We start from the raw sequence: 57,671 nt of genomic DNA, 5'->3' as shown, positions 1-57,671 counted from the left end.
CTACACGTTGATCGGCGTGGGTGCGGACAAGGCAGGCCCTGCGGTGCTGCTGTCCTTCATCATCGCCGGCGCGATCTGCGCCTGTGCGGCACTGGCCTATGCCGAGCTGTCGACGATGATGCCGGCCGCAGGCAGCGCCTATACCTACAGTTACAGCGCATTGGGCGAGACCATCGCCTGGGTGGTGGGCTGGAGTTTGATCCTGGAGTACTCGCTGGTGGTCAGCACGGTGGCGGTCGGCTGGTCCGGCTACTTCGTCGGCTTCCTGGAATGGCTGCACACCTCGTTCGGCTGGAACGTGGCCTTGCCGCAGGCGCTGGCCGCCGGCCCGCACGTGGAAGGCGGCTTCCTCAACGTGCCGGCCATCGTCATCACCTTCCTGGTCGCCGGCATGCTGATGGTCGGCACCAAGGAGAGCGCCACCCTCAATGCGGTGCTGGTGGTGTTCAAGCTGATCGCGCTGGCGGTGTTCGTGGCGGTCGCCCTGCCGGCCTTCGACAGCGCCAACCTGCAGCCGTTCATGCCGTATGGCTTCCCCAAGTCGATCAGCGCCGATGGCGTGGAACGCGGGGTGATGGCGGCAGCCGCGATCATCTTCTTCGCCTTCTATGGCTTCGATGCGATCTCCACCGCGGCCGAGGAAACCAAGAACCCCAAGCGCGACCTGTCGATCGGCATCATCGGTTCGATGGTTGGCTGCACCATCATCTACCTGCTGGTGGCCTTGGCCGCGGTCGGTGCGATGAGCTACACCGTGTTCGGCAAGAGCGCCGAACCGCTGGCGCTGATCATGCGCGAGCTCGGCCACGGCACCGCCGCACTGGTGATCGGCATCGTCGCCATCATCGCCCTGCCGACCGTGCTGCTGGCGTTCTTCTACGGCCAGAGCCGCATCTTCTTCGTGATGTCGCGTGACGGCCTGCTGCCGCGTGGTCTGTCCAAGGTCAACCAGCGCACCGGCACGCCGGTCACCATCACCCTGTTCACCGCGGTGCTGGTGGCAGCGCTGGCGGGTGTGGCGCGCCTGGATGAAATCGCCGCGCTGGCCAATGCCGGCACCTTGGCGGCATTCACCGCGGTCGGCCTGTGCCTGCTGGTGCTGCGCAAGCGCGAGCCCAACCGTCCGCGTACCTTCCGCACGCCGCTGGCATGGGTGGTGGGGCCGCTGGCGATCGGCGGCTGCATCTACCTGTTCATCAGCCTGCCGATACGTACCCAGTTGTGGTTCTTGGCGTGGAACGTGTTTGGCCTGCTGGTCTATGCGCTGTACAGCCGCCGCAACGCGGTGCTGGGGCGTAGCAAGTAATCCACAGGCAGTTGTGGATAAAGCAAAAGCGGGCTTCGGCCCGCTTTTTGTTTTTTTGGGGTTTTGGCACTGCTCGAAGAGCCCCCCTCCCCAACCCTCCCCTTGCCTGCGGCAAAGGGAGGGAGCAGAGCAGCCCCCTCCCTTGCGCATAGCGCAGGGGGAGGGTTGGGGAGGGGGGCCTTTGCTTTAAAGCTTTAAAGTCTTGAAGCTCAACTCCAACTGTGGACACCCCACTTATCCCCAACAACGTGTGGATAAAAACAAAGCGGGCCTGAGCCCGCTTCGTCATCCCGCGCATCCAACAGCGCGCGATCAGGACTTCTTCTGCGCCGCTGCGTAGTCCTGCGCCTGGCGCATCACCCGCAGCACATTGCCGCTCCAGATGTTGCCGATCTGCGCGTCGGTCAGGCCACGACGCTGCATCCAGGCGGTGATCTTGGGCAGGTCGGCCGCATCTTCCATGCCGGTCACGCCGCCACCGCCGTCCCAATCCATGCCGATGCCGACATGGTCCGGGCCGACCACGTCGAGCATGTGGCCGAAGTGCTGGAAGAAATCATCCAGCGTGGCCTTGCGCCGCGGGTACTTCTGGTCGAGCTCGGCCATCGCCTTGCGCAGTTCCACGCCCTTGGCCATGGTCATGTTCTCCCAGCCGCCGAGGCGCTTCTCCAGTTCCTCTTCGGCCTGTTTGCGCTCGGCGCTCTTGGTTTCGTCGACCAGATAGCCGCCGTAGGCATTGGCCTGGATCACGCCGCCCTTGGCCGCCAGCTGGCGCAGACGCGCATCGTCCAGATTGCGCGGGTGGTTGAACACCGCCTTGGCCGAGCTGTGCGAGAGGATGAAGGGCACCGGCATCATTTCGATCAGGTTGTCGAACACCGCGTCGGAGGCATGCGACTGGTCGATCACGATGCCCAGCTTCACCGCCTCATTGACCAGCGCCTTGCCTGCCGGGCTCAGCCCCTTCCACTCCGCGCCCTTGGGATCGGTGGCCGAGTCGGCGAATTCGTTGTTGGCGAAATGCACCGTCGACATCAGCCGCAGGCCAGCCTTGTAGTAGTAGCTCAGCAAGGTCGGGTCGGCGACCAGCGGGCTGCCGTTCTCCATGCTGATGTAGACCACGCGTTTGCCGGCGGCCTTGATCCTTGCAGCATCATCAGCCGTCAGTGCCAGCTGGAACTTGTCCGGGTTGGCGGCCAGCATTTCATGGATCTCCTGCATGCGCTGCAGGCCATGGTCACGCTCGGCGATATGCGCGGCCGGGCTGCGGTCGCCCTGGTCGGTATAGATCGCGAAGAAGCCGCCATCCAGCGCGCCTTCTACCATACGCGGGTAATCCACCTGCGACAGGGCGTTGTGGTCGTGGCGCTGCATGATGTTGAAGTCGGCGCGGCCGAAGTTGGCCGGCGTATCCAGATGCGAATCCAGGGTCAGCAGCTTGTGCTGCAAGGCGCTGGCCTTGCTCAGCTCAGCCTGGCTGAACTCCACCGCCGAGGCTGCCAGCGGGGTACACAGCGACAGGGATACCAGCAGGGACAGGGGACGCAGCGTCATGAGGCCTCACCGTGAAGGGAAAGGCCAGACCTTAGCGCTGTAGTGGAGCCGCGGGCCAGTGACTGACGGCATGGAGGAGGCAGCTTTAGCCCCTCTCCCGTGCACGGGAGAGGGGTTGGGGTGAGGGCCGCTTTTCGCTGGTAACGCCTCTGCCGAGCATGGCTCGGCACTACAACCCGGTTGTCGCTTCAGTCCAACACGCGGCAGAACACTGCCTTGAGGTAACGCGATTCCTGCACGTGCGCCATGAACGGGTGATCCGGGCCGGCGCCGGCAACCTTCAGGATCTGGATGGTGCGGTTGGAATAGAACGCGGCACGACGCAGCATGTCGAGGAACTGGTCCTCGGCCACCAGGCCGGTGCAGGAGAAGGTGGCGAACAGACCGCCGGGCTTGACCACGCCCAAGGCCAGCTTGTTCATGTCCAGGTACTTCTTCAGCGCGGTGATGACCTGGTCGCGGTCGCGGGTCATCTTGGCCGGGTCGAGGATCACCACGTCGTACTGGTCACCACGGTTGGCCGCATCACGCAGCCACGGGAAGATGTCGGCCTGCACGAAGCGCGGCTTGGCGTTGTTCAGACGCGCATTGCCCTTGGCCAGCTGGATCACGTCCTGGTCGATGTCCACACCCAGCACGTCAGCCGCACCGCGCGCTGCGGCATACACCGCAAAGCCACCGGTGTTGCAGCACAGGTCGAGCACGGTCTTGCCTTCCACCTGCTGGCTCAGCCACTCGCGGTTCTCGCGCTGGTCGGCGAAGAAACCGGTCTTGTGCGCGCCGGCCGGGTCGGCACGGAACTTGATGCCGTACTCGGTGATCACTGCCGGTTCGGTGGTGGTGTTGCCGTGGAAATCGAAGCTTTCCTGCTTCTGCACGTGTTCGTCGGCGAAGCTGTGGAAACGGCAGCCCGGGAACAGGTCGCGCAGTGCCTCGTAGATCCATTCGCGGTGGCGGAACATGCCGGCAGCGAAGAACTCGACCACCAGCAGGTCGTCGTAGCGGTCCACCACCAGGCCGGACAGACCATCGCCTTCGCTGTGGACAACGCGCCAGGCATTGGAGGTTGCGTCCAGCTTGAACACGTCACGGCGCAGCGACACGGCCTGCGCCAGCTTCTGCGCGAACCAGGCCTGGTCCACCGCCACGTCCGGATTGGTTTCCAGGATGCGCACGGCGATGCGCGAGTGGCCGTTGTAGAAGCCGCGGCCAATCCACTCGCCGTCCACGCCGACCACATCGACGATGGTGCCGGACTTGGGCTTGACGGTCGGCTTCTCGACCAGTTTCTGGAAAATCCACGGGTGGCTGGAGCGCCACGCGTTCTTCAGGCGTACGACGGGGAGTGGGGTATTCATGGCGCTATTGTAGCCGCGCAGCGCCCCCTGCCTGCAGCGTATTCATTGACTGTAATAGGCCCGCACGGCACTATTCGCTCCAGAAGGGGAGTAGCTCCCAGACGTTGTCGCCGTCAATTCGAGTCGCAGGACTCCGGTGCAACGGCAGTTCCAGTCACTGGAACTGTGAGCAAGACCTTCGCCGCATAGGCGAAGCTCTGTCCCCGGTCTCCCCGATTCCGTGTCCAGCTCTTGGCCTTTGTGGTTCCGAGATATCCCCGTTCACGACCGGAATTTTTCCCATGATGCAGACAATTGGTAATCCTTGGCTTTGGGGCGGCTTCATCGTCGTCGTCATTGCCGCGCTGTTGATCGACCTGGTGCTGATGCGCCACGGCGGCCCGCATAAAGTCACCTTCAAGGAGGCCATTTACTGGTCGCTGGGCTGGGTGGCACTGGCCTTGGCCTTCAATGCGGGCCTTTGGTACTACCTGCACGAGACCGCAGGCGCGGCCGTTGCCAATGAAGTGGGCCTGCAGTTCCTGACCGGCTACCTGATCGAAAAGGCGCTGGCGGTCGACAACATCTTCGTCTTCCTGCTGATCATGGGCTACTTCGCGGTGCCCGAGACCCAGCGCCAACGCGTGCTGATCATCGGCATCCTGGGCGCGATCGTGCTGCGTACGATCATGATCTTCGCAGGCTCGGTGCTGGTCACCCAGTTCCATTGGCTGCTCTACGTGTTCGGCGCCTTCCTGCTCTACACCGGCTGGAAGATGTGGTTCGCCGCCAGCGAAGAACCCAGCCTGGACAACAACCCGGCACTGAAGTTCATGCGCAAACACCTGCGCATCACCCACGAGTACAGCGGCAACAACCTGGTCACCGAAAAGAACGGCGTGCGCTGGTTCACCCCGATGTTCGTGGTGTTGATCCTGATCGCGGTCACCGACGTGATCTTCGCGGTGGACTCGATCCCGGCCATCTTCGCCATCACCACCGACCCGTTCATCGTGCTGACCTCGAACGTGTTCGCGGTGTTGGGCCTGCGTGCGATGTTCTTCCTGCTGGCCGGCATGGCCGACCGTTTCCACCTGCTGCCCTACGGTCTGGCGGTCATCCTGGCCTTCATCGGTACCAAGATGCTGCTGATCGATATCTTCAAGATCCCGGTCCCGGTTTCGCTGGGTGTGGTTGCCGCGGTCCTGGTCGCCACCGTGATCCTGAGCCTGAAGATTCCGCCGAAGGGCGGCCACAAGGCCTGATGACGGCGCCACCGGCGGGATTGTCCCGCCGGTGGCATGCCAGATCCCATGCGCGGCGCCCTTGGCTTTCGCCGAAGGCGCCGCAATCCCTTGATCATGGACACGCCAACCCTCCCCGACACCGGCGACACGCCGGCCACCATTGCCCGCAACGACCGCAGCCGGGTGCTGCGCGCGTTCAACATCAGTCTGGGCTTCGTCCTGCTGCTGGTGGCGATGTTCGCCCTGCAGAGCAGCGGCTGGGATTGGCGGCCGTGGGCGGTAGCGCCGCTGGAAGCCAGCGGTCTGGCCGGCCTGCTTGGCGCGCCCTTGCTGCATGGTTCGATTGAACACCTGGGCGCCAATGCGGTCGCCCTGCTTATTCTCGGCACGCTGGCCGGCAGTGTTTATCCCAAAGCCACCCTGCGTGCCCTGCCCCTGCTGTGGCTGGGTTCCGGCCTGGGCGCCTGGATGCTGGGCGATGCCGGCAGCCGCCACCTCGGCGCCAGCGGCCTGACCCACGGCCTGATGTTCCTGGTCTTCGTGCTCGGCCTGCTGCGCCGCGACCGACCGGCGATCGCCGCCAGCCTGATCGGCTTCCTGTTCTACGGCAGCATGTTGATCACCATCCTGCCGCACGAGCCGGGCGTGTCCTGGCAATCGCATATGGGCGGTGCCGCGGCCGGCGTGATCGCCGCGCTGCTGTTCCGCAATGTCGACCCGCGCGCTGCACGCAAGCGCTACAGCTGGGAAGACGAGGAAGACGCCGAGCAGCTGGCGGAAGCCGACAACGAACTGGAACCGCCCGCACCGGGCCAGGTGCCAGTGCTGTGGCAGCCGCGCGAAGGTCGTGACTATGAAGTTGTGGTGCCGTTGCGCAGGCGGGATTCAGACGAGCGGCCCTAAGCGCCGCACGATAGTGCCGAGCCATGCTCGGCAGAGGCGCTACCAGCGAACCATCAACCTGCAGGAGCGGCATAGGCCGCGAAGCTTGAAAGGCCTAAGAGCTAACCCCTCCCCAGCCCTCCCCTTGGCTGCGCCAAAGGGAGGGGGCGTTTCTAGGCGATCTGACAACCCGTAGCGCAGCCGCTTGTCCCCCTCCCTTTGCCATAGGCAAGGGGAGGGCCGGGGAAGGGTCGCTTTTCAGCTCTTCAGCTTTTAAGAACCACCATCCACCGCCCGTCGCCCAAGCGCCGGATCATCAGTGAAGAACGCATCGATGCCCGCCTGCAGATAGGCGCGGATCTCGGCCACCGAGGCCTCCGGGTTGCGCGCGTTCTCCGCACCCTGGCGCAGTGCCGGTGGCAGGAACGGGTTTTCCGGGCGGAAGCTGTAGGCAACTACCTGCAGGCCGGCGGCATGCGCATCGCCGATCAAGGCGGTCGGCGCCGCCAACTTGCCCTGCGAATCCAGCGGCACCAGCGCGCGCCGTTCCACACCGATCGCATCGGCATAGCTGGCGATATCGCGCAGGCCGGCCGGCGTCATCATCTGTGCATAAGTCAGCTTGCCACCCGCCAGTGCTACGTCGGCCGGCTTTTCATCACCACTGCTCAACAGCTGCAGCAGGCGGATATTGCTGTCCTTGCCGAGCTTGCCGCGGATCTGCCGCAGGTTGGCAGTCTCGAAGGACTGCAGCAGGATCGGCGCAACCTTTGTGTAGCTGTTGCCCTGCAGACTGGCCAGCAGCTTGTCTTCCATCGGCAGGCCGATGCTCTGGAAATAACTGCCGTGCTTGATCTCCGGAGCCAGGCCGATGCCGCGGTTGGCGCGGCCGGCCTGCTGCACCAGGAAGCTGATGATCTCGTCCAGGGTGGCAATGCGGAACTGGCCATCAAAGGCGGTGCCGCGGATCTGCGGCAATCGCTCGCGTGCATACAGCGTCTTCAGCTCGGCGACGGTGAAGTCTTCAGTGAACCAGCCTTCGACCTGCTGGCCGTCGATCAGCTTGCGGGTGCGACGGCTGGCGAACTCGGGATGGCTGGCGACATCGGTGGTCGAGCCGATCTCGTTCTCGTGGCGGGCCAGCATCACCCCGTCCTTGCTCATCACCAGGTCCGGCTCGATGTAATCGGCGCCGTCGCTGATGGCCTGTGCATAAGCGGCCAGGGTGTGTTCGGGCAGCAATGCGCTGGCACCGCGGTGCGCGTACACCGAAACCTGGGGATAAGTCTGTGCGGCTGAGCTGTCCATTGCCCAACAGCATGCCACGCCAACCCCCACCGCCATCAACCAAGCCCAGCTTCGCACCGTCAGCATTCCAATCGAAAACAAGGCGCGCAGCATGACGGCTGCATGTGACGTGCGGAAGAACATCGCGTCACTGATTGTGTTGCCACTCCCAGCCATCCGCGCTGGCATGCAGCCGCGCGGTGATGCCGATGGCCTGCAGCAGCGCCTCGTCATGCGAAACCAGCAAGAGGCTGCCTTGGTATTGCCGCAACAGGTCTTCCAGAGCCGCCAGCGCATCCAGGTCCAGATGATTGCCAGGCTCGTCCAGCAACAGCAGCTGTGCCGGCGGATCGGCATACAGCGCGCAGGCCAGGCCGGCTTTCAGCCTTTGCCCGCCGCTGAGCAGGCCAGAGGGCATCTGTACCTGGTTTGCATCCAGACCAAGCAGGGCCAACCGGCTACGCAGTTCCCCCTCGGCCATGGCCGGATTACGCAGGCGCAAGGCGTCCAGCACGCTGCTGTGCGCGGGCAGCAGCTGCAGTTGCTGATCCAGCAGAGCAGCTGGCACCTGCACGCTTGCTTCGCCAGCCAGTGCTGGCAGTTGCCCGGCCAGCACCTTCAACAGGGTCGACTTACCCACACCATTGGCGCCGGTAATGGCGACACGTTCGCCACGGCGCAGGTTGAAGTCCAGCGCGCGCAGCGGCGGTGCTACGTGTGGCAGCTGCAGCCCGGTTGAACGCACTACCCACTCCGGTCCACTGGTTTGCACGCCTGGTACCAGCAATACCGGGGCGGCGGCTTCACTACCGGCCTGTGCCTCGCGCACCGCGTCGTGCAGCTGCACCTGCCGCTGATCCAGCTGCGCGCGTGCCTTGCCGAGGCTGGCTTCGGCACGCTGCCGCTGCAGGCCAAGCAGGATCGGCGCCTGATTGGCGTTGGCGGCCTCGCGGTTGCCGCGCGCGCTGCGCTGCTCCAGCCGCTGGCGTTGATCACGCAGCGCCTGCTCGCCCTTGCGGCGTTCGTGCCGACGTTGCTGCAGCAAGGCCTCGGCCGCTGCGCGTTCGCCTGCGCGGGCCTGTGCATAAAACGCATGGTTGCCGCCGTAGCTGCGCAGCCCTTGCGGCGACAGTTCGACGATGCGCTCCACCTGTTGCAGCAGCAGGCGATCGTGGCTGACCAGGATCAACCCATGCTTTCTTGCCTGCAGTTGTTCGGCCAGCCATTGCCGGCCGGCATGATCGAGATGATTGCTGGGCTCGTCGAGGATCAGCCACTCCACCGGCTGCAACAGCGCACCAACCAGAGCGACGCGCATGCATTGCCCGCCACTGAGCTTATCCACAGGTGTATCCGCATCCACGCCATGCAGACCTGCATCGGACAGTGATTGCTGCAAGGTTTCACACAGGCTCCATTGCTCGCCAATCGCGTCGAAATCCGCTTGTAGCGTGCTTCCTGCTTCAATCCTGCGCAATGCATCCACACGCTTATCCACAGCTGCGAGCTCGGCTACGCGCTGTCCTGTTTGTGGCTGTACCTGCTGTGCAAGGTAGTAGGCCTCACCGATGCGACGGCAGTGCCCGGCACTGGGCTGGCGCAGCCCGGCCAGTATTTGTGCGAGCACGGATTTGCCCACGCCATTGCGACCGACCAGACCGGTGGGCCGGTCATCGAACTGTGCGTTGAGGTTGGAGAACAGGCTGCGCCCATCGGGCGTCTGCCATGCGACGCCGTCCAGCGTCACGGAAATTGAGTTTGTCATGCGGTATTCCATCGATGCCCGAAGCACCCGGCCGCCAGTGGCAGCAGGGACTGGTTGGGACCGTCATCAAGACGGTGACATCAATGGCGCATTGGACCGGACTCCGTTGGCGGGGGGATCCCGTAACAGGGCCTAGCCTAACGGTGGCAAACAGAACTGTCAGTAACCGGCGGCGCGTCTTGGTCCGCGCCGCCGTTGCCGGGAGAGCCGATGCTCAGGCCTGCGCCGCACGGTGCGTGGCGCACAGCTTGTTGCCGGCAGGGTCACGCAGATACGCCAGGTAGAGCGGACCGAACGGGCTTTGCCGCGGTCCCGGCGGGTCTTCAACGCTGACGCCGCCGTGGCCAACACCTGCCGCATGCCAGGCTTCGACCACTTCTGGAGAGGCGCAGCTGAAGCCGATGGTGCCGCCATTGGCATGGGTGGCCGGCTCGCCATTACGCGGATGGCCGACAATCAGCAAAGCGCCAGCGTGGAGATAGACCACGTTGCCCTTGGGATCCACGAAGCCAGGCTTTGCGCCGAGCGTGGACAGCAGTGCGTCATAGAACGCCTTGGATGCCTCTATGTCATTGGCGCCAACCACGATGTGCGAAAACATCCACTATCTCCTGTTGTGTTGTCCGGCCCCTGTGGGCCATTCACTCCACACCGGCATCATTTGCCGATGCAGAAGCTCGAGAAAATTCTGCCCAGCAGATCGTCCGCGGTCATGCGGCCGGTGATTTCGCCGAGTGCATCATGCGCAAGGCGCAGTTCCTCGGCGGCCAGCTCCAGCTGGTCGTAATGCAGCTGCCCATCGGCGGCATCGAGGTGTTCGCTGGCCAGTGCCAGCGCTTCAACGTGGCGCAGACGCGCTGAGAACTCGCCCTGCATGCCCTCGCCCGCACCGTGGCTGGCGATCTCGCGCAGGCGCGCGTGCAGCTGCTCCAGGCCCTGCCCGTTGGCGGCAGACAAAGCGATGCTGTCTTCGCCCAACTGCTGCGGCCACTGCGGTAGCAGGTCGGACTTGTTGTAGATCCACAGCTGCCGCGCGGCCTGAGCGGCAGCGTCGCCGATCGCTGCCTTGCCCGCCTCCGGGTCGCGGGCGTCGAGCACCACGATGGCCAGGTCGGCGCGCTGCATCTCGGCGCGGGCGCGGCGCATGCCTTCGCGTTCGATGGCGTCGCCGCCTTCGCGCAGGCCAGCGGTATCGACCAGTTCCAGCTCCAGGCCGTCGATGCGGATGGTCTCGCGCAGTGTGTCGCGGGTGGTGCCGGCGATATCGGTAACGATGGCCCGTTCGCTGCCGGCCAATGCATTGAGCAGCGAGCTCTTGCCGGCGTTCGGCGGGCCGATCAGCACCGCATGCAGGCCATCACGCAGCTTGCGACCGCGTTCGGCGTCGATGCGCAGCTGGGCCAGCAAGGCTTTGGCTTGTTCGATGCCGGCGCGCACCTGCGCGCCGCCCAGCGTATCCAGCGGCTCATCGGCGAAGTCGATGGCGGCTTCGACGTGGATGCGCAGCCGCACCAGTTGCTCGCCCACCTCTTCCACCCGGCGCGAGAACACGCCATCGAGCGAGCGACGCGCGGCGCGTGCAGCGCACACATCGCCAGCGGCGATCAGGTCGGCGATGGCTTCAGCCTGGGCCAGGTCGAGCTTGCCGTTGAGGAAGGCCCGCTCGCTGAACTCACCAGCGCGCGCTTGGCGCGCACCCAGTTCGATGCAGCGGGCCAGCAGCTGGCGCAGCACCACCGGGCTGCCGTGGCCCTGCAGTTCCACCACCTCCTCGCCGGTAAAGCTGCGCGGACCGGGGAAGTACAGGGCGATGCCGTCGTCGATGACCTCGCCTGCGGCATCGCGGAACTTCGCGTAATGGGCGTGGCGCGGCTTGAGCAGCGGGCACCCCAGCGCAACTGCAATCTGCAGCGACTGCGGGCCGGAGACGCGCAGCATGCCGACGCCGCCGGCAGCGACGCCGCTGGCGATGGCAACAATGGTCTGGCCTGTGGACACGTCGCTCATGGCTTACAGCTTCTGCAGTTGTGCGCGGGCCTGGGCTGCACCGCTGCCTTGCGGCTGCAGCTCCAGGTAGGTGCTGTAGGCCTGCTTGGCCTTGGGCTTGTCACCGGCATTGAAGTAGGCGTCACCGAGATTCAGATAGGCCACGGCGCGCGAGGGATCGATCTTCAAGGTGTTCTCCAGCCAGCGTGCCGCTTCTGCATAGCGCTGTTGGCGGTAATAGACGAAGCCGAGGTTGTTGGCTGCCTGGGCGAAATCGGGACGCAACTTCAATGCTTCGGTGAACTGCGCCACCGCTTCGTCGTAACGCTTCTCGCGGTACAGCTGCAAGCCGCGGTCGTTGGCCTGCTGCGCGCGCTGACGGTCCGAAGTCGGCACCGCGGCCGGTACCACCAGGGTGCTCTTGCCGCCCTGCAGATCGGCCACGGTCACCGGTGCTTCGGTCTTGCCTGCAGGTTTGGCGTCCTGCACGGCATCGACGCGACTATTGAGGGCGATGGCGTCAGCCGACAACTGGCGGGTATCGGCATTGAGGAATTCCTGGCTGTCCGGCACCTGGAACACAAACTCGCCGCCCTGCGAACCAGGCAGGCTGCCGAAGGCCGGGGTTTGTCGCGATACCGCCGACACCGCAGGCGCCACATACGCAGCCAACTCGGTGCCGGTGATCAGGCCATCGCCGTTGAGGTCGCCCTTGCCGGCCAGCGCCTGCAACAGCACCCAGGTGAATACCGAATGCCCATTCGGGCCGCTATCGGCGACTTGCTGGTCGGCACCGCCGGCAGTCAGCATCTGCCGCGCGCTGCGGCGTGCGTTCTCGCGCAGGAACGACGACGAACTGCCGCCGCCACGGGTAAGCCCAAGGCCGCTGTAACAGGCGTCCATCACGAACAGCACGTGCTTGGCCTGCATGCTCTCGGCGATGTTCTGGATGTCGGTCATCGCGATCGCATCGGTGGCGAATTCGTTCGGATCCGAATCCACCGGAATGATGTAGCCGAGGTCGCGGCCAGAGGCCAGCTGGCGGGTCGCGCCATGGCCGGCGAAGAACACGAACACGCGGTCGTTCTTGCCGGTGCGCTCATCGGCCAGGCGGTCGTGGAAAGCAGCGAGGATGTTGTTGCGGGTGGCCTGCTGGTTCTTCAGCACGATCACCTGCGAGGACGGGAAGCCGAACTGGCCGGTCAGCGTATCGGCGATGGATTGCGCGTCGCGGCCGGCGTATTCGAGCTTGGGCCACTTGGCGTAGTCATCGATGCCAATGACGATCGCCCAGGATTTTTCGTAGCCGGTGGTGACCGTGGTATCGGCGACCGCGCCCTTGCGCGCACGGCTGACACTGAAATCACGGCCGTTCCAGCCGGCGAACTGGTAGCCGTCGGCGATCAGCTTGTCGAGGATCTGCGGCAGCGCTTTCACCGCGCGGTCGTGGATGTCATGGAACAGGATGATGCCGCGCTGTTCCTTCTGCACCTGGTCGACCACGCGCTGCACGATGGATTCGGGCACCGGATCGGCCCAGTCCATCGAGTCAATGTTCCACATGATGGATTTCAGGCCGGCTTCGTTGAGCAGCTGCAGGCCTTCGGCATTGCGCGCCCCATACGGGAAGCGGAATAGCGGCGCGCGCTTGGCATCCACGCCCTTGAGCAGCGTGTCGGTATCCAGTACCTGCTGACGCAGCGCATCGCCGGTGGTGCGCGACAGCTGCGCGTGGGTCAGGCTGTGATTGCCGACCGCATAACCATGCTCCATCAGGCTGCGGCTGATGCCGGCCATCGGCCCGAGCTTGACCTTGCCATCGGCCTCGACCGCGCCCAGGTTGCGGCCCACTTCGAAGAACACGCCCGGCACGTCGTAGCGCTGCAGGATGGCGACGACTTCATCGGTGTATGCCTTGTGCGGGCCGTCGTCGAAGGTCAGCACCACGGTTTTCGCCGGCAGGTCGCGCCCGAAGATCTCGCGGTCGCTGTCCTGCATCGACATCGGGTAGGGCTCGATCACGCCAAAGTCGCGCAGGATGGCGTCGCGCTTGTACAGCGTGCTGAGGTGGGCGACATAGTCGTCCCACTTCTCGCGCTTGAGCTCGATGGCGCGGGTGCGCTCGAAGCGGCTGAAGATGCGGGTCAGCTCCTGGTTGTAGTTGCGCTCGATTTCATCGAGTGCTTCCAGGTCTTCGCCGATGCGTTGGTGCAGCTTTACGGCTGGCAGCGAGGAATCCGCGCCTACACGTTGATGCAGTTCACGCAGTATTTCGCGGAAAGCCAGACGATCTGCGTCGTAAAGCTCGGGCGAGGATTCGATGTAATCCAGCACCGTGCCCAAGGTAACGAAGCGTTGCGGATTGGGGTCACGCAGCAAGGCGTCGAACTGTGCGGCGATGGCCTGGCGCTGTTCCAAACCATCGTGGAACAGCTGCTGGCCGATGCGGCTGGAAGTCTGGCGGTCGGCCGGCGATTGCTGTGTTTCGTCGGCCAGCAACACGACGATGCGGCGATGCCCGTCCAACTGTTTCTGCAATGCAGTCAACAGCGGTGCAGCCGCTGGGTTGGCCGCGGCTGCAGCCTGCGCGCTGGCCTGGGTCGGCGTCGCGGTGCCGGTCTCGTCCTGTTTGGAACAGCCGGCGACCGTCAACGCGGCAAGCAGCACGGCAGGCAAAATCAGACGGCACGACAACGAACGGGGCATGGCAGGCTCGGGGGTGAAAGGGTGCAGCAGATGTGGTGATTCTAACGCCACAGGCGAAGAGGCCGGCTTGCGACGAAATGCCGCCCCCTTTGTAGGAGCGACGTAAGCCGCGAAGCTGGCCTTGCTGGAACACCGGGAAGCTGTGCGATCTGATGCTGCGTCGGCTTCGCGGCGTACGCCGCTGCTACAAACAGCCGAACGATCTGTCTTGGTGTGGCCTCCCCCACATGCGAAAAGCCCGCCTTGCGGCGGGCTTTTGCTTACTTGGCTTCGATCACCTTGCTCGGCGCGTCTTCGCCGTGCTTCTTGATCATCCACCACTGCTGCAGCAGGCTCAGGCCGCCGTTGACCACCCAGTACAGGACCAGGCCGGACGGCATGAAGGCCATCATCACGCCGAATACCAACGGCATGAACTGCATCATCTTCTGCTGCATCGGGTCCATGCCCACAGCCGGGGTCAGCTTCTGGGTGAACCACATCACCGCGATGTTGATGATCGGCAGGATGAAGTACGGGTCACGTGCGGTCAGATCCTGGATCCAGCCCAGCCACGGCGCCTGACGCAGTTCCACCGACTCCACCAGCACCCAGTACAGGGCGAAGAAGATCGGCATCTGGATCAGCAGCGGCAGGCAGCCACCCAGCGGATTGATCTTCTCCTTCTTGTACAGCTCCATCATTGCGGTCTGGAACTTCTGCTTGTCGTCGCCGTAGCGCTCTTTCAGCTGCGCGATGCGCGGCTGGAACTTGCGCATCTTGGCCTGTGACTTGAACTGCGCATTGGCCAGCGGGAACAGCGCCATCTTCAACAGGATCACCAGGCCGATGATGGCCCAGCCCCAGTTGCCGACCAGCTTGTGCACCTGGTTCATCACCCAGAACAAGCCCTGGCCGATGATGGCCATGATCGAGAAACGGCTGTAATCGACCACGCGGTCCAGGCCCTTCACGTCTTCCTTGGCGATCTGGTTGACCAGCTTCGGGCCCACCCACAGGCGTGCCTCGGTGCTGACCTTCTGGCCCGGTGCCACGGTGAAGCCGGGGCCGCGGGTTTCGATCACGTTGCGCGGGCCGTTCTGCGACAGCAGGTACAGCGCGGACTGGTCAGCCTGCGGAATCCAGGCGGTGAAGAAATGGTGCTGCAGCATCGCCACCCAGCCACCACTGATGGTCTGGTTGATGGTGCCGTCTTCCAGGTAGTCCTTGAACGCACGACGCTGGTAGCCATCAGCCGGGCTGAACCAGGTGGCGCCGTTGAAGCTGAAGGAATCCGGGTTGGTCATGCCCTTGGTGATCACCGGCGGCACGCGGTCCAGCTTGCGGAACACATAGCCCTGCCACGGCGCAGTGCCGGTATTGACCACTTCGTCCTTCACGCTGATGGCGTAATCGCCACGCTTGAAGGTGTAGGTGCGGTGGATGCTGACGCCGTTCGGGCCGTTCCAGACGAACGGCACCTGCACTTCGTTCTGGCCATCAGCCAGGGCGACGGTGGTGACGCCCTGCACCGGCTGGAAGCCGTTGGCGCCGGGCACCGGCGAGTTGTTCTGGCTGGCCCAACCGGCGGTGGCGCTATACGGATGCGCCTTGTCTTCGGTCAGCAACTGCACCGGCGGGCTGCCGGCGGCCTTGGTCTGCGGGAAGTGCAGCAGATCGGCGTCGAGCACGCTGCGGCCGTCGAGCACCAGCTTCAGTACGTCGGTGGTGACGGTCACGCGCTGGGCGCTGGCAGCGGCTTCCATGCCCGGTGCGCCGGCGGCAGCAGGCGCTTGGCCCGGCACGGTCGCTTGCGGCACGTCGGCGGTAGCCGGTGCATGCAGATCGACGTCATTGGCACCCGGCACGGCCGGCTGGGTGGTGGCCACGGTTGCCGGATCCGGTGCGGCCTTTTCGCGACCCCATTCCATCCACAGCAGCACGGCTACCATCAGCCAGGCAAAAATCAGGAATACACGGGTCTGGTTCATCAGCAGGCAGGCTCGGCTCGACCGGAGGAAGTGTCCGGTACGTTCAAAGGAAGAGGGGCGGGTGCGCCCTCGTGCGGCGGCATTGTGCCGCCCGCAGCCACAACGGGCAATGCGCCGGAACGGCGCAGCAGGCGCTCGAACGCCTCACGGATCTGTTGATTACTGGCGGTCTTGGCCGCGGATCGGGCAACGATGACGTAATCGCCACCGCTCAGGCACGACCGTAGGTGGCGTGTTGCATCCCGCAACACACGCTTGATACGGTTACGACCGACCGCACGCGTATCCACCTTGCGTGACACAGCCAAGCCGAGTCGAGCAGGGGTATCCCCTTTCAACCAGTGGAGTGTCATCAAGGGATCGGATACACGGCGGGCGCCGTTGAAGACCGTTGTATATTCGGCACGCGTACGAACCCGCGCAGAGCGAGGGAATCGCTTGCGCGGGCAGGTACTGATCACGATCGGTGTTGCGATTGCCGCTTCAGGCGGCAACGCAATCAAGCGCTGAGGACTTTGCGGCCCTTGGCGCGGCGACGCGACAGGATCTTGCGGCCGTCGGCGGTCTTCATACGAGCACGGAAGCCGTGATCGCGCTTGCGCTTGAGGTTGCTGGGTTGGAACGTGCGCTTGGTGGCCATTGGGGCACCTGTATGAAGTGGACGGAAAGAACCGGAAATTCTATAGACCCTACCGGGGTCACGTCAAGTCTTGCTTGACAAAGCTATCCACAGGCCGGTGTACATCTTGTGGATGAGCCTGTGAATAAAACCGGGACAAGCATTCCCGCATCGGGCCTGCGGTGGTAGTCTGGGCCATCCACTTTCCCCCTTCCGGCCTGTGGCCCGGCGGCTTTCTGCGCCCGGCTGGCAAGCCTTTGACGACTATTGCTGATGGATGCCTGGACACGTTGTCTCGAACGTCTGGAGGCGGAATTTCCGCCCGAAGATGTCCACACCTGGTTGAAGCCGCTGCAGGCCGACCAACGCGCTGACAGCCTTGTGCTGTACGCGCCAAATGCCTTTATTGTCGACCAAGTGCGCGAACGCTACCTGCCGCGCATCGGCGAACTGCTGACCCATTTCGCCGGTTTCGGCGAGGTGATCCTGGAAATCGGTTCGCGCCCGCGGGCGCCGGAACCGGCCCCGCTGGTCGCCCCGGCGGCCAGCTATGTGCCGGCCGCGCCGGTGGTGCCGTTCAACGGCAACCTCGACTCGCACTACACCTTCACCAATTTCGTCGAAGGCCGCAGCAACCAGCTCGGTTTGGCGGCGGCATTCCAGGCGGCGCAGAAGCCGGGTGATCGTGCGCACAACCCGCTGCTGCTGTACGGCGGCACCGGCCTGGGTAAAACCCACTTGATGCTGGCCGCTGGCAATGCCATGCGCCAGGCTAATCCGGCGGCAAAAGTGCTGTATCTGCGTTCGGAACAGTTCTTCAGCGCGATGATCCGTGCGCTGCAGGAAAAGACCATGGACCAGTTCAAGCGCCAGTTCCAGCAGGTCGACGCGCTGCTGATCGATGACATCCAGTTCTTCGCCGGCAAGGACCGCACCCAGGAAGAGTTTTTCCACACCTTCAACGCTTTGTTCGATGGCAAGCAGCAGATCATCCTGACCTGCGACCGCTATCCGCGCGAAGTGGAAGGCCTGGAAGCTCGGCTGAAGTCACGCCTGGCCTGGGGTTTGTCGGTGGCCATCGAGCCGCCGGACTTCGAAACCCGTGCTGCCATCGTGCTGGCCAAGGCCCGCGAACGCGGCGCCGAGATTCCGGACGACGTGGCGTTCCTGATCGCCAAGAAGATGCGCTCCAACGTGCGCGATCTGGAAGGTGCGCTCAATACGCTGACCGCCCGCGCCAACTTCACCGGCCGCGCGATCACCACCGAGTTTGCCCAGGAAACCCTGCGCGATCTTCTGCGTGCCCAGCAACAAGCCATCAGCATCCCCAATATCCAGAAAACGGTTGCCGACTACTACGGCCTGCAGATCAAGGATCTGTTGTCCAAGCGGCGCACCCGTTCACTGGCCCGTCCGCGCCAGGTCGCCATGGCGCTGACCAAGGAACTGACCGAACACAGCCTGCCGGAAATCGGCGATGCCTTTGCCGGCCGCGACCACACCACGGTGCTGCACGCCTGCCGGCAGATCCGCACGTTGATGGAAACCGACGGCAAGCTGCGCGAAGACTGGGACAAGCTGATCCGCAAGCTCAGCGAGTAGGCCCGGGCGCTGCCCTGTGGAAACGCTCATCGGTGAAGCAGGTGGGAAAACCATTGGGGCAGCGAGGTCTGGGCGGTAAGTGGAGCGAATGATGCACGGACGCCACTGCGGCGTCATCGCACAAAACGGTGCATGATTCGGGGGCAGGCTTGGGAGAAGTTGTGGATAAAATTGGTCGGCAAAACCGCGTCAAAATTATCCACAGGTTCACCCACCTGCTCAGCGTCAGTAATACATGGGTTTCAGTTTCAATAAAACATTTAAAAACAAACACTTAGGTGTGTTTTAAGCCAAATCTGGCTCTACCAGCACCACCAAGCTTTTGATTTAATCCACATCTTTTAAAAGCATAGGGGCACGAAACCACATGCGTTTCACACTGCAGCGCGAAGCCTTTCTCAAGCCGTTGGCCCAGGTCGTCAACGTGGTTGAACGCCGTCAGACCCTGCCGGTTCTGGCCAATTTCCTCGTCCAGGTTCAGGGCGGCCAGCTTTCGCTGACCGGTACCGACCTGGAAGTCGAGATGGTCTCCCGCATCGCGGTCGAAGATGCCCAGGACGGCGAAACCACGATCCCGGCGCGTAAGTTGTTCGAAATCATCCGTGCCCTGCCCGACGGCAGCCGCATCACGGTTTCGCAGACGGGCGACAAGATCACCGTCCAAGCAGGACGCAGCCGCTTCACTCTGGCGACCCTGCCGGCGAATGACTTCCCGTCGGTTGACGAAGTTGAAGCCACCGAGCGCGTCGTCGTACCGGAAGCAGCGCTGAAGGAACTGATCGAGCGCACTGCCTTCGCAATGGCGCAGCAGGACGTGCGCTATTACCTCAACGGCCTGCTGTTCGACCTGCGCGACAGCATCCTGCGCTGCGTCGCAACCGATGGCCACCGCCTGGCGCTGTGCGAAACCGCACTGGAAAACGATAACGGTGCCAAGCGCCAGATCATCGTGCCGCGCAAGGGCGTGACCGAATTGCAGCGTCTGCTGGAAGGCGGCGAGCGCGAGGTTGAGCTGGAAGTCGGCCGTAGCCACGTGCGCATGAAGCGCGACGATGTCACCTTCACCTCGAAGCTGATCGACGGCCGTTTCCCGGATTACGAAGCAGTGATTCCGATCGGCGCCGACCGCGAAGTGAAGGTTGAGCGTGAAACCCTGCGTGCTTCGCTGCAGCGTGCGGCAATTCTTTCCAACGAGAAGTACCGCGGCGTTCGCGTCGAAGTGACCCCGGGCCAGCTGAAGATCAGCGCGCACAATCCGGAGCAGGAAGAAGCCCAGGAAGAGATCGAAGCCGATACCGTGGTCAGCGATCTGGCCATCGGCTTCAACGTGAACTACCTGCTCGATGCCCTGTCGGCACTGCGCGATGAGCACGTTGTCATCCAGCTGCGTGATTCCAACTCCTCGGCACTGGTGCGTGAAGCCAGCAGCGAGAAGTCGCGTCACGTGGTGATGCCGCTGCGTCTCTGACCTGCAGGTTCCACGTGGAACACGAAGAAGCCCGGCCTGATGCCGGGCTTTTTTGTGGCTTGGATTCTGACTGAGGTTCCACGTGGAACAGGCGGGACGCGGCCCCGAGTTCGCCGGCTTCTGGACGATTGCGCCCTATCCCCTGCTTCCTGGCGAGGTGCAACGACGTGGTGGCAGATCTTGGACTGATGAGAGTCTCGCGATTTCCTTCAGCTACCGTGCCAGGTACTGATTCCGGTAGCTGAGCCCAAACATCTGGTTCCAGCTCATTCCGATCGCTCTTGCCGCTGTCTTCGGAGCTCACTGAGATCCGTGTACTGGTTTTCTATCTGGACGATCGCTTCAGCGCTTAGCGGAAGGGCTTTGATGTGCAGGACTCCTTCCCTGCCTGGCTACCTTGGCGGGCAGGACCGAGCTGGATGCCGTTGAACTTTGGCAGTAGCCAACCTGATCGAAGATCAGCAGCTCAAATTCCTTGATGCTTCGGACCGTCACGCCCGATACCCATGCAGAGCTCGGGTTCGCAGATCAAAGCGAGCAGCTCAATCCGTGAAATCCGGGGCCCGGGACCTTGATCGGCCGATCAGAATTCAAGAAATCCGCACCCTTTCCGGAGCATCTCCAAAGGACCAGCAAAGCAGACGGGGCAGCCAGCTCGGATCGACCTCGGATTTTTTGAAATCTGAATCTTGCAGCTGGATCCCAGTACCCAGAATTCAAAGATTCACGGCTCTGGTTTTTCGCCTTTCCTGGGTGCGTGTTTTCTCAGCTCTATGCTTTAAATCTGAGAATAAATCAAAAGCTTGGTGGTGATGGTAGGAGCAGATTTCATGTAAAACTGGCTTAAGTGATTGTTTTACATTGACTTATTGGCACTGAAACCCCCTGTAAAACAGGGCTTCTAGCCTGTGGATATCTGTGGATAAGGTCGAAGAGGCCTCTCAAGGCCTCTTTTATCCACAGATTGCCCCACTTATACACAGGGTTTGTACCCGGACCTATACATGCTCCAAAAAACACCCCATTTCGTGAAATCTGCGCAGCTGCGGCCCAGGCCGCTACTCAGATTTGAAGAAATCCTGTGATGTTCCACGTGGCACAGATCGCCGTTGTTCCTGCGAACGCGTTTGGGCCTACTCATCGGGCTGTTCGAACTTGGCGGATGCTTTAAGCTGCGCATGGCCAGCCACGGACCCCGTGTTGGCGTCGTGCTTTCTGTCGAGCGTCAATGCATATCGTCCGTGTTGCCCTGAACCGCGTGCGTCGGTTCGATTCGGTGGAGCTGGCTCCCCGCCCCGGCATCAACCTGATTACCGGCGCCAATGGCGCGGGCAAGACCAGCGTGCTCGAAGCCCTGCACCTGATGGCCTATGGCCGCAGCTTCAGAGGCCGTGTCCGCGATGGTCTGGTGCAGAAGGGCGCCGAGAATCTCGACGTTTTTGTCGAATGGCAGGAGCGCAGCGACGCAGAACTCGGCGTTTCAACGCGCCGTGCAGGCTTGCGGCACAGCGGACAGGCCTGGAAAGGCCGTTTGGACGGCGAAGATGTGGCGCAACTGGGCAATCTTTGCGCCGCACTGGCCGTGGTTACCTTTGAACCGGGTAGCCATGCCCTGGTCAGCGGAGGCAGCGAACCCCGTCGTCGTTTCATCGATTGGGGATTGTTCCACGTGGAACCTGACTTTCTTCCCCTGTGGCGGCGCTACACGCGGGCCTTGAAGCAGCGCAATGCGCTGTTGAAGATGGGCGCGCCTGGGAAGCAGCTGGATGCCTGGGATTGGGAGATGGCTGAAGCCGGAACTCCCCTTACCTCCCGTCGCCAGCACTATCTGGAACGCCTGCAGGATCGGGCGGTCGCAATTGCTGCAGATCTGGCTCCTGGCCTGCAATTGAATGCGTTGGAACTGCAGCCGGGCTGGCGCCGGCACGAAATGTCGCTGGGCGATGCCTTGCTGCTGGCCCGCGACCGCGACCGTAGCGCGGGCTATACCTCGGTGGGCCCGCACCGGGCCGATTGGAGTGTTGGTTTCACGCAGATTCCGGGCCGCGATGCGCTGTCACGCGGGCAAGCCAAGCTCACCGCCCTGGCTTGCCTGCTGGGGCAGGCTGACGATTACGCCAGCCAACGCGGCGAATGGCCGGTAATCGCTCTGGATGACCTTGGCTCGGAGCTGGACCGCAATCACCAGCAACGCGTTCTGCACTTCTTGGCCGCAACGCCGGCGCAGATATTCATCACCGCAACGGAAACACCGGCGGCACTGGAAGCAGAACTGCAGCCGGCAGCTGTGTTCCACGTGGAACATGGCACCATCAATGCCGTAAGTTGAGCCTTCAGGGCGGAAATCCCCCCGGCAGGTATAATCGGAACGTCATCCCCTATCTCTCATGCCTGTTCCACGGAACGGCGCATGACCTGCGGAGCCTACGGCAAGCGCAATGAGCGAAGAACAGAACACCCCGGTCAACAACGGCAATTACGACGCCAACAGCATCACCGCATTGGAAGGCTTGGAGGCTGTTCGCAAGCGTCCCGGTATGTACATCGGCGACGTCCATGACGGCACTGGCCTGCACCACATGGTGTTCGAGGTTGTCGATAACTCCATCGACGAAGCGCTCGCCGGTCATGCCGACAACGTACTGGTCACCATCCATGCCGATGGCTCGGTATCGGTGGCCGATAACGGCCGCGGTATCCCGGTTGGCAAGCATGCGCAGATGAGCCAGAAGCTCGATCGCGAAGTCTCCGCTGCCGAAGTGGTGATGACCGTCCTGCACGCAGGCGGCAAGTTCGACGACAACAGCTACAAGGTTTCTGGCGGCCTGCACGGAGTCGGCGTCAGCGTGGTCAATGCGCTGTCGCAGAAGCTGCTGCTGGATATCTTCCAGGGTGGCTTCCACTACCAGCAGGAATACGCCGACGGCGCAGCGGTAACGCCGCTCAAGCAGCTTGAAACCAGCGACCGCCGCGGCACCATGCTGCGCTTCTGGCCGTCGGTGACTGCGTTCCACGGCAATGTGGAATTCCACTACGAAATCCTGGCGCGTCGCCTGCGCGAACTGTCGTTCCTGAATTCCGGCGTCAACATCACCCTGGTGGACGAGCGCGGCGAAGGCCGTCGCGATGACTACCACTACGAAGGCGGCATCAAGAGCTTCGTGGAGCATCTGGCGCAGGTGAAGACCCCGCTGCATCCGAACGTGATCGCGGTAACCGGCGAAGCCAATGGCATCGTGGTCGAAGTTGCGCTGCAGTGGACCGATTCCTACCAGGAAACGATGTACTGCTTCACCAACAATATTCCGCAGAAGGACGGCGGTACCCACCTTGCTGGCTTCCGTGCCGCGCTGACCCGCACGCTCAACAACTACATCGAGCAGAGCGGCATCGCCAAGCAGGCCAAGATCAGCTTCACCGGTGACGACATGCGCGAAGGCATGATCGCGGTGTTGTCGGTCAAGGTGCCGGACCCGAGCTTCTCCAGCCAGACCAAGGAAAAGCTGGTCAGCTCCGACGTCAAGCCGGCGGTGGAAAGCACCTTCGGCGCCAAGCTCGAAGAATTCCTGCAGGAAAACCCGAACGAAGCCAAGGCCATTGCCGGCAAGATCGTTGATGCTGCCCGTGCGCGCGAAGCCGCGCGCAAGGCCCGCGATCTGACCCGCCGCAAGGGCGCACTGGATATCGCAGGCTTGCCGGGCAAGCTCGCCGACTGCCAGGAAAAGGATCCTGCGCTGTCCGAACTGTTCATCGTCGAGGGTGACTCGGCAGGTGGCTCGGCCAAGCAGGGCCGCAACCGCAAGAACCAGGCGGTGCTGCCGTTGCGCGGCAAGATCCTCAATGTGGAACGTGCCCGCTTCGACCGCATGTTGGCCTCCGACCAGGTCGGTACGTTGATCACCGCGCTGGGCACCGGCATTGGCCGTGACGAGTACAACCCGGACAAGCTGCGCTACCACAAGATCATCATCATGACCGACGCCGACGTCGACGGCGCGCACATCCGTACGCTGCTGTTGACCTTCTTCTACCGGCAGATGCCGGAGCTGATCGAGCGTGGTTTCGTGTATATCGGCCTGCCGCCGCTGTACAAGATCAAGCAGGGCAAGACCGAGTTGTACCTCAAGGACGACCCGGCGCTGGATGCGTATCTGGCCAACAATGCAGTGGAAAACGCGGCGCTGATTCCGGCTGCCGGCGAGCCGCCGATCGAAGGCGTGGCGCTGGAAAAACTGCTGATGACCTACGCTGCTGCGCAGGAAACCATCAACCGCAATGCGCACCGCTACGACCGCGGTCTGCTCGAGGCGCTGGTCGATTTCACTCCGATGGATCTGGAACACCTGCGTAGCGCAGCGCCGGGCGAGGGTCTGGAGGCTTTGGCTGCACGCTTGAACCAGGGCAGCCTGGGCACGCCGCGTTTCAGCCTGGTACTGCAGGAACCGAATGAACAGCGCCCGGCCGCCGTGCTGGTGACCCGCCGTCACATGGGTGAGGAACACACTCAGGTGCTGCCGCTTGCCGCATTTGAATCAGGCGAACTGCGTCAGCTGCATCTGGCTTCGCAGTTGTTGCATGGCCTGGTACGCGAAGGCGCCACCATCAACCGTGGCAACAAGTCGTCCGAGATCACCGGTTTCGCGCAGGCACAGGCCTGGTTGATGGAAGAAGCCAAGCGCGGCCGCATGATCCAGCGCTTCAAGGGCCTGGGTGAAATGAACCCGGAGCAGCTGTGGGATACCACGGTGAATCCGGATACGCGCCGCCTGTTGCAGGTTCGCATCGAAGACGCGGTTGAGGCCGATCAGATATTCAGCACCTTGATGGGTGACGTGGTGGAACCGCGTCGTGACTTCATCGAGAGCAATGCGCTGAAGGTCATGAACCTGGATATCTGATCCAGCGCAACCGTCAGTGTGGGCGCCGGGAACGGCGCCCACCTTCTATCCGAGCCACGCCCCAGGTCCGCGATGTCCACCCTTCCCGACGTACCGCTCCCCTCGTCTTCCCCTGCCCTGTCCAAGCCCGGCTCGCCGGTGCGCGGCTTTGCCTTGGATCTATTGATCGGCATTGCCACGCTGCTGTTCCTGAGTGTGCTGGGCGGTCTGGTCTGGGCGTTATGGCGTGGTGTCGAGGTTGGCATGCAGGCTGCGCGCGACGGTGCTGCCCCGCCAGCAGCAGAGCTGGCAACCGCTTTGGGCACACCCGGTGCCTTGCCGCAGATGCTGATTGCACTAGTATCCACTGGTGGTGCGGCGTTGCTGCTGTACTTCCTGCGCCGTCGCGCCAGTCCGGCTGAGCGTGCGCAATCGAATCAGGCCATCCGCCGTCCATCCACCTGGGGGTGGATCGCAGTCGTCGCTACCGGTGTTTTTCTGGGTAGCAGCGGGATTGGCTGGATCGCCAAGCAGATGGGCGTGGAGCCGGTGCCAACCAACCTGTTGCTGATGCAGCAGGCATGGGCGCAGTACCCACTGTTCCTGATCGTCTTCGCGGTAGTGCTGGCGCCGGCCTACGAAGAACTATTGTTCCGTCGCGTGTTGTTCGGACGCCTGTGGGCCGCCAATCGTCCCCTGCTGGGCATCGTGCTCAGCAGCTTGGCATTTGCCTTGGTGCACGAGATCCCCGGTACCAGTCCCAACAGCTTCCCGGCGATGCTGCAGCTGTGGTTGATTTACGGCGGCATGGGCGCTGCTTTTGCATGGGTTTATCGCAGGACAGGAACGCTGTGGGCGGCGGTAATCGCCCATGCGCTGAACAACGCGGTTGCGTTGGCGGCGATGGTGCTGTTCGGCACGCAATAAAGCTGCCAGCGGTTGACGAAAAATTAAGCAAGACACTCGCACACTGCAGACGTGAACGAGGGGATCCCGGATGAAAGCTGTCGGACTAGCCGTTGTTGCCGCGCTGTTGCTCAGCGCATGCGCCACCACCACCTCGCCCACCGGGCGACGTCAGGTCATAGGAGGCATATCGCAGCAGCAGCTGGATCAGCTCGGCGCGCAGGCCTTTGCAGAAACCAAGGCCAAGCAGACGCTCAACCGCGATGCCAAACAGAACGCCTACGTGCAATGCGTGGTCAACGCCTTGGTCGCGCAATTACCCTCTCAATACCATGGCGTACGCTGGGAAACCGCGGTGTTCGTAGAAAAAGAACCCAACGCCTTCGCCCTGCCCGGCGGCAAGGTCGGGGTGAATACCGGCATCTTCACGGTTGCAAAGAACCAGGATCAGCTGGCGGCGGTGATCGGCCATGAAATCGGCCATGTGATCTCGCGCCATCACGAAGAGCGGCTTACCCGCCAGCAAAGCACGCAGGTGGGGTTGGGCATTCTGGGTGCGCTGGCTGGCGCCGCCTACGGTGACACCGCCGCCAGCGCGGTCAACCAATTCGGTGGAATGGGCGCACAAGGCCTGATCCTGCTACCCGGCTCCCGAACTCAGGAAAGTGAGGCTGACGTGGTGGGGCAACGCCTGATGGCACAGGCCGGCTTTGACCCCTCACAAGCTGTGAATCTGTGGCAGAACATGATGGCAGCCAGCGGGAATCGCTCTCCGCAGTGGCTTTCCACCCACCCAGACCCGGCCAACCGTATCCGTGAGTTGCAACGTGACACTCCTGCGTTGGAGCCTGTATTTCAGCAGGCTAGGCGTTCCGGTGTAGTCCCTCGCTGCGGTTAGTTGTAGGAAATTGCTGCAGTACACCATCAGAAGTGATTTCTCCGTCAAATAATTTCTGATACGTTTGTGTGCTCGGTTTCGTTCCGACAGTTTGAATTTCTACCGCCACGGCGGCCCTTCGAGGTGAAACATGATCTTCCGCAGCCAAAAGCACGCCGTGCTCTCCATCCTCATCGCCACTGCATTGGGCGGTGTTGTCGTCGCTGACGCTGCGGCGCAGTCGGCGCGCTCTGCTGAGCGTCGTGGCAACAAGGACAGTGCCAAGGCTGAAGTGTTGTACCCGGAAGCTACCCGCGTGGAGCCGAAGGGCAAGGCGTCCTCGAAGATGGGGAGCAAGCTCAACAAGCTGTTCGCTGCCTACAACAAGCAGGAATTCGCGGAAACCCGCACCCTGGCCGACGAAATCCTCGCTTCGCCGGATGCCAATGATTACGACAAGGCCGTCGCCAACCAGCTGGCGTCGCAAGGTGCTTACAACCTTGAAGACAACGCCGCTGCCAAGCAGTACCTGCAGCAGGCGATCGCGCTGAACCAGCTTGACAACAACGGTCACTTCCAGGCGATGTTGATGCTTGCCCAGCTGCAGTTGCAGGATGACCAGCTGGTGGAAGGCCTGGCCAATCTGGACAAATATTTCGCCGAGTCGAAGTCGAACAAGCCTGAAGAACTGATCATCAAGGGCCAGGCGCTGTACCAGAGCGAAAAGTACGCCGAGGCCATTCCGGTGCTGAAGGCAGCCATTGCCGCCTCGCCCGAGCCGAAGGACACCTGGAACCAACTGCTGATGGCCTCCTACTCCGAAGCCGGCCAGACCGGTGAGGCAGTGAAGGAAGCGGAAGCGCTGGCGGCCAAGAACCCGGCCGACAAGAAAGCCCAGCTCAACCTGGCCAGCATGTACATGCAGGCCGACCAGATGGACAAGGCTGCCGCAGTGATGGACAAACTGCGCACAGCCGGACAGCTCACTGAAGAGCGCGAATACAAGCAGTTGTATTCGATCTATGCCAACACCGACAACAAGGAACGGGACGTCATTGCGGTGATCAACGAGGGTATCTCCAAGGGCATCCTCAAGCCGGACTACCAGACCTATCTGGCGCTGGCGCAGTCGTACTACTACACCGAGCAGGTGCCGCAGGCGATCGAAGCCTGGAAGAACGCGGCCCCGCTGTCCAAGGACGGTGAGACCTACCTGAATCTGGCTCGCGTTTTGCATGCGGAAGGCCGTATCCCCGAAGCAAAGCAGGCCGCGCGTGACGCATTGGCGAAGGGCATCAAAAACCCGGCAGATGCAAACAAAATCATCAACCTGAAGTAAGCAGGAATAACGCCTGAACAGCTGTAATTTTGATGCGCAGCTGGTCAGGATTGGTATAAGCTTGGAGGTTCCTGCGGTGTCATGCACCGCTGAATCAGGGGTGGCTTCACACCACCACCCCGACCCCACTAAAGAGTTCTTGGCGCATGACGGAACAACTGGTCTTCCACCACAGGTATGACACCCAGAAAGAAACGGGCCTGAGCTGGCCGCGTATCGCGGGTATCGCATTTGTAATCGCACTGCATCTTGCAGCCCTGATGATGCTCCTGATTCCGGCCGTTGCCCCCAAGGCAGCTGCGGAGAAGGAACGCAACGTCATGGTGACGTTGGTCGACGCTCCGCCGCCGCCACCGCCGCCGCCGCCGCCGCCGCCGCCGCAGGACACCCCGCCGCCGCCGGTCAAGAATCTGGCGCCGCCGAAGGCTTCGCCGCTGACGCCGCCGCCGGAAGCACCGCCGATCGACGTGGCCGAGCCACGTCCGACCGACGTGGTCACGCCGCCGTCGCCGCCTGCACCGCCGTCACCGCCGGTTGATATCCAGGCCAGCGTGGACATCTCGTCCAAGGCCATGAACCCGCCGCGTTACCCGCCGGCTGCATTCCGTGCCGGTATCCAGGGCGAGGTCATCCTGATCATTGATGTCGATGCCAGCGGCAACGTCACCAATGTGTCTGTCGAGAAGTCCAGCCGCAACCGCGACCTCGACCGAGCTGCAATGGAAGCGGCGCGTAAGTGGAAGTTCAACCCCGCCCAGAGCGGTGGATCGAAGGCAGCTGGTCGCGTCCGCGTCCCGGTCAACTTTGCGCTGAGCTGATCCAAGGGGCGGCTTTGATAGCCGCCACCAGGTCAGGTCAACATTAGCTACACCCTTTAACACCACACACAACAAAGGTAAGCGTCATGCTGCAGGAAATTTTCATCGCCGCTGCTGCCGGGGGCAACGCAAACAACGCTCTCTCGCAGATGGGCTTCGAGCATCTGATCCACGAAATGACCACCAAGCCGGGCGACTTCGCCGTCTCCTGGGTTGTTCTGTTGACCCTGGTGATCATGTCGGCCATGTCCTGGTACTGGACCGTCATCAACATCTTCCGCACCGCTCGCCTGAAGTCGGCTGCTGATCGCGTGCCGTCGCAGTTCTGGGATGCCCCGAACGCACAGGACGCCATCCGCGCCATGGAAGAGCAGCCGGCTTCGGAGCCGTTCTCCAAGATCGCTCTGGACGCAGCCCAGGCTGCTGCCCACCACCAGCAGGCTGGTGCTTCGGAAACCCTGAGCCGTTCGGAATTCGTTGACCGCGCCCTGCGTCAGGCCGTGACCCGCGAATCCAACAAGCTGCAGGGCGGCATGATCCTGCTGGCCACCGTCGGTGCAACCGCTCCGTTCGTGGGTCTGCTGGGTACCGTGTGGGGCATCTACGGCGCGCTGATCAAGATCGGTGCAACTGGTTCGGCCTCGATCGACGCCGTTGCCGGCCCGGTGGGTGAAGCACTGATCATGACCGCCATCGGTCTGTTCGTGGCTATCCCGGCCGTGTTCGCCTTCAACTTCTTCAGCAAGATCAACAGCGCGACTGTCAGCAAGTTCGACACCTTCGCTCACGATCTGCACGACTTCTTCGCCACCGGTTCGCGCGTTCGCTAATCCGGCAGCTTAAGTAAGTCTTCGCAACGATATAGACGGAGCCCGTTATGGCTTTCAGTAGTGGTAACAGCAGCGGCCCAATGGCCGACATCAACGTCACTCCCCTCGTGGACGTGATGTTGGTGCTGCTGATCATCTTCATCATCACGGCTCCCCTGATGTCCCATAAGGTCAAGGTGGAGTTGCCGGAAGCCAACCTGATCCAGAATCCGGATACTGCGCCAGATCGCAAGAATCCGATTACGGTGGCGGTCAAGGAAGACGGCAAGCTCTACTGGAACGACGAAGAGGTCTCCAAGGAGACCTTGGAGTCACGTTTCGCGACCGCTGCACAGCAGACGCCGCAGCCGCCGTTGAATCTGCGTGGTGATAAAACCACCAAGATGAAGGTGATCAACGAGGTCACCAAGATCGCGCAGGGTCAGGGCATGCTGGATGTCGGTTTCGTTGCCACCAAAGACAAACAGGGGCAATAAGACATGGCATTCAGTAGTGGTGGAAACAGGGGCCCAATGGCCGACATCAACGTCACGCCCCTCGTGGACGTGATGCTGGTGCTGCTGATCATCTTCATCGTTACCGCGCCGATCATGACGTACCCGATCGCCGTGGATCTGCCGCAGCGGGTTATCAATCCGCCGCCGCAGCTGCGCGAGCCGCCGCCGCCGATCGACCTCCGCGTCGACGCCAGCAACCAGGTTTACTGGAACAATAGTCCGGTGAACGTGGGCGACCTGCAGCAGAAGATGGAAGAAGAAGTACAGAAGGATCCGACCAACCAGCCGGAACTTCGCATCGAAGCAAGCCCGGATTCGGAGTACGACGTCATGGCCAAGATCCTGGCCCAGGCGAAGAACGCTCAGATGAAGAAGATTGGCTTCGTGCAGTAAGCAATACTGCAATACCAAGTCATGACGCGACTGGAAAACGCCCTCCTTGTGGGGGCGTTTTTTTTTGCCTTTCAAGCCTTGCTCCTGTTCACGGGGTTAGCGGCAGCTTGCAAACCACCGCATCGCTGTTTTTCGAAGATTCCCGGGTCGGCGGGAGCTGATGTGCTGTGATGGACTGATGCAGATCGGAACCGGTCCAAGGGTTGCTCGACACTTTTCCGAATCCACGAAGAGCAGGTCGGGCTGCGTCCAACCGTGCTCCACGCAGCGTTGCGTGGGGCCCAGGAATGGCGATCCGCAGCCCTACCCCCGTCCTGCAGCAGAAATACCTGCCAACATGCTCGTCATCGAAGCGACTTACCAACAGTTGCCTGTGGATGGAACCTTGCGGGGGGCGGACTTTGATTGAAGTCCCCAACCAGCCTGTGGATTACTCAGACGTGATCCACGTGGAAATCGATCGCCACTGATCACCAGCCGACCGCGAATGCGTGTTTGGCACTGTGGATAAATCGAACGGGAAAGACAGCCTCGCCTGATGCAAGTCGGCCCTGCCCGTTCGCACCACGCCATGTGGATAACGATCGCAGATGATGCGGACTGCCGACGATCAGGGAGCCGCAATTCGCGTGCATGCAACTGTGTCGTGTCTCATGCCAGGGGTCTTCGGGAAGGGATTGAGCGGTTGCCAGGCAAGTGGGGTGAATCTTTACCGGTGGCAATTTTGGTTTGAATGCGCCGAAGTTCCGTTAACTTCGCAAAAGACGAGCCGAGGACCTAATCCGGGCGCGGCGAGTGTGCACTGATCGAGGCGTCAGCACCTGCTTCCCGGTCACGGTCAAAGCCAGTGCGCATCGGCTGGGATCGACCGCAACAACAGGTCGTCCGCAGCACTTCCAGCCGCTCCATAGCCTGTGGATAAACCATCGGGCACATGCCCTCGGAATCAGCACAAGCCAGGATCTGGATTGCTCCGCAATGGCGTTTCCAGCTTATCCACAACGCTGAGCGGTTCAGGCACGTCCCTACGAAACGCGATGCGAACGTATGTGGATAAGTGTGTGGATGTAAATTCACTTGGCCCGGACCCAGGGGCTTGGTGTGCTGCTGATGTCTTCGTCAGACCGGTTGGTACAACGTGTTGACCTGGAAACAGCGCGCGATTGCTGCCAGCCACGGCACTTTGGAAAGAGCTGGTGCCTGGCTTAGCTGCGCAGGTTTTCGGCTTCGGCAATAGCTGCGAGATAGCCCGCCACGCTTGCTTCGAGCCCGGTATACAAGGCTTCGCTGATCAAGGCGTGGCCGATGGAGACTTCCAGCACGTTGGGAACGTGGGCCAGAAACGCGGCCAGATTTGTCTGTGACAGATCATGGCCGGCATTGACGCCCAAGCCTGCAGCCTGGGCACGGCGGGCCGCATCGGCGAACAGCGCCAGGGATTCCCAAGGGTCACCTGCTGCATGCGCTTCGGCGTAGGGTCCTGTGTATAACTCGACACGATCGGCACCGAGCACGGCGGCCTGGGCAATGTCGGGGTTGCCGGCATCGACGAACAGGCTGACCCGGCACCCATGGGACTTCAACGTGGCGATCAACGGCCGCAGACGCTCACCATCGCGGCCGAAGTCGAAACCGTGATCGGAGGTGAGCTGGCCATCGCTATCGGGCACCAACGTTGCCTGGGCGGGGCGGGTCTGTTCGCACAGCTCAAGCAGGCCGGGGTAGCCCTCGCGCGCCGGCGCGAACGGATTGCCTTCGATATTGAACTCAACACCATGCTGCTGGGTGAGTGCTGAAAGCATCAGCACGTCGGCGGCGCGGATGTGGCGTTGGTCGGGACGCGGGTGCACGGTGATGCCATGGGCGCCCGCGCGCAGGCAGGTCATTGCTGCCCGCACCACATCCGGATCATTGCCGCCGCGCGAATTGCGCAGCACCGCGATCTTGTTGACGTTGACGCTGAGTGCGGTCATGGCTGCGGCAGCTCCCGGTCGCCAGCAGCCGCTGAGGGATTTGCGGGTGTCGGCACGATCGGGGCCTCTGGTGCAGCAGCAGCGGTATCGGCCTTGGGTTGCAGCTGTGCGCGCAGCGCCTGCAGTTCAGCGGCGTGCAGCGGACGCGGTGCTGAGCTCACACCGCTGAAGCGGGATACGTACAGACCCTTTGCCCACAACACCAGGAACACCAATGCAGCCACCAGGGCCAACACCAGCAGCCAGCTATGGGTGGTGGAAAAGGCAAGCACAAACGCGCCAAGCGCGAGCAATAGAAACAGCCAGTACATGACGATCTCCCTGTCAGAGGCATGCAGTGTAACGGCGCTGGCAGCACCGATTCCATGCATGGACAAGGGTTTGGCCGCTGTACCGGACAGCCGGTAGGTTCAGCGAAACAAGCGGACTCTGTTCAGCGCATTTCGGCCCGAATCAGACCCTTGCAGATCCTTGCCGGCGGGCCCTGCCCTATAGCAATGGCGACGCCAGCCGCGCGAAGGCCTCTGGCAGGCGCTTGCGCCACAGCGAGCGGTCGCGGATCAACTGCACCTCCTCGGCGCTGTCGAACTCGGTCCGCAGGATGGCTTCCAGTTCGCCGGTGAGCTTGAGGTCGGTATACATCATCGACAGCTCGAAGTTGAGCCGGAAACTGCGGTGGTCGAAGTTGGCGGTGCCGACGATGCAGGTGTCGTCATCAGCGATGAACGCCTTGCTGTGCAGCATGCGCGGGCCGTACTCGAAGATGCGCACGCCGGCCTCCAGCAGCTCATCGAAGTAGGAGCGCGCAGCCAGGGTGACGAATTTCGAATCGCTTTGCTTGGGCACCATCAGTCGCACGTCCAGGCCGCCGAGTGCGGCCGAGGTCAGCGCCATGCGCGCTGCCTCGCCGGGCACGAAATACGGCGTTACCAACCACACACGATGTTTGGCTTCCTGGATGGCGGCCACATGCAGGCGATGGATGGGCTCCCAGGCCGAATCCGGGCCGGACACCAGCACCTGCGCATCGATGCTGCCTTGCGCCCGGGTGGGCACATCGGCGGGGAACAGGTCGCCGCGCTCGAACAGCTCCGGGCCCTGTTCGGTGGCGTAGATCCAGTCTTCGAGGAACACCAGCTGCAGGCTGTGGACAACTTGTCCACGAATGCGCATGTGCAGGTCGCGGTATGCGTTCGGGTTGCGGCTGTCGTCTTCTTCGTCGGTGACATTGATGCCACCGGTGAATGCGACTTCGCCATCCACTACCACCAGCTTGCGGTGGGTGCGCATGTTCAACCACGGCCGCTTCAGTGGCTTGAGCAGCTGGCGTGGATGGAACCAGGAAACCTCAGCACCGGCATCGAGCAGCGGCCGTAGGAACTTCCTGCCGACTTTCGAAGAACCCACCGCATCCAGCAGTAAACGCACCTTGATGCCGGCGCGGGCACGCTCCACAAGCGCATCACGCATGGCGGTGCCGGCATGGTCGGGCTCGAAGATGTAGTACTCCAGGTTGACGTGGCGGCGTGCCTTGCCGATCGCATCGATGATGGCGGCATAGGTCGCCGCGCCATCCAGCAACCAATCGACATCAGTGGCGGTGCTCGGCGACAGCCCGGTGGTGGCCTGCCCTACCCGCGCCAGCTCGGTGCAGTTGGCATCGGGCGGACAGACTGCGTCATAGGTGCTCATCCCCTCGCGCGAACGACCGCGGCGCAGGCGTTGGCGCACGATCTTCTGCGGCCCGAACAGGTAGAACACGAACAGGCCGATATAAGGCAGCGCCGCCAGCGACAGGATCCAGCTCAGCGTGGCGACCGGCTCGCGCTTCTGCAGCACGATGTAGCAGGCCAGCACCAGCAGATAGGTGACATAGGCGGCGGCCAGGATCTGGGCGGCGTGGGGAATGCTGGACAGACTTGTCCACAGGTCTTGGAGGGCTTCGCGCATCCGGCGATTCTAGCCATCGCCGCTGGCGGCAGGGGCCCCCCGTTTTTTTTTATGAGCGGCGTAAGCCGCGAAGCCACTGCCGGATCCGGAACGGAAAGCGCTCGGCAGCCGCGGAATCGGGTATGGGCTTTGCGCGGTGGGATTGCCAGCTTCGCGGCTTACGCCGCTCCTACAAAAGCCGGAGGCGTTTGTGCATTGCATCATTTAATACATAAATGTAATATACCGGGATGGACAAATCCATCCCCGCCGCCGGCGGCTACGCCAGCATCGACCAGAAGCTGGCGATCAGCAGTGCCCGCCACCCCGGTTTTCCGCGCGACCAGGCCATGCTGGCGCGGTTGATCAAGCTGGTGCACAAGCTGTTTTGTGACCATGGCAACCAGCTGATGCGTGACTACGGCATCTCCCATCCGGAGTACAACGTACTGATGATGCTGGACGGCTCCGAGCAGGGCCTCAGCCCGTCGGAAATCAGCGAGGCGGCCAGTGAGAAATCCTCCAATGTCACCCGCCTGATCGACCAGCTGCTGGCCAAACAGCTGGTCAGTCGCGCAGCCAGTGCCGAAGACCGGCGCAAGCTGGTGGTGCGCCTGAGCCCGGCCGGTGAGCAGCTGATCGAGCAGGTGATGCCGGCGGTGATCAAGCAGCTGCAACACTTCTTCAGCGGCGTCGAGCCGGCAGAACTGCGCCACACCGAAACCGTGCTGACCCGCATCCTGATGGGCCTGGAACAACAGCCATGAGTACCCGACCGGCTGAGTACGCGCCGGGCGCGCAGCAGTCCCCTGACGCCAAGTTCCCCAACCCCTGGCTAGACACTTTCGCACAGGCCATGAGCGGCGAACGCGCGGTGTGGGCCTATATCGGCAAGGTGCTGGTGGCCTTGTACCTGTCCGGCTGGATCGCGATGCGGCTGGGCATGAGCTCGCCAGGCACGGCGATGATCACCGTGCTGGTGGTGATGAACCGCAATACCGGCATGGTGCTGGCCAAAGCCTTCTATCGCGGTGTCGGTACCGTGGTTGGCTGCGCGATGGCAGTGCTGATGGTGTCGCTGTTCCCACAAAGCCCGGTCGCCCTGGTGACGGTGATGGCGGTGTGGGCCGGCTTCTGTGCCGGTGGCTCGGTATGGAGCCGTGGCATGGCCTCGTACGGTTTCGTGCTGTCCGGTTACACCGTTGCGATGATCGTATTCCCGGTGCTCAACCACCCGCAGAACATCCTCAACAGCGCGCTGGAGCGCACGGGCGAAGTGCTGCTCGGCATGGCAGTGACCAGTGTGGTGTTCGACGTGCTGTGGCCCAACCGCCTGCGTGCCGGCCTGCGTGCGGCCGATGACGGCAACCTCAATGACTTCCTGGGTTTTGTCGCAGATGCGATCGGCGGCCGCCTGCACGGCTTTGAAGTGATCGAGCGCACCCAGAGCCGGGTGGTGCAAGGCGCGATCAACTTCGAAGACCTGCGTGCGATGGCGTACTTTGACGACCCGATCCTGCGCAGCAACAACGGCCAGCTGAAGCTGATCAACCAGCACTTCATGGCAGCCACCTCGCGTTTCCAGGCATTGCACCACCATATCGATCGCCTGCATCGCAGCAAGGACGACGCCCTGGTCGCGGCGATACGGGCAAGCCTGAAGCCACTGTCGCAGCTGCTGGACGACAGCACGCTGCGTGACGACGTCCCTGCCCTGGCCAAGGCCCTGCAGCACTGGTGTGGACAACTCAATGGCGTGTTCGCCCGTGAACGGCGCGTGTTACCAGCAGACCTGCAGACCGGCTTCGATGCAAGCTCCCTGCTGGTGCGCCGCTTTGCCGAAGAGCTGCAGGCTTATCTAGGCGCCAAGGCGCGAATGGAAACCGGCAACGGCCGCCTGCGGGCACGCGCGCCGCGCTTGAGCAAGGTGCGCTTTACCCGCGCCAATGACTGGTATGCGATTGCCTTGGCCGCCGTGCGCTGCTTCGTGGTGATGCTGGCCCTGTCGCTGCTGTGGTTGAGCAGCAGCTGGAACCAAGGCGGTCTGGCGGTATTCGGCATGGCCGCGCTGGTGGCGATGTCCTCCGCCGCTCCCGACCCATTGTGGGTAGTGCGTCGGGCCACCATCGGCCATGTCATAGCGCCGTTCTTCGCGGTGCCTGGCTTCATCGCGATGGCATTGGGATCGGACTTCCCGATGTTGGTGTTGCTGACCCTGCCATCGATGATCGCCTCGCTGTACATCTCCACCCGGCCGCGCTTCGCGGTGACCGGCTTGGCCTTGAACGTTGGCATCCTGGTCTCGTGGAACATGGGCCCGCATTTCCATCCCAGCGCGCAGACCTATCTGGACAACTCGTTGACGCTGGCGGTCGGCGCCTTCATTGCAACCGGTGTGTTCATGCTGGTGCCGGGCCTGCCCGGCAGCAAGCAACGTCAGCGGCGCCTGCTGGAGCGCCTGCGTGCGCAGGTGCAGTTGGCGGTAAGCGCACCGCTGCCCGGGTTGCTGCCGAAGTTTGAAAGCGTCAGCCGCGAACTGTTCCAACAGGTAGCCAGCCGCACCGCGCCCGGCAGCCGGCCATCGCGGCAGTTGTTCGAGTGGGCCTTGCTGGTGCACGAAGCCGGCCATTGTGCGATCGATCTGCGCCATGACCTTGCCGAGCAACAGCTGCCAGCCACGCTGCACGCACGGATCGAACAGGCGCTGGCACTGCTCGGGCAGCTTTACCGCGAACCGCAGGCACGCACCCTGCGCGATGCCAAGGCCAGCGTGCAGGGCGCGCTGAGTGAGCTGACCGGCCCGCAACCGCAGGCGCTGCGCGCCGTGCGCGATCACCTTTACCTGCTGCAGATGAGCTTGGATGACAGCGCCTCGGTGCTGGCCGCCTATGTGCAGCGTTCCCGCCGCCAGCAGCGCCTGAAGGAGGCCCGCCATGCCGTTTGAAGTATCCATCGGCGATATCTATTTCCCCGGCTCGCTGGTGCTGGTGGTGCTGTTGCTGCCGGTGTTCGGCCTGCTCGATTACGGCCTGGGCCGGGTAGGCCTGTACCGCCGCGCGCTGCACCCCTCGCTGGTGCGCGTTGCCCTGTTTGCCAGCATTTACTGCCTGGCCTTGTTGTTGTTCCTGCCGCACTTTTCCTGATTGAGGATGTACCGATGAAAACCGCCAGCCTGATACGAGGCGGTGTCACCACAGTGGTGGTGCTGCTGGCCGCAGTGCTTGCCTACGTGGTCTGGCACCAATACATGCTTAGCCCGTGGACGCGTGATGCGCGCCTGCGCGCCGAGGTGGTGCGCATTGCGCCGGATGTATCCGGCCTGGTCACCGAAGTGGCCGTGCACGACAACCAGCTGGTCAAGCAAGGCGAGTTGCTGTTCGTCATCGACCGCGACCGCTATGCACTGGCGGTAGCCAAGGCCGAAGCCGATCTGCAGGCCGCCGAAGCCGCTGCGCGCGCTGCCGGCGCATCGATCTCAGCCGCCAGCGCCGGTGCCAGTGCCAGCCAGGCCGAGTTCCAGATGCGCCAGGAGCAGGCGCAACGCCGCGCCCAGCTCGACGGCATCGTCTCGCGTGAATCGCAGGCTGATGCACGCGCCGTGGCACAGGCCGCACAGGCCAGCTGGAAGCAGGCACAGGCCAGCGCGCATGCCGCCAGCGCCAGCAGCCAACAGGCCAGTGCCGCCCTGCAACAGGCGCGGGTGACACTGCAGCAGGCGCAGCTGGAACTGGCTCGCACCGAAGTACGCGCCAGCGCCGACGGCACCATCACCAACCTTGACGTGCGTGTAGGCGACTACGCCGCCGCCGGTCAGGCGCGGATGGCGCTGGTCGCCAGCGAAGGCATGTGGGTGTACGGCTACTTCGAGGAAACCAAGCTGCCGAAGATCCACCGCGGTGATGCCGTGGATATCCGCCTGATGGCCGGCGGCGTGCACCTGCAGGGCAAGGTTGAAGGCATTGCCACCGGCATCGCCGATGCAGCTGGCCCCACCAGCACCAACCTGCTGGCCGAGGTCGAGCCGACCTTCAACTGGGTACGGCTGGCGCAGCGCGTGCCGGTGCGGGTCAGCATCGATCCGCAGTCGGTACCGGACGATGCCGTGCTCAGCGCCGGCATGAGCGCCACCTTGGTGATCAAGCCCAAGGCCGGCTGAAGCACGGTCCGGATGAATGCGGGGCGTCGCAGATCCTGCGACAGCCGCGCGTTAGCGTAGGCGCATGCCTACCCCGATCAAGGGCCGCGGTGCCAGCACCTACCTGCCCGGCCGTTTCGAAACCCTGACCAGCGAAGCCGTCGATGACGGCTGGGCGGTCGATGAGAGCGAGGAATTCGCCGCCGCCAGGCTGCGCACCGACGTGCGCCCGGAAACCGCGCGCAGCATCATCAGCCGCAATAACTCACCGGACGTGGGCTTCAGCCAATCGGTCAATCCGTATCGCGGCTGTGAGCACGGTTGCTCGTATTGTTTCGCACGGCCGACGCACGCCTATCTGAATCTGTCGCCGGGGCTGGATTTCGAAACCAAGATTTTCGCCAAGACCAATGCTGCCGAAGTGTTGCGGCGCGAACTGTCCAAGCCCGGCTATGTGCCGCAGCCGATCGCCTTGGGCATCAACACCGATGCCTACCAGCCCATCGAGCGCAAACTCGGCATCACCCGCCAACTGATCGAGGTGATGCAGGAAACCCGGCATCCGTTCTCGCTGATCACCAAGAACGCACTGGTCGAGCGCGACATGGATCTGCTGGCGCCGCTGGCCGAGCAGCAACTGGTCAGCGTGCACTTCTCGGTGACCTCGCTGGACCCACATCTGTCAGCCAAGCTTGAACCGCGTGCGTCGGCTCCGCATGCACGGCTGCGTGCAATGCGCAGGTTGAGTGATGCCGGCATCCCGGTAGGCGTGATGGTGGCGCCGGTGATTCCGTGGATCAACGACGCCGAACTGGAATCGGTGCTGGAGGCCTCACGCGATGCCGGTGCCAGCAGCGCCGGTTACGTGCTGCTGCGCCTTCCCTACGAGGTAGCACCGCTGTTCCGCGATTGGCTGGATGCGCATTACCCCCAGCGCGCGGAGCATGTGATGAGCACCATCAACCAACTGCGTGGCGGCAAGGATTACGACAGCCAGTTCGGCAAGCGCATGCGTGGTGATGGCGTGTATGCCGATCTGCTTGCAAACCGCTTCAAGCTGGCCAGCAAGCGGCTGGGCTTCAACGCATCGCGCCAGCAATGGCCGTGGTTGGATTGCAGCAAATTCATTGCACCACTGCCGCCGAAGAAACCGTCACTGCAGGGTGAGTTGTTCTGAAGAGTGGGATGCAGTGAGTGAGCATCAGCTAAGCAAGCCTCGCGCTGATCAGCTCCGTTCTCGACCCTGGCACGGAATCTGCAATTGAGGTCGGCTTCTGGTATGCCCTGGTTCCAAAAAGTCATAGCTGCGGAAGTAACGATTGCGCATGGTGTGGGGTAAGGTTGCGCCGGTCCGCAGGAGTTGGTGAAGAACATCAACAACAGAATTGATTGAAGGGAACTTTGGTGAAGAAGGAACTTCTATTGACGGCTATTGCAGTTGCGGTGGTGACCGCGATTACGTTGTGGCCGGGTACGAAATCACCGGATACAGCCAATGTGTTGAATCCAGGAGAATTCGTTTCGTCCAAGCAAGACTCCATGGTTGATGCAGCAAGGAAGGTGGAGCAGACCGGCGCGTCGGACGCATCCCATTCCGCATACAAAGATGCGGCTTATCAGAGGACGCGCCACTTCGCCGACGAGGTATTGCAGACACAGGCGCGTGCATACGCGGGAGAAGCTGCGGCACAGAGGCAGCTGGCCGAAATCTACGGGAACTGCCTTGCCTTGGGCCAATCACCCGCAGCTTTCCTTCAAGGCGTGGCAGCGACGGCGCGTCTACATGCCAATCGCGCATCAGCGCGCCAGATGGAGATCGCAGCACAGCAATTGGTCGCCGAATGTGGGCAGGTGGATGGGGGTCAGGCTGTGCCATTGGAGGCGCAGAAACTGTGGCTCGCGCAGGCGGCAAAAGGAGGGGATTTAACCGCGAAAGTACGCATGGCGATGTACTACCCGAATGAGGCAGCAGCCTTTCCGGTCGCCGCAATTGTCGAACAGGCGCTGATGGCTGCAGACGCAAGTGCGTTGTTCGATCTGGGCCAAGTGCTCAATGGCAGAGCCGGCATCGCATTGGATGAACGAAGTGCTGTGCTCAGCGGAGAGCAGGGCGGATACGCGCTGAGTATCGTGGCATGCCGGCGGGGATTGGACTGTAGTGGCGATTCACGTGTGATGCGGTCGGTGTGCCTGAATACAGGTGCGTGTGAAAGCGCGTCCTATGAAGATTTCGTCCGTAGCCATCTTGTTCCGATTGGAGAAATGGAAGGCCTCGATAGACGGGTGGCTGCTGTGGCGGAGCTTGTGAAATCCCATTGATAAGGAAAGTCAAATGAAACCAGCGACAAGCATTGCGAGAAATCGAAAGTGGATTCTGATCGCCTGCCTGGTGGCGACAGCGGTCATTGCGAAGACGATATCAATCGACGTCAGCAAGAAGCCTTACGACACAGTGGCACCGGCCATAGGTATTGATGTCTCTACCTCGGGTGATTTGAAGATCGCTGCGCTATTGGGGCTGATGGGCATGTACAGAGTTGCCAACGGCATTCTTTCGGCGCCAATAGGCACGATCATCGAGGTCAAATGGTCCGACGGAAGCGCGGAGCAGGCATTGGTGGCCTGTTTGGTGGGGACACCCTGCGTACAACCCATACCTGGAACGCAACGCGGAGCCCCTGGCGGCGGTGGCGGGTCAGTTACATGGGATGGCGCAGCAGGTGATGGCGCCGGCGCCGGTGGATTTGGCGGCTTCGGTGGATTCGACGGTGGTTTTGGGGGGACGGGCGATATTGGCCTGTTGGAAACGATGTAGCTGGAAAGGGATGGATCCTGGTCGGACTACCCTCATTGCCCTTGCTGATCACATCTTCGTTGCAGGCAACGCATTGCTCTCGTTGGTGGCATCTACAATCTGGCTTGATTGGGATGATGCGCCAGGGCCGGGAACCGCCCAGCAGGTGCTTGGATAGATATGAACCAGCTGGCTGCTAGCTACGTTGCATCCATACAACACGTTGACAGCTATGTTCCTTGGAGCGGCATAGGCTGCGAAGCAGGCGGCAACGGAACTGCAGGCATCTACACCTCGGATCGATTGTCAGCTTCGCGGCTTATGCCGCTCCAACGCGTTATTTCAAGCAGTGGCCCAGCGGAACATCGCCTCGCGGTACAGGTGCTGAGTTACCCTGACGGCTGATTTCACGGGCCAAGAAGCCATGCGCAGGCAATACCACTTCCGTCCAAGCGGCGCTGGCCTGTTGGCCTGGGATGTGTATCGCTTGATTGCAATCAGCCGCGACCTTCCCGTCCACCGTGTGTCGCTGTCCGCGATCACCGAATTGGACGAAGCCTATTGGTGGGACGCCGGTTCACCACCTCCGACATGCAGGCAGGTCATTGAGCACATGCAGCTGGTGGAAGCAGCGGACCTGCAGTATCCGATCATCCTCTGCCCGCAGGGACGGGTGATGGATGGCATGCATCGCGTGGCCAAGGCGCTGTTGTTGGGAAAGAGCGAAGTCGCGGCAGTACGCCTGCCAGAGCTGCCTTCGCCAGATCATGTTGGCGTTGACCCGGACGATCTCTGCTACGACGACGTTTGAGATGTACTGATCACTGTAGTGCCGAGCCATGCTCGGTAGGGGCTCTACCGATAACACCTAAGCAGAGCATGGCTCTGCTCTACCCGCGTGAATGCTGCATCAGGATGCAGGGCGCATCTTGGTAACGCAGAGACTGCCCGACCATTGACTGAGGTGACCCCTGGATTGCTGTGTGTAGACGACACCGGTCAGAAGCAGATGTGTTTCCTGCAGGCCGGCGGAGCGTGGCACGCCATTGATCCAGATACCTTTGCTGAAATCGTGTGCATACATATCCACGCCCGCGTCTGCATAGAGTGCCGAGTGTTCGAACCCATACGAGTAGTAGCCTGCAACCGACACCGCGCGTCCTTCGTACGCGCGTCCGTTGGAGATGAGTTCGCTGACCGCGACTGACTGTGGAACACCGATGTAGCGCTTACAAGGGTTCTCCAATGCAGCTGTTGCAGTATTCATCGCCAGCGGCGCAGAAGGACAACCGCAGGCTGACAACAACAGCAAGGGCAGGGCCAGCAGCAGGACGCGAGCACCCGCACGTGTCATGTCGCATTTCCATACAACCGCTGCGCCGACTGGAACAAAATCCAACTCGTCGCAATGAACTTGTCTCCACCCTGCGGCCGATTGCCGCGATGAGTATGGGTGAATGCGGTAGGTGCGATCAGCAAGCTTCCCGTATGCGGCACCACCTTGCGTTGCTGGAACAGGAATTCGGTTTCGCCTTCTGCGAAACCATCATTGAGGTATAGCGTCCATAGCAGGTGCCGGTGCAGGGTTTCGCCACCAGGATCACGCGGGAACAATTCGCAGTGCCAATAGGGGTAGCCGCCCTCGCCCGCCGTATACCACTGCAGGTTGATCGCGCCAGGACGCAGGCAGGTGCGCGCGAGTTCGGATAGGGCGGCATCGTCCATACCCTGGAAATCATCTGCGCTCAGGCGGCGCGCCTGTCCTTCCGCATCGGGTACCTGCAGCATCAGCGGTGAAATCAGCACCTGTGGATAACGCCGCAGGTAATGCAGCATGCCGTTGAACACCGCCTGCTGCATGCGCTGCTCTACATCGCGCCAGCCCTCGTTGCCGCTGATACGCAGGTCGTGGCTGCGTTTGAGTTCGGGGAACACGCCGCTGCCGACCTGGCCGGGTTTGAGCTGGGTGCTTTGGCGCAGTCGTTCGACGATGGCGGCGCAATCGGCGGCGGACAGGGCGTTGTCGTAGACCTCAATGAAATCAACAGCAGTCATCGGCAGCCTCGCAGTGCGTGTCCGCCGATGGTGGCCTGAAGCGCCCCGCTTGTGTAGTGCCGAGCCATGCTCGGCAGGGGCTTCCCAAGCAATACCCAGGTAGTGCCGAGCCATGCTCGGCAGAGGCTTTCCAAGCAATGCACAGCAGCGGGGCTTTACCGGTAATGCCCCTGCCGAGCATGGCTCGGCACTACAGGTGAAGTGGGGCTCAGCCCTGCAGGTCGTGCTCGCGGTGGTAGCGGGTGGCTTCGGCGACTTCGTTCTTCGAGCCGAGGAACACCGGCACGCGCTGGTGCAGCTGGGTCGGGGCGATGTCGAGGATGCGCTCGCGGCCATCGGTGGCGGCGCCACCGGCCTGTTCGACCAGCAGTGACATCGGGTTGGCCTCGTACATCAGGCGCAGCTTGCCGGCCTTGGAAGGGTCCTTCTTGTCCCACGGGTAGATGAAGATGCCGCCGCGGGTCAGGATGCGGTGCACGTCGGCCACCATCGAGGCGATCCAGCGCATGTTGAAATCCTTGCCGCGCACGCCGTCCTTGCCGGCCAGCAGGTCGGCCACATAGCCCTGCATCGGCGCTTCCCAGTGGCGCTGGTTGGACATGTTGATGGCGAACTCCTTGGTGTCCGCCGGCACCTGCATGCCGCGCTGGGTCAGCACGAACTCGCCGGTTTCGCGGTCCAGGGTGAAGGCATGGGTGCCATGGCCCACGGTCAGGACCAGCATGGTGCTGGGCCCGTAGATGCAGTAACCAGCCGCGACCTGCTGGGTGCCCGGCTGCAGGAAGTGTTCGTCGCCCGGCTTATCCACACCCTTGGGCGAGCGCAGCACCGAGAAAATGGTGCCGACCGAGACGTTCACATCGATGTTGGAGCTGCCATCGAGGGGATCGAACAGCAGCAGGAAGTCGCCCAGCGGGTATTCCGACGGTACCGGCTGGCTGTGATCCATTTCCTCGGAGGCGCAGGCGGCCAGGTGGCCACCCCAGGCATTGGCTTCGAGCAGGATCTCATTGGAGATCACGTCGAGCTTCTTCTGTGCCTCGCCCTGCACGTTGCCGGTGCCGGCATCGCCCAGCACGCCGCCCAGGGCGCCCTTGCTGACGGCGATCGAGATGCTGGTGCAGGCGCGGGCAACCACGGCTACCAGCTGGCGCAGGTCGGCGTTGATGCGCTTGGCATGCTGTTCTTCGATCAGGAAACGGGTCAGCGACGTACGGGACATGGACGGCAACTACCTTCAGACGAAAGGGGCGCTATTGTCGCGGCTGGCTCGGCTTTTAGCGAGCCGTGGCCAGACTTTGTCTTTCTGTGGACAAATATGGACAGCGCCTGCCAGTCGATGTGTTGCACAGTTGCCGTGGCGAGGAAAAGCCCAGTCATGGCGGGCGCAAGCGGGTTATCCACAAGTGTTTGGGGATAATTCCATGGCGGAATGAGATGTGGATAAGTCCGTGGGTATTGGCTTTATCCACAGGCCTCGTACCATTCAGGGCCTTGCTGGAGAACACGATGGATTGGAACCAGGCCACACACGGCTTGCTGACTGCGTTGGGCATCGGCTTGCTGATCGGCGCGGTGCGCGAGCGTCAGCACGGCGGTCGCAAAAGCCTGCAGGCCGGCGTTCGGACGCATGCGCTGTCGGCCTTGCTGGGTGCGGCGGCCTTGATGCTGGGCCAGGCGGTATTCGTGGTGGCGCTGCTGGCAGTGGCGGCGTTGGCGTGGACCAGTTACCGCGTCACCTCGCGTGAAGATCCCGGCCTGACCGGCGAAATCGCCCTGTTGATAACTGTGCTGCTGGGCGGCTTGGGCATGCAGCAACAGGCGCTGGCGGCGGCGCTGGGCGTGGTGGTGGCGATCCTGCTGTGGGCCAAGGCGCCATTGGCACGCCTGAGCCGGGAAGTGATCAGCGACCAGGAGGTGCGTGACGCCCTGTTGCTGGCCGCCTGTGCGCTGGTGGTGCTGCCGATGCTGCCGGATAGCGCAGTCGATCCCTGGGGCGTGCTGGTGCCGTCCAAGCTGTGGCAGATCGTGGTGCTGGTGATGGGCGTGGGCATGCTCGGCCATATCGCGCTGCGGGCGGTGGGCGCGCGCTGGGGTCTGCCGGTAGCCGGGTTCTTTTCTGGCTTCGCCTCCTCGACCGCGGCAGTGGCCGGGTTTGGCCGCAGCAGTCGCGCCGCGCCGGCCTTGGTGATGCCTTCGGTAGCAGCGGCGTTATTGGCGAATCTTGCCTCGTTGCTGCTGTTTGCCGCCGTTATCGGCACAAGTTCGGCGACGTTGTTGAAGGCTGCGGCATGGCCGCTGGCGGCGGCGGGTCTGGTTCTGTTGTTGTGCTCGGTGCTGGGGTTGCGCCACGTGGCCGATGAAGCGGTGCCGCAGGGGCCGGCCAGCAAGGCCTTCCAGTTGAAACACGCCCTGCTGATCGCGCTGGTGATCGCGGTGGTGCTGCTGTTGTCCGAAGGGCTGCGGCAGTTGTTCGGGCAGGCCGGTGCCCTGGCTGGGGCGACGATTGCCGCCTTGGGTGAGTTGCACGCGGCGGCGGCGAGTATTGCTGGGCTTACTGCGTCTGGTGGCCTGGAATTGGCGCAGGCGCGTTGGGGGGTGGTGGCGCTGCTGGCCTCGGCGTCATTGGCCAAATCGGTGCTGGCGTTTGCCAGTGGTGGTGGGCGCTACGGCGCTGGCGTGGCGATTGGGCTTGGGGCGATGGTGGTGACTGCGGTGGTGGTTACCTGGGTGGTGCCGGGGTAGCTGCTGGATATCCACAGGGGGTTGTGGATAAGGCTTTGGAAAAGCAGGAGCTGGAGCAACGGCACCCCTCCCCAACCCTCCCCTGCGCTTTGCGCAAGGGAGGGGGCTAAGCTGCGGTTCGCGAAATGGTGAGGGCTGCAGCTATTGCCCTCTCCCTTTGTCGCAGGCAAGGGGAGGGTTGGGGAGGGGTGCTTTAAAGCTCTGAAGCCTTTGCTCCACAGTCTTATCCACAACCCTCAAACCACAAAAAAGCCCGGGTTTCCCCGGGCTTTTCATCACATCAGCAGCAACGATCAATCAGCCGCGGCTGACGTCGTAAACCGCCTTGGCCACGTAATCCAGGTTGTTCTGGCTCAGTGCGGCAACGCAGATGCGGCCGGTGCCGACGGCGTAGATGCCGTAGTCGTCACGCAGCTTGTCCACCTGTGCCTTGCTCAGGCCCGAGTAGGAGAACATGCCGGCCTGCTGCTGGATGAAGCCGAATTCCGGCGCGCCCAGGGCGGCCAGCTTCTGCACCATGCCGGCACGCAGGGCGTGGATGCGCTCGCGCATTTCGGTCAGCTCGGCTTCCCACACGCCACGCAGCTCGCCACTGTTCAGCACGCCGGCGACAAGCGCGGCGCCGTGGGTGGACGGGCTGGAGTAGATGGTGCGGATGATGCGCTTGACCTGCGACTGCACGGCCTTGGTCGAGGTCGCGTCCGGACCCACCACCGACAACGCACCGACGCGCTCGCCGTACAGCGAGAACGACTTGGAGTACGAGTTGGCGACGATGAAGCTGTCGATGCCGGCATCGGCGACGATGCGCACGGCCTGACCGTCCTCGGTGATGCCCTTGTCGAAGCCCTGGTAGGCCATGTCGATGAAGGGGAACAGCTGGCGGTCCTTCATCAATGCGGCAACCTGCTTCCACTGCTCGGTGCTCAGGTCGGCGCCGGTCGGGTTGTGGCAGCAGGCGTGCAGCAGCACCACGGTGCCCGGCTGCAGCTTCTGCAGGTCGGCCAGCATGCCGGCGAAGTCCAGGCCGTGTGCGGCGTTGTCGTAATAGGTGTAATCGACCACGTCGAAACCGGCGGCACCGAACACGGCGCGGTGGTTTTCCCAGCTCGGGTTGCTGATGGCGATGGTGGCGTGCGGCAGCAGGCGCTTCAGCAGGTCGGCGCCGACGCGCAGCGCACCGCTGCCGCCAACGGTCTGCGAGGTCGCGACGCGGCCAGCGGCCAGCAGGTCAGACGCTTCGCCGAACACCAGCTTCTGGGTGGCCTGGGTGTAGGCCGGCAGCCCGTCGATGGGCAGGTAACCGCGCGGTTTGGCCTCGGCGGCCAGCGTCTGCTCGATCTGCTTGACGGCGCGCAGCAGCGGAATGCGGCCGCTTTCGTCGTAGTAGATGCCCACGCCAAGATTGACCTTGGTGGTGCGGCTGTCAGCGTTGTAAGCCTCGGTCAGACCCAGAATCGGGTCACCAGGAACCTGTTCGACGTTTGCAAAGAAGGACACGGCGATACTCGTATCAGTGGCGGGGAGTGGGGGTGTTCGGCACGGGATGCAGCAAAAGCGCGCTCATAACCGCATCATCGTAACAGGGCTGGAGCCCCGTGGCCGTAGGGTTTCAGCTGGAACTTCAGCGCGCGGGGCGATGACGCTGCCTGCGTGGATCGGAGATGATGGCCGGATGCGTACTTGTAATCGTTTTTTGGCGTTTTCCGGGCTGATGCTGGCATTGCCGGCGCTGGCCGACGAGTTGCCCACCGCAACGCTGGATCGGGTGCGGGTCCAGGCGGCAAAGGTCCATGCGGTGGATGATTTCGACCTGCCCTCCTCCAGCAGCATGCTTGCGCTGGACGCCGACGGCAATGGCCGTGGCGCGCAGCTTTCCGAAGTGCTGGGCGCGGTGCCCGGCTTGCTGGCACGTGACCGGCAGAACTATGCACAGGACACCCAGCTGTCGCTGCGCGGTTTTGGCGCGCGCTCCACCTTCGGCGTGCGCGGGGTGCGGCTGCTGGTCGACGGGGTGCCGGCGACCATGCCCGATGGCCAGGGACAACTTTCGCACTTCAACGTGTTCGGCGCCGACCGGGTGGAGGTGCTGCGCGGGCCGTTCTCGGCGCTGTACGGCAATTCCTCCGGCGGCGTGCTGCAGCTGTGGAGCGAGGACGGGCAGGACGGCGATCCGTGGCGGCTGCGCAGCAGTTACGGCAGCAATGGCAGCTCCAGCACAGGTGTGCAGCTCAAAGGGTTGGCCGGGGCCATGCACTACAACGTGGCAGCCAACCATTTCCGTACCCACGGCTGGCGCGAGCACAGCGCTGCCCGGCGTGTATCGGTGAATGCGCGGCTGGGCGTTGATCTGGCGGCCGGCCAGCGACTGGAACTGCTGTTCAACGGCTTCGATGCACCGCACGCGCAGGACCCCTTGGGCCTGAGTCGCGAGCAGGTGCGCGAGAACCCGCGTCAGGCCACCGCCGTCGCCACTCAGTACAACACCCGCAAGTCGGTGCGGCAGACGCAGCTGGGTGTGGTCTACAGCGCCGAGCGTGATCAACAGACCTGGCGGTTGATGGGCTATGCGGGGCAGCGCGCGGTGGAACAGTTCCTGGCGATCCCGCCGGGGCCGCAGAACAGTCCCCTGCACTCGGGCGGGGTGATCGACCTGGACAGCGACTACGGCGGCGTGGACGCGCGCTGGGCCTGGCACGGGCAACTGGCTGGCAAGCCGCTGGAGCTGGTGATCGGGGCAAATGCCGACCGTCAGCAACAACACCGCACCGGCTACGAGAACTTCATCGGCAACAGCCTGGGCATCAAGGGTCGGCTGCGCCGCGACCAGAACGATCGGGTGCAGAACATCGACCAGTTCGCGCAGGCCTGGTGGCAGTTCAGCCCGCGCTGGTCGGCGCTGCTGGGTGCGCGCCATAGCGAAGTGCAGTTCCGTTCGCGCGACCGCTACGTCACTGCCAGCAATCCCGATGACAGCGGCAACCGTGATTACTCGGCGACCACACCGGTGGCGGGTCTGGTGTTCCGCGCCAGCGATGATCTGCGTCTGTATGCCTCGGCCGGGCGCGGTTTTGAAACGCCGACCTTCAACGAGCTGGGCTACCGCGCTGATGGCGGCGCCGGCCTGGCGCTGGATTTGGCCGAAGGCAGCACCCGCAACTACGAGATCGGCGGCAAATGGCGGGTGCAGAGCGGCGCGCGTGTGGAGCTGGCCTTGTTCCGTGCCGACAGCGAGGACGAGCTGGCGGTGGCGACCAACAGCGGCGGGCGCAGCAGCTACCGCAACATCGGCGCGACCCGGCGGCAAGGTATCGAGCTGAGCTGGCAGCAGCCGATTGCTGCCGACCAGCAGCTGCAGCTGGCCTATACCTGGCTACAAGCCAGCGTGCGCGATGCCTACCTGACCTGTACCGGCCTGCCCTCGCCCTGCACCCAGCCCACCAACCTTGTAGCTGCGGGCACACGTTTGCCGGGCGTGCCACGCCAGCAGTTGTTCGCACGCTGGCAATGGCAGCCGGGGCCGTGGCAGTGGGCGGCCGAAGTGGTGGCCGCCAGCGACATCGGCGCGAACGATCTGGGCAGCGCCAACGCAGCCGGCTATGGCCTGCTGAACCTGGAGATGGCGCGGCAGTGGACGACGGCTCGTGGGCCGCTGCGCGCCTTCGCCCGTATCGATAACCTGCTGGACCAGCGCTACATCGGCTCGGTGATCGTCAACGATGGCAACCAGCGCTATTACGAGCCGGGCCCAGACCGCGCCTTCACCGTGGGCCTGCAGTGGCAATGGGCACGTTGAGCAGCTGAGCGCGCGCACTTGGCCCCCTCCCTTTCGCGTAGCGAAGGGAAGGGCTGGGGAGGGGTGCTTCTGCTTCTGCTTTTGCTGTTGCACCCACCCAACAACCGCCTGAACACCCCGCTCACCCCCACCTAACAGCCCCGGGCGTATCTGTTAGCGCCCAACTGGGAGGGTTGTGCCATGTACCGCCCCGATCGCATCGAGCATCCCGCTGCGCCAACCTTGTTTGCCGCCGATCCCAAGCTGATGCGGCGCGGCCGGCTCAGGCGCAGCCAGCACGCTGCTGACGAAGTGGCGCAGGATTTCGTCCAGTACAGCCTTGACGATTACGCGCGGCGCCGGCGTGGCGCGCGCGGCTGGCTGGATCTGCAGCCGGCCTATGCATTCGCGCTGGCAACACACGCAGCGGATTGGCCACGTGGCAGCGGTGATACCGACGTGGAACTGGCCGAGCATTGGGAACAGGCACGCGGCGGCTCACGGCTGCGCTGGGAACAGGTAAGGGATCTGGTCGAAGACGCATGGCTGGCGCTGGACCGCATGCCGGTGGCTGCGGTGCACGTACGCTAGTCGAAACGTGGGGAAGCTTTTGTAGGAGCGGCGTCAGCCGCGAAGCTGGCAATGCTTGGCTATCGATGGGTATGTAATCTGGAGGTGCATGAGCTCTTGCGGCTTCGCCGCACCCTCTCCTGCCTTCGGCACTCCTGCTTTTTGTAGGAGCGGCGTAAGCCGCGAAGCTAGCAATGCCTCGCTACCGACTGGTATGCAACCTGACTGTGCGTGAGCCTAGCGGCTTCGCCGCTTCCCCTCTCCTGCCTTCGGCATCCTCTCCCGCAAGGGGAGAGGAGAAGATCAATAGCCAAAGCAAAAAGCAATCCAGCCAGCACACCCCGGGGGAGGTGCGGATGTGCTGGCCGGTTGCGATCAGGCGTTGAAGTCCAACACCACGCGCCCTTCAATCGCACCTGCATGCATGCGCTTGAACACGTCGTTGATGTTCTCCAGCTTGTCGGTGCTCACCGTCGCGGCGACCTTGCCGTCGGCGGCGAACTGCAGCGATTCCTGCAGGTCCAGGCGGGTGCCGACGATCGAGCCACGCACGGTGATGCCGTTGAGCACCATGCCGAAGATGTCCAGCGGGAAGTCACCCGGTGGCAGGCCGTTCAAGGACACCGTGCCGCCACGCCGCACCATGCCCAGCGCCTGCTCGAAGGCCTTGGGCGATACCGCAGTGACCAGGGCACCATGTGCGCCGCCGATTTCCTTCTTCAGGAAGGCCGCCGGATCAGTGTTGCGGGCGTTGACGGTGATGCTGGCGCCCAGGCGCTTGGCCAGGGCCAGCTTGCTGTCGTCGATATCCACTGCGGCCACGTTCAAGCCCATCGCCTTGGCGTACTGCACCGCCATGTGACCAAGGCCGCCGATACCGGAAATCGCCACCCAGTCACCGGGCTTGGTGTCGGTGACCTTCAAGCCCTTGTAGACGGTGACGCCCGCGCACAGGATCGGTGCGATCTCGACGAAGCCCACTTCCTTGGGCAGCAGGCCGACGTAGTTGGCATTGGCCAGCGCGTATTCGGCGAAACCACCGTTCACCGAATAACCGCTGTTCTGCTGCGCTTCGCACAGGGTTTCCCAGCCGCCCAGGCAGTGCTCGCAATAGCCGCAGGCCGAATACAGCCACGGAATGCCGACGCGGTCGCCCTCCTTGATGTGGGTGACGCCTGCGCCCACCGCGACCACGTGACCGACGCCTTCATGGCCGGGAATGAACGGGGGATTGGGTTTTACCGGCCAGTCGCCTTCGGCGGCATGCAGGTCGGTGTGGCAGACGCCGCAGGCCTCGATCTTGACCAGGATGTCGCCTGCGGCCGGACGCGGCACGGTTACTTCTTCAATCACCAGCGGCTTGCCGAATTCGCGGACCACGGCCGCCTTCATCGTCTTGTCCATCAATGGATCTCCTTTGCGGGGGATAAGTCCAGCTTCGCGCCAAGCCTGGCCTGGCGCCTTGATCCAGATCACGCCCGGCCAGTACCGACCGGGCGCATCCGGGCCTGGTTCAGAAGAAACCCAGTTTCTTGGGCGAATAGCTGACCAGCAGGTTCTTGGTCTGCTGGTAGTGGTCGAGCATCATCTTGTGGTTCTCGCGGCCGATGCCAGACTGCTTGTAGCCACCGAACGCCGCGTGCGCGGGATAGGCGTGGTAGCAATTGGTCCACACCCGCCCGGCCTGTATCGCACGGCCCATGCGGTACAGGCGTGAAGCATCGCGGCTCCACAGGCCGGCGCCAAGGCCGTACAAGGTGTCGTTGGCGATCTCCAGCGCTTCCTCTTCGGTCTTGAAGGTGGTCACCGACACCACCGGCCCGAATATCTCTTCCTGGAACACGCGCATCTTGTTGTGGCCCTTGAACACCGTCGGCTGCACATAGAAGCCATCGGCCAGATCACCGCCGAGCTGGTTCTGCTCGCCGCCGATCAGCACTTCGGCGCCCTCGGCCTTGCCGATCTCGATGTAGGACAGGATCTTCTGCAGCTGCTCCTGCGAGGCCTGCGCACCGACCATGGTGTTCGGATCCAGCGGATGGCCCTGCTTGATCGCCGCCACCCGCGCCAACGCACGTTCCATGAACTTTTCGTAGATCGATTCCTGGATCAGCACCCGCGACGGGCAGGTGCAGACCTCGCCCTGGTTGAAGGCGAACATCACGAAGCCTTCCACCGCCTTGTCGAGGAAATCATCGTCCTCGGCCATCACGTCGGCGAAGAAGATGTTCGGCGACTTGCCGCCCAGCTCCAGCGTCACCGGGATCAGGTTCTGGCTGGCGTACTGCATGATCAACCGGCCGGTGCTGGTCTCGCCGGTGAAGGCGATCTTGGCAATACGCGGGCTGCTGGCCAGCGGCTTGCCCGCTTCCAGGCCGAAGCCGTTGACGATATTGAGCACGCCTGGCGGCAGCAGGTCGCCGATCACTTCCATCAACACCAGGATCGAGGCCGGGGTCTGCTCGGCCGGCTTCAGTACCACGCAGTTGCCGGCGGCCAGTGCCGGTGCCAGCTTCCACGCCGCCATCAGCAGCGGGAAGTTCCACGGGATGATCTGCCCGACCACGCCCAGTGGCTCGTGGAAGTGATAGGCCACGGTGTCGTTGTCGATCTGCGACAAGCTGCCTTCCTGCGCGCGCAGGGCACCAGCGAAGTAGCGGAAATGGTCGGCCATCAACGGCACGTCGGCGTTGAGCGTCTCGCGGATCGGCTTGCCGTTGTCCCAGGTTTCGGCGTGGGCGATCAGCTCGAGGTTTTCCTCGATGCGGTCGGCGATGCGGTTGAGGATGTTGGCGCGCTCGGTGGTCGAACGCTTGCCCCAGGCGTCCTTGGCGGCGTGCGCGGCATCCAGCGCCAGCTCCACGTCCTCGGCATTTGAGCGCGCCACCTGGGTGAACACCTTGCCGGTGACCGGCGTGGTGTTGTCGAAATACTGGCCACTGCGCGGGGCTACCCATTCACCGCCGATGTAGTTGCCATAGCGGGCTTTGAACAGGGACTGCGGATCGGTGGCATGCGGTTTGGCGGACAGGACTGCGTTCATCTGTGGAATCTCCGGTTCAGCGGTGTGTGGGCCGCGTGTGTGGCGGTGGCTACAACAGGCGCAAGAGCGATGCCAAGTTCCGCCTGTTGCGTTGCGGCACGATGAAAAGCCATTGATTGCGAAGACTCGCGGGCAGATTTGCTGCGCTGCGAAACGCCAGGTGATTGCAGCGCCCGTCCGGGTGTGGTGTTAATCGGAACAGTGGTTTGAACAGCTGTCGCAAAATGCGACACAGGAGCGCTCATGGCACTGGCACTGCAACATCGCATGGGCAACGCCCGCCGCTCGTTCTTCGAGCGCGGCACCACGCCCGTGGGCACCGTACCCGACACCATTCTGCAGTCCTGGCGGCGCTGCCAGCGCAGCGGCCTGCTGGTGGATGCCGAGCCTGCGCTGGAACCCCTGCCCGGGCACAACCTGCGCGAACTGCGCGAGCGCCATGAACGCTTGTGGCGACTGGCGCGCGCCGAGCTGGATGGTTTGGCCGCACATACCGCCAGCACCGGCAGCATCGTGCTGCTGACCGATGAGAGCGGCTGGATCCTCAATGCCGAAGGCAGTGCCGGCTTCCTCGACAAGGCCGGGCGCGTCGCCTTGATGCCGGGTGTGTGCTGGAGTGAATCGGCGGTCGGCACCAATGCCATCGGTACCGCGATCGTCGAGGGCCGCGCGGTGGAGGTACGCGGCGGCGAGCACTTCTACGCACCGCACGGCATCCTCAGCTGCTCGGCCATGCCCATCCACGATCCGCACGGGCAACTGGCCGGCGTGCTCGACATCAGCGGGCCGGCCAGCGTGCAGCAGATGCATGCGATGGGCCTGGCGCGGTTGGCCGCCAACCGCATCGAGCACCGCTTTTTCGAGAACGGTATCGGCGACTGCGAACTGCTGCGCCTGCACCACGATCGCACCTTGCTGGGTACTGCGGGCGAGGCCGTGCTTGGCTTCCGCAATGGTCGCCTGGTGGTCGCCAATGGCGTCGGCCTGCACCTGTTCGGCCTGGAACGTGGCGACATCGGCCGCGCGTCGTATGAAGCACTGTTCGAGATGCCGCTGTCGCGGATGCGCGACGAAGGCATGTTGCAGGATCGCAGTGGTCGCGTGCTGCATGGCCAGCTGGATGCGCCAGCACCGGCAGCGCGCACGCGGTCGACCAGCGCCGCGCCACCGCTGTCACGGCCGATGCCAAGCACGGTCGCTGCACCTGCCGTGGTGTTCGATGCCACCCAGCGCGAACAACTGCTGCGTGCCGGCCGCGTGTTGGAAGCGGGCCTGCCGGTACTGCTGCAGGGCGAAACCGGCACCGGCAAGGAAGTGGCTGCACGCGCGCTGCATGCACAAGGAAGCCGCAGCGGCAAACCCTTCGTCGCGGTGAACTGTGCAGCCCTGCCAGAAGGACTGATCGAAGCCGAACTGTTCGGTTACGAAGAAGGCGCCTTCACCGGCGCGCGCCGACAAGGTAGCCAGGGCCTGCTGCGGCAGGCGCAGGGCGGCGTGTTGTTCCTCGACGAAATCGGTGACATGCCGCTGGCCTTGCAGCCGCGTTTGCTGCGCGTGTTGCAGGATCGCGAGCTGTCACCGCTGGGCGGCGGCAAACCGGTCAAGCTGGATTTCATGCTGATCTGCGCGACGCATTGCGATCTGCAACAGGCGATGGACGAAGGCCGGTTCCGTTCCGATCTGTACTACCGCATTGCCGATCATGTGATGCGCTTGTCGCCACTGCGTGAGGCGCAGGACCGCGCGCAATTGCTGCAGGCGATGTGGCAGCCCTTGGCGCAAGGCCGCGTATTGAGCGTGGAGGCAGAGCGTTTGCTGGTTGCATATGACTGGCCCGGCAATCTGCGCCAGCTTGCGGCGTGCCTGCGCACCCTGGTGGCGTTGACCGAGCCGGGTGCGGTGATTGGTATGGAACTGCTGCCGGAGCATCTGCATCAGGCGGCGCGACGCGTTGCTGCCGCGCCGGTGGTGGATGGCAGCCTGCAGGAACTGGCCCTGGATGTGATGCGGCAGACCTTGGCGGCCTGCGATGGCAATGTGAGTCTGGCGGCGAAAAGGCTGGGGGTTAATCGCAGTACTTTGTATCGGCGGTTGAAGCTTTAAAGCTGAGCAACAGCAACAACAACAACAACAACAACAACAACAACACCCCTCCCCGGCCCTCCCCTGCGCGTTGCGCAAGGGAGGGGGTGGTTCGTGCGGCCTGCAGCATCCTGCGCAATTGCAGCTTCAGCCCCCTCCCTTTGCCGAAGGCAAGGGGAGGGTTGGGGAGGGGTTAGCTTTTGATCTTGATCTAATCCCCAATCCCGGCATCAGCCCGGCAACACCGCCGCAGCCCTTGCCAGCTTCTCAATCCCCGCCCAATCACGCGCCTGCAACAGCTCACGCGTGGTCAACCACGAACCGCCCACGCACAACACATTCGGCAGATGCAGGAACTGCGATGCGGTTTGCGCGCTGATGCCACCGGTCGGACAGAACCGCACATCGCCGAACGGGCCATTCCAGGCCGACAACATGCCCACGCCGCCAGCCTGCACGGCCGGGAAGAACTTGAACGTATCCAGCCCGTGCTCGAGGCCACGCATCAGCTCGGACGAGGTAGCCACACCTGGCAGGAACGGCAGGTCGGTATCGCGCGCCGCCGCATACAGCGTGTCGGTAGCACCCGGCGACACCGCAAAACGACCGCCCACGGATTTCAGCTTCTCCATCTGCGCCGGGGTCAACACGGTGCCGGCACCGACGACTGCATCCGGTACTGCCTCGACCATGGCCTTGATCGCATCCATCGCGTTTGCGGTGCGCAGGGTGACTTCGATCACCGGCAGGCCGCCGTTGAACAAGGCCTGCGCGACCTGCACCGCATCGTCGACGTTGTCGGGAGTGAACACCGGAATCACCGGGGCCAGTTTGAGCACTGCGCGTACGCGCGGATCAGCGCCGGACATCGAACTTTCCTTCGCCCATCAGGGCCATGACGTCGGCCACGCCGACTGGGTTGAAATCACCGGGAATGGAATGCTTCAGGCAGCCCGCGGCCAGGCCGAAGCGGACCGTGGTTTCCGCATCCATGCCTTCGATCAGGCCGTGCAGCACGCCGGCTGCAAACGCGTCGCCGCCGCCGATGCGGTCGACGATATCGGTCAGCTCTTCGGCCGGTGCCAATGCTCGGGTGCCATCACGACCGAGCAGCATCGCGCCCAGCGAGTGGTGGCCGACGCTGTGCGCGGTGCGCTGCGTGCAGGCCATGTACTGCAGGCGCGGGAATGCCGCGAACGCCATCGCCGCGGCAGCATCGACGCGCGCCTGCGGTTCGGTCTGGTTGAACTCGCCGCCCAGCACCACGCCGATGTCGCGATAGTCGGCAAATACGATGTGCGCGCAGTCGAACAGGTCGCGCAGGATCGCCTTGGCATCGCCGCCCCAACGTTCCCACAGCTTGGGCCGGAAGTTGCCGTCGAAAGAGACCTTGATGCCGCGCTCGTTGGCGGCGCGTGCGGCGGCCAGGGTGGCCTGCGCGGCTTCCAGCCCGAGCGCCGGGCTGACCCCGGACAGGTGCAGCCACTGCGCGCCCTGCAGCAGTGCCGGCCAGTCATAGCTGTCGGCACGGGCGCTGGCAAAGGCCGAGTCGGCGCGGTCATAGACCACTTCGCTGGGCCGGTGGCCGGCGCCGGTGGTCAGGAAGTACAGGCCCATGCGGCCATCGCTGCGGCGCACGCGTGAGGTGTCCACGCCGTGGCGGCGCAGTTCACCGGTCACCGCCGCACCCAGCGGGTTGTCGGCGACCACGCTGATCATCGCCACGTCGTGGCCGAAGTGCGCCAGGGACACGCCGACATTGGCCTCGGCACCGCCGGCATGCACGTGCAGCGTGGGCGATTGCAACAACAGCTGGTTACCGGGCGCGCCCAGGCGCAGCAGCAGCTCACCAAAACAGACAACACGGGGGGAAATCATCGCCATTCCTGTCTCCTCGTCGATCGGCGCGCATCATGGCATGGTTGATTGGCTATCGGTGTCATTTGCCTACGGCTGTCCCTCCGGCTGCCCGTGTTACCGTCCCCTCATGTCCTTCAGACAATGGTTTCCGCCCTGTTTGCTCCCTGTTGCAGTGCAAGATGCTCCCTCTTCACGCAGCTGCTACTTTCCGTTTTGACCAGCGGTGTCATCCGGCGGAAAGCACAAGCCGGAGCCACTGCATCGAATGCAAACCTTGGAGAGGGGAAGCACATGAATCCACGTAATTCGCAGAAAAAGACACCGGTTACCTTGCTCGCATTGGGAATCAGTTTGGCCCTGCAGGCTGGCGTTGCCATGGCCCAGGACGCAGCTGCGCCGGCATCTTCAGGCACCGCCGCCACCGAACTGGACGCGGTGACCGTC

The 57,671-nt window shown here is 63.1% G+C and carries 48 protein-coding genes (2 of these 48 cut by a window edge); 27 read left to right on the top strand and 21 right to left on the bottom strand.

Annotated elements, in window-relative coordinates; all coding sequences use genetic code 11:
• Positions 1-1,306, top strand: partial view of an amino acid permease gene (locus ACVOLS_RS05815; RefSeq protein WP_481544855.1) — the 3' portion only. Its footprint begins 131 nt before the window's first position; 1,306 of the gene's 1,437 nt are visible here — the last part of the coding sequence; its start codon lies off the left edge, out of view; it ends in the stop codon at positions 1,304-1,306.
• Positions 1,307-1,618: 312 nt separating this feature from the next.
• Here the strand turns inward: ACVOLS_RS05815 and ACVOLS_RS05810 are convergent, their stop codons facing one another.
• Together ACVOLS_RS05810 and ACVOLS_RS05805 are read right to left on the bottom strand one after the other, a co-directional pair.
• The gene (locus ACVOLS_RS05810) at positions 1,619-2,860 is read right to left on the bottom strand and encodes a dipeptidase (RefSeq protein ID WP_481544854.1); all 1,242 of its coding nucleotides are present in this window, start codon (positions 2,858-2,860) and stop codon (positions 1,619-1,621) included.
• Between the two features lie 188 nt (positions 2,861-3,048).
• On the bottom strand, positions 3,049-4,218 hold the full coding sequence (locus tag ACVOLS_RS05805; protein WP_481544853.1) for a class I SAM-dependent rRNA methyltransferase: 1,170 nt from the start codon (positions 4,216-4,218) through the stop codon (positions 3,049-3,051).
• 284 nt (positions 4,219-4,502) lie between these two features.
• On the opposite strand from ACVOLS_RS05805, the gene ACVOLS_RS05800 reads away from it, so the two are divergent.
• Together ACVOLS_RS05800 and ACVOLS_RS05795 are read left to right on the top strand one after the other, a co-directional pair.
• The gene (locus ACVOLS_RS05800) at positions 4,503-5,462 is read left to right on the top strand and encodes a TerC family protein (protein WP_481544860.1); all 960 of its coding nucleotides are present in this window, start codon (positions 4,503-4,505) and stop codon (positions 5,460-5,462) included.
• Positions 5,463-5,558: 96 nt separating this feature from the next.
• On the top strand, positions 5,559-6,347 hold the full coding sequence (locus ACVOLS_RS05795; RefSeq protein ID WP_481544852.1) for a rhomboid family intramembrane serine protease: 789 nt from the start codon (positions 5,559-5,561) through the stop codon (positions 6,345-6,347).
• Between the two features lie 252 nt (positions 6,348-6,599).
• Here ACVOLS_RS05795 and ACVOLS_RS05790 read toward each other — a convergent pair whose 3' ends face one another.
• The 8 genes from ACVOLS_RS05790 to rpmH form a co-directional block, all read right to left on the bottom strand.
• Complete coding sequence (locus tag ACVOLS_RS05790; RefSeq protein WP_481544851.1) at positions 6,600-7,634, bottom strand: glycerophosphodiester phosphodiesterase; 1,035 nt, start codon at positions 7,632-7,634, stop codon at positions 6,600-6,602.
• A gap of 127 nt (positions 7,635-7,761) precedes the next feature.
• A complete protein-coding gene (locus tag ACVOLS_RS05785) occupies positions 7,762-9,378 on the bottom strand; it encodes an ATP-binding cassette domain-containing protein (RefSeq protein ID WP_481544850.1) in 1,617 nt (538 codons plus the stop codon).
• Positions 9,379-9,592: 214 nt separating this feature from the next.
• Entirely contained in the window at positions 9,593-9,979 is a 387-nt protein-coding gene (locus tag ACVOLS_RS05780; RefSeq protein WP_481535326.1) for a VOC family protein, read from the bottom strand.
• Positions 9,980-10,035: 56 nt separating this feature from the next.
• The gene (gene mnmE, locus ACVOLS_RS05775; RefSeq protein WP_481544849.1) at positions 10,036-11,385 is read right to left on the bottom strand and encodes a tRNA uridine-5-carboxymethylaminomethyl(34) synthesis GTPase MnmE; all 1,350 of its coding nucleotides are present in this window, start codon (positions 11,383-11,385) and stop codon (positions 10,036-10,038) included.
• 3 nt (positions 11,386-11,388) lie between these two features.
• Entirely contained in the window at positions 11,389-14,070 is a 2,682-nt protein-coding gene (locus ACVOLS_RS05770) for a polysaccharide deacetylase family protein (RefSeq protein ID WP_481544848.1), read from the bottom strand.
• A gap of 260 nt (positions 14,071-14,330) precedes the next feature.
• A complete protein-coding gene (yidC, locus tag ACVOLS_RS05765; protein WP_481544847.1) occupies positions 14,331-16,040 on the bottom strand; it encodes a membrane protein insertase YidC in 1,710 nt (569 codons plus the stop codon).
• A complete protein-coding gene (gene rnpA, locus ACVOLS_RS05760) occupies positions 16,040-16,543 on the bottom strand; it encodes a ribonuclease P protein component (protein ID WP_481544846.1) in 504 nt (167 codons plus the stop codon). Before rnpA ends, yidC begins: the two co-directional genes overlap by 1 nt.
• Entirely contained in the window at positions 16,540-16,680 is a 141-nt protein-coding gene (gene rpmH, locus ACVOLS_RS05755) for a 50S ribosomal protein L34 (RefSeq protein ID WP_006404565.1), read from the bottom strand. The genes rnpA and rpmH overlap by 4 nt, the downstream gene beginning before the upstream one ends.
• Before the next feature lie 252 nt (positions 16,681-16,932).
• Here rpmH and dnaA point away from each other — a divergent pair, with 252 nt between their 5' ends.
• The 11 genes from dnaA (at position 16,933) to ACVOLS_RS05700 (ending at position 30,266) form a co-directional block, all read left to right on the top strand.
• Positions 16,933-18,261 carry a chromosomal replication initiator protein DnaA gene (gene dnaA / locus ACVOLS_RS05750; RefSeq protein WP_481544845.1) on the top strand — a complete coding sequence of 443 codons (1,329 nt, stop codon included), beginning with the start codon at positions 16,933-16,935 and terminating at the stop codon, positions 18,259-18,261.
• A gap of 367 nt (positions 18,262-18,628) precedes the next feature.
• Entirely contained in the window at positions 18,629-19,729 is a 1,101-nt protein-coding gene (gene dnaN, locus ACVOLS_RS05745) for a DNA polymerase III subunit beta (protein ID WP_057629944.1), read from the top strand.
• 1,228 nt (positions 19,730-20,957) lie between these two features.
• A complete protein-coding gene (recF, locus tag ACVOLS_RS05740; protein WP_481544844.1) occupies positions 20,958-22,058 on the top strand; it encodes a DNA replication/repair protein RecF in 1,101 nt (366 codons plus the stop codon).
• Positions 22,059-22,167: 109 nt separating this feature from the next.
• Positions 22,168-24,627, top strand: a complete 2,460-nt coding sequence (gyrB, locus tag ACVOLS_RS05735; protein WP_481544843.1) for a DNA topoisomerase (ATP-hydrolyzing) subunit B — start codon at positions 22,168-22,170, stop codon at positions 24,625-24,627.
• A gap of 72 nt (positions 24,628-24,699) precedes the next feature.
• A complete protein-coding gene (locus tag ACVOLS_RS05730) occupies positions 24,700-25,533 on the top strand; it encodes a CPBP family intramembrane glutamic endopeptidase (protein ID WP_481544842.1) in 834 nt (277 codons plus the stop codon).
• 70 nt (positions 25,534-25,603) lie between these two features.
• A complete protein-coding gene (locus tag ACVOLS_RS05725; RefSeq protein WP_481544841.1) occupies positions 25,604-26,410 on the top strand; it encodes a M48 family metallopeptidase in 807 nt (268 codons plus the stop codon).
• Positions 26,411-26,540: 130 nt separating this feature from the next.
• Positions 26,541-27,728: a tetratricopeptide repeat protein gene (locus ACVOLS_RS05720; protein WP_481544840.1), complete on the top strand. Its 1,188-nt coding sequence runs from the start codon at positions 26,541-26,543 to the stop codon at positions 27,726-27,728.
• A 146-nt stretch (positions 27,729-27,874) separates the two neighbouring features.
• Complete coding sequence (locus tag ACVOLS_RS05715; protein ID WP_481544839.1) at positions 27,875-28,546, top strand: energy transducer TonB; 672 nt, start codon at positions 27,875-27,877, stop codon at positions 28,544-28,546.
• Positions 28,547-28,632: 86 nt separating this feature from the next.
• Positions 28,633-29,376 (top strand): TonB-system energizer ExbB, encoded by a 744-nt coding sequence (gene exbB / locus ACVOLS_RS05710; RefSeq protein ID WP_057629874.1) that lies wholly within the window; start codon positions 28,633-28,635, stop codon positions 29,374-29,376.
• A gap of 47 nt (positions 29,377-29,423) precedes the next feature.
• Positions 29,424-29,852, top strand: coding sequence for an ExbD/TolR family protein (locus ACVOLS_RS05705; RefSeq protein ID WP_057629873.1), 429 nt, complete (start codon positions 29,424-29,426; stop codon positions 29,850-29,852).
• A 3-nt stretch (positions 29,853-29,855) separates the two neighbouring features.
• The gene (locus ACVOLS_RS05700; RefSeq protein ID WP_282268368.1) at positions 29,856-30,266 is read left to right on the top strand and encodes an ExbD/TolR family protein; all 411 of its coding nucleotides are present in this window, start codon (positions 29,856-29,858) and stop codon (positions 30,264-30,266) included.
• Between the two features lie 1,205 nt (positions 30,267-31,471).
• Here ACVOLS_RS05700 and ACVOLS_RS05695 read toward each other — a convergent pair.
• The 3 genes from ACVOLS_RS05695 to cls all read right to left on the bottom strand — a co-directional run bounded on the left by ACVOLS_RS05695 (position 31,472) and on the right by cls (position 34,189).
• Positions 31,472-32,239: a pyridoxine 5'-phosphate synthase gene (locus ACVOLS_RS05695; RefSeq protein WP_481544838.1), complete on the bottom strand. Its 768-nt coding sequence runs from the start codon at positions 32,237-32,239 to the stop codon at positions 31,472-31,474.
• Positions 32,236-32,550, bottom strand: a complete 315-nt coding sequence (locus ACVOLS_RS05690; RefSeq protein ID WP_481544837.1) for a hypothetical protein — start codon at positions 32,548-32,550, stop codon at positions 32,236-32,238. The genes ACVOLS_RS05695 and ACVOLS_RS05690 overlap by 4 nt, the downstream gene beginning before the upstream one ends.
• A gap of 178 nt (positions 32,551-32,728) precedes the next feature.
• Positions 32,729-34,189 (bottom strand): cardiolipin synthase, encoded by a 1,461-nt coding sequence (gene cls / locus ACVOLS_RS05685; RefSeq protein ID WP_481544836.1) that lies wholly within the window; start codon positions 34,187-34,189, stop codon positions 32,729-32,731.
• A gap of 230 nt (positions 34,190-34,419) precedes the next feature.
• On the opposite strand from cls, the gene ACVOLS_RS05680 reads away from it, so the two are divergent.
• The 8 genes from ACVOLS_RS05680 (at position 34,420) to ACVOLS_RS05645 (ending at position 41,908) form a co-directional block, all read left to right on the top strand.
• Positions 34,420-34,935, top strand: a complete 516-nt coding sequence (locus ACVOLS_RS05680; protein WP_481544835.1) for a MarR family winged helix-turn-helix transcriptional regulator — start codon at positions 34,420-34,422, stop codon at positions 34,933-34,935.
• Positions 34,932-37,112, top strand: a complete 2,181-nt coding sequence (locus ACVOLS_RS05675) for an FUSC family protein (RefSeq protein WP_481544834.1) — start codon at positions 34,932-34,934, stop codon at positions 37,110-37,112. Before ACVOLS_RS05680 ends, ACVOLS_RS05675 begins: the two co-directional genes overlap by 4 nt.
• The gene (locus ACVOLS_RS05670) at positions 37,102-37,311 is read left to right on the top strand and encodes a DUF1656 domain-containing protein (RefSeq protein WP_481544833.1); all 210 of its coding nucleotides are present in this window, start codon (positions 37,102-37,104) and stop codon (positions 37,309-37,311) included. Before ACVOLS_RS05675 ends, ACVOLS_RS05670 begins: the two co-directional genes overlap by 11 nt.
• 14 nt (positions 37,312-37,325) lie before the next feature.
• Complete coding sequence (locus ACVOLS_RS05665; RefSeq protein ID WP_481544832.1) at positions 37,326-38,324, top strand: HlyD family secretion protein; 999 nt, start codon at positions 37,326-37,328, stop codon at positions 38,322-38,324.
• A 64-nt stretch (positions 38,325-38,388) separates the two neighbouring features.
• A complete protein-coding gene (locus tag ACVOLS_RS05660; protein ID WP_481544831.1) occupies positions 38,389-39,480 on the top strand; it encodes a PA0069 family radical SAM protein in 1,092 nt (363 codons plus the stop codon).
• A 227-nt stretch (positions 39,481-39,707) separates the two neighbouring features.
• A complete protein-coding gene (locus ACVOLS_RS05655; RefSeq protein WP_481544830.1) occupies positions 39,708-40,622 on the top strand; it encodes a hypothetical protein in 915 nt (304 codons plus the stop codon).
• Between the two features lie 13 nt (positions 40,623-40,635).
• The gene (locus ACVOLS_RS05650) at positions 40,636-41,118 is read left to right on the top strand and encodes a hypothetical protein (RefSeq protein WP_481544829.1); all 483 of its coding nucleotides are present in this window, start codon (positions 40,636-40,638) and stop codon (positions 41,116-41,118) included.
• A gap of 403 nt (positions 41,119-41,521) precedes the next feature.
• Positions 41,522-41,908, top strand: coding sequence for a hypothetical protein (locus ACVOLS_RS05645; RefSeq protein WP_481544828.1), 387 nt, complete (start codon positions 41,522-41,524; stop codon positions 41,906-41,908).
• Between the two features lie 99 nt (positions 41,909-42,007).
• On the opposite strand, the gene ACVOLS_RS05640 is transcribed toward ACVOLS_RS05645, so the two are convergent.
• The 3 genes from ACVOLS_RS05640 to ACVOLS_RS05630 form a co-directional block, all read right to left on the bottom strand.
• Positions 42,008-42,451 (bottom strand): hypothetical protein, encoded by a 444-nt coding sequence (locus tag ACVOLS_RS05640; protein ID WP_481544827.1) that lies wholly within the window; start codon positions 42,449-42,451, stop codon positions 42,008-42,010.
• Positions 42,448-43,152 (bottom strand): 2OG-Fe(II) oxygenase, encoded by a 705-nt coding sequence (locus ACVOLS_RS05635; protein ID WP_481544826.1) that lies wholly within the window; start codon positions 43,150-43,152, stop codon positions 42,448-42,450. Before ACVOLS_RS05635 ends, ACVOLS_RS05640 begins: the two co-directional genes overlap by 4 nt.
• Positions 43,153-43,360: 208 nt before the next feature.
• The gene (locus ACVOLS_RS05630; protein ID WP_481544825.1) at positions 43,361-44,374 is read right to left on the bottom strand and encodes a class 1 fructose-bisphosphatase; all 1,014 of its coding nucleotides are present in this window, start codon (positions 44,372-44,374) and stop codon (positions 43,361-43,363) included.
• Positions 44,375-44,661: 287 nt separating this feature from the next.
• Between ACVOLS_RS05630 and ACVOLS_RS05625 the strand changes: the two genes are divergently transcribed.
• Entirely contained in the window at positions 44,662-45,897 is a 1,236-nt protein-coding gene (locus ACVOLS_RS05625) for an MgtC/SapB family protein (RefSeq protein ID WP_481544824.1), read from the top strand.
• A gap of 297 nt (positions 45,898-46,194) precedes the next feature.
• On the opposite strand, the gene ACVOLS_RS05620 is transcribed toward ACVOLS_RS05625, so the two are convergent.
• Positions 46,195-47,397 (bottom strand): amino acid aminotransferase, encoded by a 1,203-nt coding sequence (locus ACVOLS_RS05620; protein ID WP_282269220.1) that lies wholly within the window; start codon positions 47,395-47,397, stop codon positions 46,195-46,197.
• 175 nt (positions 47,398-47,572) lie between these two features.
• Between ACVOLS_RS05620 and ACVOLS_RS05615 the strand changes: the two genes are divergently transcribed.
• Together ACVOLS_RS05615 and ACVOLS_RS05610 are read left to right on the top strand one after the other, a co-directional pair.
• Complete coding sequence (locus ACVOLS_RS05615; protein WP_481544823.1) at positions 47,573-49,693, top strand: TonB-dependent receptor family protein; 2,121 nt, start codon at positions 47,573-47,575, stop codon at positions 49,691-49,693.
• 246 nt (positions 49,694-49,939) lie between these two features.
• Entirely contained in the window at positions 49,940-50,263 is a 324-nt protein-coding gene (locus ACVOLS_RS05610) for a hypothetical protein (RefSeq protein WP_296247419.1), read from the top strand.
• A gap of 354 nt (positions 50,264-50,617) precedes the next feature.
• On the opposite strand, the gene adhP is transcribed toward ACVOLS_RS05610, so the two are convergent.
• Together adhP and adh are read right to left on the bottom strand one after the other, a co-directional pair.
• Positions 50,618-51,646, bottom strand: coding sequence for an alcohol dehydrogenase AdhP (gene adhP / locus ACVOLS_RS05605; protein ID WP_481544822.1), 1,029 nt, complete (start codon positions 51,644-51,646; stop codon positions 50,618-50,620).
• A gap of 109 nt (positions 51,647-51,755) precedes the next feature.
• A complete protein-coding gene (gene adh, locus ACVOLS_RS05600; protein WP_481544821.1) occupies positions 51,756-53,285 on the bottom strand; it encodes an aldehyde dehydrogenase in 1,530 nt (509 codons plus the stop codon).
• 243 nt (positions 53,286-53,528) lie between these two features.
• On the opposite strand from adh, the gene ACVOLS_RS05595 reads away from it, so the two are divergent.
• Positions 53,529-55,388, top strand: a complete 1,860-nt coding sequence (locus ACVOLS_RS05595; RefSeq protein WP_481544820.1) for a sigma-54-dependent Fis family transcriptional regulator — start codon at positions 53,529-53,531, stop codon at positions 55,386-55,388.
• 209 nt (positions 55,389-55,597) lie between these two features.
• Here the strand turns inward: ACVOLS_RS05595 and eda are convergent, their stop codons facing one another.
• On the bottom strand, positions 55,598-56,236 hold the full coding sequence (eda, locus tag ACVOLS_RS05590) for a bifunctional 4-hydroxy-2-oxoglutarate aldolase/2-dehydro-3-deoxy-phosphogluconate aldolase (protein ID WP_481513380.1): 639 nt from the start codon (positions 56,234-56,236) through the stop codon (positions 55,598-55,600).
• Complete coding sequence (locus tag ACVOLS_RS05585) at positions 56,223-57,245, bottom strand: sugar kinase (RefSeq protein WP_481544819.1); 1,023 nt, start codon at positions 57,243-57,245, stop codon at positions 56,223-56,225. Before ACVOLS_RS05585 ends, eda begins: the two co-directional genes overlap by 14 nt.
• A 273-nt stretch (positions 57,246-57,518) precedes the next feature.
• On the opposite strand from ACVOLS_RS05585, the gene ACVOLS_RS05580 reads away from it, so the two are divergent.
• On the top strand, positions 57,519-57,671 hold the beginning of the coding sequence (locus ACVOLS_RS05580) for a TonB-dependent receptor (protein ID WP_481544818.1). The gene runs 2,658 nt beyond the window's last position; the window shows 153 of its 2,811 coding nt (coding positions 1-153); it begins with the start codon at positions 57,519-57,521; its stop codon lies beyond the right edge, outside the window.

It is taken from the genome of Stenotrophomonas sp. STEN038 (genome assembly GCF_056759895.1).
The sequence above is the reverse complement of the archived record's forward strand: the minus strand, read 5'-3'. Positions and strand labels throughout refer to the sequence as shown.

Coding starts and splice junctions, on each gene's coding strand:
- ACVOLS_RS05705 (WP_057629873.1), top strand. CDS start 29,424: ATGGCTTTCAGTAGTGGTAACAGCAGCGGCCCAATGGCCGACATCAAC.
- ACVOLS_RS05660 (WP_481544831.1), top strand. CDS start 38,389: ATGCCTACCCCGATCAAGGGCCGCGGTGCCAGCACCTACCTGCCCGGC.
- ACVOLS_RS05805 (WP_481544853.1), bottom strand. CDS start 4,218: ATGAATACCCCACTCCCCGTCGTACGCCTGAAGAACGCGTGGCGCTCC.
- ACVOLS_RS05790 (WP_481544851.1), bottom strand. CDS start 7,634: ATGGACAGCTCAGCCGCACAGACTTATCCCCAGGTTTCGGTGTACGCG.
- ACVOLS_RS05645 (WP_481544828.1), top strand. CDS start 41,522: ATGCGCAGGCAATACCACTTCCGTCCAAGCGGCGCTGGCCTGTTGGCC.
- ACVOLS_RS05785 (WP_481544850.1), bottom strand. CDS start 9,378: ATGACAAACTCAATTTCCGTGACGCTGGACGGCGTCGCATGGCAGACG.
- ACVOLS_RS05670 (WP_481544833.1), top strand. CDS start 37,102: ATGCCGTTTGAAGTATCCATCGGCGATATCTATTTCCCCGGCTCGCTG.
- ACVOLS_RS05665 (WP_481544832.1), top strand. CDS start 37,326: ATGAAAACCGCCAGCCTGATACGAGGCGGTGTCACCACAGTGGTGGTG.
- gyrB (WP_481544843.1), top strand. CDS start 22,168: ATGAGCGAAGAACAGAACACCCCGGTCAACAACGGCAATTACGACGCC.
- ACVOLS_RS05595 (WP_481544820.1), top strand. CDS start 53,529: ATGGCACTGGCACTGCAACATCGCATGGGCAACGCCCGCCGCTCGTTC.
- exbB (WP_057629874.1), top strand. CDS start 28,633: ATGCTGCAGGAAATTTTCATCGCCGCTGCTGCCGGGGGCAACGCAAAC.
- ACVOLS_RS05780 (WP_481535326.1), bottom strand. CDS start 9,979: ATGTTTTCGCACATCGTGGTTGGCGCCAATGACATAGAGGCATCCAAG.
- ACVOLS_RS05695 (WP_481544838.1), bottom strand. CDS start 32,239: ATGACCGCACTCAGCGTCAACGTCAACAAGATCGCGGTGCTGCGCAAT.
- ACVOLS_RS05810 (WP_481544854.1), bottom strand. CDS start 2,860: ATGACGCTGCGTCCCCTGTCCCTGCTGGTATCCCTGTCGCTGTGTACC.
- ACVOLS_RS05700 (WP_282268368.1), top strand. CDS start 29,856: ATGGCATTCAGTAGTGGTGGAAACAGGGGCCCAATGGCCGACATCAAC.
- ACVOLS_RS05615 (WP_481544823.1), top strand. CDS start 47,573: ATGCGTACTTGTAATCGTTTTTTGGCGTTTTCCGGGCTGATGCTGGCA.
- rpmH (WP_006404565.1), bottom strand. CDS start 16,680: ATGGCCACCAAGCGCACGTTCCAACCCAGCAACCTCAAGCGCAAGCGC.
- cls (WP_481544836.1), bottom strand. CDS start 34,189: ATGCGCGAAGCCCTCCAAGACCTGTGGACAAGTCTGTCCAGCATTCCC.
- ACVOLS_RS05715 (WP_481544839.1), top strand. CDS start 27,875: ATGACGGAACAACTGGTCTTCCACCACAGGTATGACACCCAGAAAGAA.
- ACVOLS_RS05795 (WP_481544852.1), top strand. CDS start 5,559: ATGGACACGCCAACCCTCCCCGACACCGGCGACACGCCGGCCACCATT.
- ACVOLS_RS05585 (WP_481544819.1), bottom strand. CDS start 57,245: ATGATTTCCCCCCGTGTTGTCTGTTTTGGTGAGCTGCTGCTGCGCCTG.
- ACVOLS_RS05675 (WP_481544834.1), top strand. CDS start 34,932: ATGAGTACCCGACCGGCTGAGTACGCGCCGGGCGCGCAGCAGTCCCCT.
- yidC (WP_481544847.1), bottom strand. CDS start 16,040: ATGAACCAGACCCGTGTATTCCTGATTTTTGCCTGGCTGATGGTAGCC.
- adhP (WP_481544822.1), bottom strand. CDS start 51,646: ATGGACAAGACGATGAAGGCGGCCGTGGTCCGCGAATTCGGCAAGCCG.
- eda (WP_481513380.1), bottom strand. CDS start 56,236: ATGTCCGGCGCTGATCCGCGCGTACGCGCAGTGCTCAAACTGGCCCCG.
- mnmE (WP_481544849.1), bottom strand. CDS start 11,385: ATGAGCGACGTGTCCACAGGCCAGACCATTGTTGCCATCGCCAGCGGC.
- ACVOLS_RS05720 (WP_481544840.1), top strand. CDS start 26,541: ATGATCTTCCGCAGCCAAAAGCACGCCGTGCTCTCCATCCTCATCGCC.
- ACVOLS_RS05725 (WP_481544841.1), top strand. CDS start 25,604: ATGAAAGCTGTCGGACTAGCCGTTGTTGCCGCGCTGTTGCTCAGCGCA.
- dnaN (WP_057629944.1), top strand. CDS start 18,629: ATGCGTTTCACACTGCAGCGCGAAGCCTTTCTCAAGCCGTTGGCCCAG.
- ACVOLS_RS05690 (WP_481544837.1), bottom strand. CDS start 32,550: ATGTACTGGCTGTTTCTATTGCTCGCGCTTGGCGCGTTTGTGCTTGCC.
- ACVOLS_RS05770 (WP_481544848.1), bottom strand. CDS start 14,070: ATGCCCCGTTCGTTGTCGTGCCGTCTGATTTTGCCTGCCGTGCTGCTT.
- ACVOLS_RS05800 (WP_481544860.1), top strand. CDS start 4,503: ATGCAGACAATTGGTAATCCTTGGCTTTGGGGCGGCTTCATCGTCGTC.
- ACVOLS_RS05650 (WP_481544829.1), top strand. CDS start 40,636: ATGAAACCAGCGACAAGCATTGCGAGAAATCGAAAGTGGATTCTGATC.
- dnaA (WP_481544845.1), top strand. CDS start 16,933: ATGGATGCCTGGACACGTTGTCTCGAACGTCTGGAGGCGGAATTTCCG.
- ACVOLS_RS05635 (WP_481544826.1), bottom strand. CDS start 43,152: ATGACTGCTGTTGATTTCATTGAGGTCTACGACAACGCCCTGTCCGCC.
- recF (WP_481544844.1), top strand. CDS start 20,958: ATGCATATCGTCCGTGTTGCCCTGAACCGCGTGCGTCGGTTCGATTCG.
- ACVOLS_RS05640 (WP_481544827.1), bottom strand. CDS start 42,451: ATGACACGTGCGGGTGCTCGCGTCCTGCTGCTGGCCCTGCCCTTGCTG.
- ACVOLS_RS05680 (WP_481544835.1), top strand. CDS start 34,420: ATGGACAAATCCATCCCCGCCGCCGGCGGCTACGCCAGCATCGACCAG.
- ACVOLS_RS05630 (WP_481544825.1), bottom strand. CDS start 44,374: ATGTCCCGTACGTCGCTGACCCGTTTCCTGATCGAAGAACAGCATGCC.
- ACVOLS_RS05730 (WP_481544842.1), top strand. CDS start 24,700: ATGTCCACCCTTCCCGACGTACCGCTCCCCTCGTCTTCCCCTGCCCTG.
- adh (WP_481544821.1), bottom strand. CDS start 53,285: ATGAACGCAGTCCTGTCCGCCAAACCGCATGCCACCGATCCGCAGTCC.
- ACVOLS_RS05610 (WP_296247419.1), top strand. CDS start 49,940: ATGCGGCGCGGCCGGCTCAGGCGCAGCCAGCACGCTGCTGACGAAGTG.
- ACVOLS_RS05625 (WP_481544824.1), top strand. CDS start 44,662: ATGGATTGGAACCAGGCCACACACGGCTTGCTGACTGCGTTGGGCATC.